This is a genomic window from Streptomyces sp. NPDC037054 (genome assembly GCF_055606745.1).
In genome coordinates this window covers 1-54,509 of sequence record NZ_JBVJSJ010000008.1, presented here as the reverse complement: position 1 = coordinate 54,509, position 54,509 = coordinate 1, and the positions used below count along the sequence as shown (strand labels likewise).

Sequence of the window (54,509 nt, the reverse complement as noted above, 5' to 3'; positions counted from 1 at the left end):
GCGAGACCAGTACGTGGTCGATCTGGACCCCGAGCGCCGGGGCCGTGCGGGACGGCCAGGTCGGAGTGCGGTCGGCGCCCGCCAGCCGGGCCGCGTCGCGCAGCCCGGTGTCGAGGATGCGGCGGAACGCGGCGTGGTCCTGGGAGGCGTTGAAGTCACCGGCGAGGATCAGGGGCGTGCCCCGGCCGTCGGCGGCGACGTCACGGAGCGCGTCGAGTTCCGCGCGCCACACCTCGGTCTGGCCGGGCAACGGCGGCATGGGATGCGCGAGTTGGAGCCGTACGGCGTGCCCGCGCACGTCGGCGACCGCGCCCGGCATGCCCATGGTGCCGGGGACGTCCGGGGCGGCCGTCAGCGGGAAGCGGCTGAGGACGACCGAGCCCCGGGAGCCGCCGCCCTCGACGGCACGCCGGTGCGGGTGGCTGCCGGCGAGCTCGCGGTGCAGTGTCGCGTCGCAGGTGTACTCGCACTCGGAGACGAACACGAGGTCGGGCTCCTCGCGCCGCACCGCGTCGACGAGCGCGCCGGTGCCCTGGCCGAACTCCACGTTGGAGGCCATCACGCGCAGGTCGGCGACGGCGGGTCCCGCCGGTGTGCCCGTCTTCCCGTACGGCTCGACGAACCAGGCGAGCAGACCGAGCAGGGCGACGCCCCACACGGCGCCGGGCCACCAGCGCGCGAGCAGCGTCAGCAGCAGGCCGAGGCCGGTCGGCACCAGCAGCCAGGGCAGGAAGGCCAGGAGCTGGACGACGGGGGTGGTGGCGTCGGTGTCGGCGGCGCGGCAGCCCACGACGATGCTGACGGCGGCGAAGAGGAGGGCGGCGAGCACGGCGGGGGCGCGTCCGCGGGAGGTGCCGCCGCCGTCCATGTGCCGTCCTCTCGCCGTGCCCGCGGTGTGGTCCGGGGGAGGACGGCGCGACCCCTGTCACCCGCTCCCGGGTCACCCCGTGGCCCGACTGTCCGTGGCTCGGCGGCTGCCGGGCGACCGTCCTTCGGGCCGTGTCCCCCTGCCCTCAAGGACGAGCCGCGCGCGTCGATGGTTGCCGGGCCGCCCCGCCCCGGCCGTGTCTCCCCGTCAGCCACGACACCGCCGCCACCGCCAGGCCCAGGGCGATCAGCAGCCACGACGCCGTGCGCAGCGTCGTCGTGAGGGCGTCGTAGACCGCGCCGGCCGCCGGGCGGTGGAGTTCGTCGCGCAGGTCGGCGACCGTGAGGCGGCGGCCGATCGCGACGGCCACGGCGAGCAGGGCGCCGCCCAGCGCCGTGCCGAGGCCGGTGGCGGTGACCGCGCGGCGGCGGCACGCGGCGACGGCGATCCCGGCGAGGGCGAAGACGACCGCACCGAGCGGCAGCCAGAACGCGGCGACGTCCAGCACGTGGTACCCCTTCCGCAGCCGGTCCACCTCGTCGGCCGGCAGCACCGGGACCGCGGTGTGCTCGACCGGGATGCGCCGCGCCAGCGGCGCGTGCCCGGCCGCCAGTCGGGCCTTGACGCGGGCGGTGACGGGCGCCAGGTCGACGGTGACGGCGCGGCCGGCCGCGCGGTCGTCGCGCAGGGCGCGCAGCACGGCGTCGTGCACGGCCCGGTTCGTGGCGTCCCACGCCGTGCGGTAGGTCTCCGTGCCGGTGAAGGAGCGCACCGCGTCGTGCACGAACGGGGCGACCGCGCCACGCGCCGGGCCGACGTCGACCTCGGCGAGGATGCCGTCGCCGAGGGTGTCCGCGACCGCGCCGCGCACGTGCGGGTCGGAGGCCAGCGGCGCCATCGTGGCGACGTACCGTCCCGTGTCGGCCAGCCCGTACGCCGCCCACGCCGCGAGCGCGCCGAGCGGCGCGAGCAGGCAGGCGAGCGCGATCAGCGCGGCCGACAGCGCGTCACGGACGCGCGGGCCGCGCGGGAGGCGGGAGGAACGCAGGCGCACCTCTTCAGGCAACGCGCCGGCGGCGGGCGCGGCGACCGGAAGGCGTGCAGATGGGCGCATCGCCGGGCCGGACAGACGGCGGCCCCCCGTGCCGTGCCGTCAGGTGACGCGGCGGCCCTCCGCGTCCTCGCGCGTGTAGTAGCGGTAGAAGAGCACCGCGAAGACGCCCGCCGCGACGGGCAGCGCCAGCCCTGTCGAGCGCAGGGGGGACGAACCGGTCTGGCTGATCAGGAAGCCGATGGCGGCGCCGGCGAACGACGCCCAGAGCAGCGCGTGCGGTTCGCGTTTCATGCGCGCGGCGAGGGCCCGCACCGCGATCCAGAGCGCCATGAAGACGAACGCCGTCACGAAGCCGAACAGCAGGTTCCAGCCCGTGACGGGCCCGCCGCCGCGCCGGTTGGCCGCGGCCCAGTAGCCGTAGACCAGCCCGAGCAGCAGGGGCAGTGCCCACTTCGCGGCCGTGTGCACGCGCGCGCCGAAGATGTCGGTCGGGGCGGCCGTGCCGCCCTTCCTCCTCATCCCGCGTGACGCGGGAGCGGCGTGAGCCATGAGAGCTCTCCTCTCTCCTCGCCCCCGCCTCCCAGCGGACACCTGCCGCGCGCCCCTGGCAAGTCGGCGGCGGAGACGGGCCGGACGGAGGCGGAGGAGGACGGGGGACGCAAGGCGGGACGGGAGGCCGGAGCGGATGCGGGACGTGCCGGTGCGTGTTTCGCTGGGGCCGTGAGCGACGGCGGCGGCGGCCAGGGCCTGCGCGACCGGTACGCGCGGGCCGGGCGCCGGGACGCGGTACGGCCGCAGTCGCTGCTCAGGGTGCGCGGCCGCAGCGTGGCCTGGGTGCCGCCCCTGCTGCTGCTCGTGCTGATCATCGCCGTCGACGCCAACACCCCGGGCACCTTCCGGATCGTCACCTGGATCGTGCTGGTGCCCGGTACCGCCGCCGCGATCTGCCGGGTGTGGACGACGGCCGCGTTCGCGCTGCTGGCGGTGGCGAGCTACATCGTGGTGGACGGCGCCTGGCCGGGCCAGTACCGGGCGGGCACGGCCGACTTCGTGCTTGTCGCGCTCGGCGGCGCCCTCGCCACGCTGGCCTGCGCGGTGCGGCTGCGGGGCGAGCGGCGCATGATCCACATGCGGGACATCGCCGACACCACGCGCCGTACCGTGCTGCGCCCGATGCCGGAGGGCTGGGGCGGTCTGGAGCACGCGGCGGTGTATCTCGCCGCGGACACCGACGCCCGCGTCGGCGGCGACTTCTACGACATCCAGCCGGGCCCGCACGGCACGCGCGTCCTCGTCGGCGACGTGCAGGGCAAGGGCCTGGGCGCGGTGGAGGCGGCGGCCGCGCTGCTCGGCACGTTCCGGGAGGCCGGGTATCACGAGCCGTGCATCGCGACGGTCGCCGAGCGCCTGGAGACCCGCATGCAGCACCACCGGCAGCACCTCAAGGCGCTCGGCCGGCGCGACGTGGAGCGGTTCGCCACGGCCGTGCTGCTCGGCTTCCCGGCGGACGAGACCGGCCGCGTGGAGGTCGTCGTGTTCGGCCACGAACCCCCGCTCGCGGTCCGCGCCGACGGGGTGCGGTCCCTGCCGGGCGGCGACGCGCTGCCGATCGGTCTCACCGAACTCGGCCCGACCGTGCCGCCCGTGCACCGCGTGACCGTCGCCCCGGACGAGACGCTGCTGCTGTTCACCGACGGCGTGACCGAGGCCCGGGACCGCGACGACGTGTTCTACCCGCTTCAGGAGGAGGTCGCGAAGGCCGTCGCCGCCGACCCGGGGGTGGCCGACCCGCACCGCCTGGTGGCGCTGGTCCGCGACGGCACGCTGCGGCACACACGGGGTCACCTCGCCGACGACACCACGGTGTTCGCGGTGCGCAGGCTGCCGCGCGAACTCCCCGAACGAGGACGTTTGCAGGCCTGAGGCACTGCTTTGCACCCGCAGCGGTTACGGTGCTGCCGTACGTGATCGGCGGGGACCGGCAGGTCGACAGGGGCCGACGGGGCCGACAGGTCAACAGGACCGACTTGGACCGACAGGGATCGACAGGGGGAGCAGACGATGCCCGGAACCGTGCTGCTGCTCGCGGCCTCGCCGGTGGGCCGGGGGCGGCTGGTGGACGCCGCGTCCGTGCTGCCCGTCCTCGCGGCCGTGCCGCCGGCCGTGCTGTCCGGCGCGGACACCGCGAACGTCGTCGAACTGGCCGACCCGCTGGAGCCGCAGGCCGTGCTGACCCGGCTGCGCGCCGCCGCCGCTGCCCCCGGCCCGCTCACCGTCTACGTCACCGGCCAGCTCCAGCTCGACCGCCGCCAGCGGCTGCCCCACCTCGCGCTGGCCCGCACCACCCCGGCGACCGTCCGCTACACCGCGCTGCCCTGGCACTGGGTCCGCGAGGAGCTGCGGCTGCGCCCGGCGGGCACGACGACGCTGCTGCTCGATCTGCACGCGGACGCGGAGAGCTGGGAGTGGCTGCGGGCGCATCCGCTGGACTGCGGCCGGAACAACGCCGTCTACGGCCGGGTCGCGCCGCCCCGGTCCCGGCGCGCGGTGGCGCAGCCCGCGTACATGAAGGCCGTGGCGACGATCCTGCGCAGCGGGTTCCGGCCGCCGCTGGACCAGCTGCACCAGCAGGTTCTCGCCCGTACGGCGCCCGAGAGCGCGGGTGCCGACCTGGTGCTGACGACGCCCGGCCCGGCGCCGGGCGACCCGCACGACGCGATCAGCGCCGCCGTGCGCGCCGGCCGGCACGCCGACGCCGACGCGCTCGCCGCCCGGCACGAGCAGGCCGCCCTGACCGCGCACGGGCCCGGGTCCGAGGAGGCGCTGCACTGGGCCGAGGTCCGGGCGGACCTCGCGATGTTCGCCGGGGACGCGGCGCGCAGCTGCCGCACCTGGATGGCGATCGCGGCGGCGCGGCTCGCGGCCGGCCAGGTGCCGGACGCGCCCGCCGTGGAGTCGGCCGTGGACCGGGCGCACCACCAGTGGGGCCAGGTCAGGGACGCGGCGACGGCCCGGCGGCTGGGCGAGGAGCTCGCCGGTCTGCGCGGCCGGGTCCCCGGGCGGCGCGAGGGCGCCCTCGACCACGTGCGGCGCCAGCTGAGCCAGCTCCAGACCCAGGACTGACGCCCGGGGTCCGACGGCGGCGGTGACACGGCAGGGCGTCGGCGTACAGGTGTCCGGTCACTCGTACGGCGGCGTTCGCCGAGGTCCGGGCGGCGAACCGCTGATATCCACTTAGGAGGGGGAAGCCGTCACCGACCGAAGGAAGGGCCGCCCATGGCCACCACCCTTGCCATCGACTTCACCCAGGGCCTCAACGACGCCTGGTCGAAGATCGCCACGTTCGTGCCGAAGCTGATCGGCTTCCTGGTCGTCCTGGTCATCGGCTGGTTCATCGCCAAGATGATCACCAAGGTCCTGGACCGGGTGATGCGCAAGGTCGGCTCCGAGCGTCTGTCGGAGCGGGCCGGAACCGCGCGCATGCTGCAGAACTCCAAGTACGACCTGACCGGCATCATCGCGAAGATCGTCTACTTCGCCCTGATGCTGATCGTGGTCCAGCTGGCCCTGGGCGTCTTCGGCCCGAACCCGGTCAGCTCGATGATCAACGACATCGTCGCCTGGCTGCCGCGCGGCATCGTCGCCGTCGTCCTCGTCGTGGTCGCCATGGCCATCGCGAACATGGTCCGCTCGATCGTCCAGGGCGCGCTGTCGTCCGCGTCGTACGGCAAGACCGTCGCGACCGGCGTGTGGGCCGCGATCGTGGCCCTCGGTGTGATCGCCGCCCTCGGCCAGGCCGGCATCGCGGAGAACGTCGTCCAGTCGCTGCTGGTCGCGGCGCTCGCCACGGTGGCGGGCATCCTGATCGTCGGCGTCGGCGGCGGCATGATCACGCCGATGCGGCAGCGCATGGAGCGGATGCTGTCGGCCGCGGAGGAGGAGACGGGCCGCCGCAAGGGCAGCATGGCCGCCTACCAGGCGGGCCGGGAGGACGCGATGCGTCAGCCGGCCGGCGAGCGGACCGAGTCCGGCCGCCGCGGTGCCACCGAGATGCGCGGCGGGACGGACCGCCCGTCGGACATGTGACGGAACACCGCCGACGGGCCGAGGGGAGCGGCCTGCCGGCGGTTCCGTGTGTGCGGGGGTGTTCCCGGCGTTCCCGGTTCGCTGCGGGGAGGTGCGTGCGGGACGTTCCGCGCGCGGGCCGTCGGCTCAGGCGATGTCGTCGGCGGTGCTGCGGCTGTCGCCGTCCTCGTCACCGGCGCCGGTCCCGGCGAGCAGGCCGTGCTGCCGGGCGAGCCAGCTGATCGCGGTCAGGCGGCACACGGCGTAGTCGTGGCCCACGGGCTCGCGCCAGTCGATCTCGTCGAGGGCGTCGAGGAAGCCCAGGGCGTAGTCGGTGAGGTCCTCGCGGTGCGGCGGCGGCGGGACCAGCCCCGGGTGGTTGGCCGCCAGGCGGTCCCGTATCTCGGCCACGTGCTGGTCCACGGCGGCCGTGAAGGCAGGCTCGAACGCGAACTCCGCGAAGCGGGGCCCGTACGTGCTGCTGATCTTGGCCAAGAGGGACATGCGTTCCACCGTAAGACGGCCCCGGGGGAGCGAAGTACCGGGTTTGCCATGATTTACATCACGAGCGACGTGCCTCACCCGCGTACTGTGTCGCGTGCTGCGCGGGTTCCGTCGCCCTGGCCGGGCCGGTGTTCGCGGCCAGGATCAAGGTCACCGCCGCCACGACGGCCGCGACGACGCCCCGGGCGTACCGATCGGTGATGCGTGTGCGTTCCAGCACGGCGACCTCGCAACAACAACGCGTCAAGCACGTTTAATACGCGGTTTAACCTAGGGGCTGTCGAAGCCGGACGGCAAGAGACGCAGGGGGAGTTGGCCAGTGGGGGACCGTGACGACCCGGTGACGATCGGGCGCAGGGTGCTGCGCCTGCGCACCGAACGCGGCCTGACACAGCGGCAGTTGGCGGAACCCGCGTACACGCCCGCCTACATCTCCACCCTGGAGTCCGGCCGGGTGCGCCCCTCCGACCAGGCGCTGCGGCATCTCGCCGACCGGCTCGGCGTCACCTACGACGAGCTGGTCACCGGGCGTTCCGCGCGCACCGCAACCGAGCTGCGGCTGCGGCTGACCGAGGCGCAGCGCACGCTGGCCGCCGGCGAGGCCGAGGAGGCCGCCGCGCAGTACGCCGTGCTGCTCGCCGAGGCCGAGGAGCAGGAGCTGGCCGAGGAGCAGGCGGCCGCGCTGCTCGGGCTCGGCGAGTGCGCCCTGGACACCGGGGAGCTGGAGAGCGGCCGGGAGCACTTCGAGCGGGCCGAGCGGGCCCTCGCCGAGGCGCCCCTCCCGGCCCGCGTACCGGCCCTGCGCGGGCGGGCCGTCGCGCACTACCTCGCCGGTGAACTGCGCTACTGCGTCTACCTGCTGGAGACCGCCCTCGACGAGCTCAACCGCGCCGAACTGCACGACCCCGACGCGCTGTTGCTGCTGTACGCCAGCATCATCGGGCCGTACATGGACATGGGCGCCCACGCGCGCGCCGCGCAGGCCGCCGAGTTCGCCCTCGCCCTCGCGCCGCGGGCCGGCGACCCCGCGCTGGTCGCCCGCATGCACCGGTCCGTGGCCCGCACCCTGCTCGCCGAGGGCCGGCTCGCCGAGGCCGACGCCTCCCTCGCCCGGGCCGCCGAGCTGTACCGCACGCTCCAGCTGCGCACCGAACTCGCCAACTGCCACTGGATGCGCGGATACGTCTACGCGCAGAACGGCCGGCTCGAACGGGCCGAGGAGGAACTGCGCGCGGCCCGGGCGATGCTGGCCGCCACCCGCGCCGCCCTCTACACCAGCCAGGTCGCCGTCGAACTGGCCGACGTCCTGCACCGGCGCGGCAAGTCCGAGGAGGCCGCGGGGCTGCTGCGCGACGTGCTCGGCGACCTCTCCCCCGAGCGCGGCGCCGTCCACGCGGCCGCCGCCCACCGGCTGCTCGGCATCATCGCCGAGGACGCCCGCGACACCGACACCGCCGAGGAGCACTACGTCCGCGCCCTCAGCCTGCTGGAGCGGGCCGGCGCCGCAGGTGACCTGGCCGACCTGTGCCGGCTGCTCGGCGACCTGCTGCGCCGCACGGGCCGCGTCGAGGCCGCGCTGGACGCGTACCGGACGGGGCTCGGACACCGTACGGCGCCGGGGACGACGACCCTCGGGCCGGCACCGGCGCAGCCGCCGCTGTGAATCCGTGCGCGTCCCGGTCGGTCGCGCGGGGCGTTTCGCTCCAGGGTGCTCGGGTAGTCGGCCCTCGTTCCGTACCGGGGGGTGTCCGGCCGGGAACCGGTCGATGTCGCACAGACCGCGTGAGTGAAGGAGGCGGTAGCCGTGCCGAGGGACGACCGCCACGGCGCCCCCGGCGACGACCCCGGTCCGCACGGTGCTCGGGGTGGCTACGACCCGGGACCGCACGGCGCGGATCCGGAGCTGGACCAGGACCGGGCGCGCGCCGCCGACCTGATCGCTTCGACCCTGCGGGGCGCCGCACCCGGTGAGGTGCCGGAGCGCCTGTGCGCCGTCGCGGTGGCGTTGCTGCCGGTGAGCGGCGCGAGCGTGTCGTTGCGCGGCGGGGGCATGCCGGCGCAGCTCAGCGCGAGCAGCCCGCGGGCCGCGCACCTCGCCGACGTGCAGGCCACGCTCGGGGACGGCCCCTGCCAGCGGGTTCTGGAGATGGGCGCGCCGGTCTTCGCCCGTGACCTGAGCACGGGCGGCGACGCGGATCGCTGGCCGGTCTTCGCGGAGGCGGCCACGGCGGCCGGGGTGCGGGCGGTGTACGCGCTGCCGCTCGGCTTCGGGGACGCGTGCGTGGGCACGCTCGACCTGTACCGCGAGACGCCCGGTGAGCTCACCGGGCGGCAGCGGCGCACCGCGGAGATCGTGGCCGGGGCGATGACGGTGGCGCTGATGGCGTTGCAGCGCGGCGGGGAGCCCGAGGCGGAGGGCGGCCGCTGGCTGAACGGCCTGGCCACCGACCACGACGAGGTCCACCACGCCGTCGGCATGATCATGGCCCAGCTCGGGGTCGGCGCCGAGGACGCCCTGGCCCGCCTGCGCGGTGACGCCTTCGCGCAGGGCCGCACGGCCCTGGACGTGGCGCGGGACGTGGTGGCACGCCGCAAGAGGTTCGAGCGGGACTGAGGTGCTCGGGACGCTCGGAACTCCCGGGACCGAGTCCTCCGCGAGCGCGTTCTGTTCGCGGAGGGGTGCGCGCGGGCTCAGACCAGCGCCCTCCCCTGGTTCCTGACCTCTGTCAGGCGTCGCGCCCCGAGTTCGGCGACCGCGCGGGTGATGTCGGAGACGACGTCGCCGAGGCCGCCGTGGGTGAGGCCGACCGCGGCCTCGCCGACCCGGACCGCGGCGGCCTCCAGCGTGAGGACCGCCGGCCGGCCGTCGGCGGTCGTGCCGGTCAGCGTCAGTCGCAGGCCCCGGCGGGCGTCGCCCGCCCCCGGCAGCGGCACCTCCGTGACCCGCGCCTCGGCCGCGCCGCCCCGCTCGGACGTGACCGTGAACCGCTCGCACTTCTCCGGCAGCGTCGTCATCCAGTCCAGCGTGCGGTCCAGGTCCGCCGCGCGATGGGCGGTGACCTGGTAGCGGAGCTGCGCGTCGGTGTCCACGTCGTCCAGGGCGACGACCGCGCGCGGCCCGCCCGGCGCGCCGAACAGGTCGTCGGTGTAGAGCGCGTCGAGGAGGCGCCGGCAGTCGGCGTCGCCGGTGGTGCCCTTGAGCAGCCCGTCCCGCCAGGTCGCGACGCCGCGCGTGGGCACCCACGGCCCGCCCAGGTCGGCCTCCGTGACCAGCGCGGCCCGCGCCTGCGCCTCGGTGAGCACGGGCGGCGCGGCCGGCGTCGCGGGAGCCGCCGGGGGCTGCTCGGCGGCCGGGGACGCGGGGGAGGCCGGTGACCTGGGCGCGGCCCGTGACGGATCGGGCCCGCCGGCCGAGCATCCGAGCGCGCTCAGCAGCACGGCCGCCGACAGGGCCGAGGCGACGAGCACACGAGCGGCCGGGGAACGGGTCATCGACTGCCTCCACTGCTTCCAGGGCCTGAACGGCTCGCACGGGTTGAACGGGCGTCCAAGATCGGTACGCCCTTACACGGCACCACCGGCCCCGCCCGCCCACCAGCGAGCCGGGCCGTCCGGGTGAGGGGGACGCGCGCGGGCGGGCGTGGCGACGAAAGGCAGGTGCGGCGGGGCGGCGGCACGGGCGGGCGCGGCGGGGCCGCCGGAAAATCAGTCGGCACGTCCCGTCGGCGCGCGCTACCGTCGGCCGTATGCAGCGCGCCCACCCGTCTCGCACGACGACGCCGGAGAGTGTCCCGGCGCGCTGACAGCTGACCTGAGTCCGAAGCCCCGGGGCGAGTGCCCCGGGGCTTCGTCGCGCGGTGCTCGCCTCCCGTCCGGAGGAGACCGCCATGCCCGACCACCGCCGCCTCGGCCGCGCGCTCGACCTGTTCGACACCGACCCGCTGATGGGCGCCGGCCTGCCGTACTGGCTGCCCGACGGCGCCGTCGTCCGCCACACCCTGGAGGAGTACGTCCGCGAGGCCGAGCGCGCCGCCGGCTACCGGCACGTGTACTCGCCCGTCCTCGGCAAACGCGAGCTGTACGAGATCTCGGGCCACTGGGACCACTACCGCGACGACATGTTCCCGCCGATGGACCTCGGCGGCGAGCAGGTCGTCCTGCGGCCCAGCCTCTGTCCGCACCACGCCCTCGTCTACCGCTCCCGCGCCCGCGGTTACCGCGAACTCCCCCTGCGCCTCGCGGAACTGGGCGGCATGTACCGCTCCGAACTCTCCGGCGTCCTCGGCGGGCTCACCCGGGTCCGGGCCATCCAGCTCAACGACGCGCACATCTTCTGCACCCTGGAACAGGCCGCCGACGAGGCCCGCGCCGCCCTCGCACTCATCGGCCGCGCCTACGCCGACCTCGGCATCCGCGCCGCCCGCCACCGCCTCTCCCTGCCCGGCGAGGGCGGCAAGTACGTCGCCGACCCCGAGCTGTGGCGGCGGGCCACCGCGCTGCTGCGGGAGGTGCTCGACGCGTCGGGCCTGGAGTACGAGGCCGTGCCGGGCGAGGCCGCGTTCTACGGGCCGAAGATCGACGTGCAGATCGCCGACTCGGCCGGCCGGGAGGCCACCCTGTCGACCGTGCAGATCGACTTCCACCAGCCCGAGCGCTTCGACCTGCGCTACACCGGCGCCGACGGCGCGAGGCACCGTCCCGTCATGGTGCACCGCAGCATCGTCGGCAGCGTCGAGCGGGCGGTCGCGCACCTCCTGGAGGAACACGGCGGGGCCTTCCCGGCCTGGCTCGCGCCCGTGCAGCTGGTCGTGCTGCCCGTCACCGAGGCGCAGGCCGACGCCGCCCACGACCTCGCGCGCCGCGCGACCGCGCAGGGGCTGCGCACCGAGGTCGCCGGGCCCGGCCGGGGCACCCTCGGCGCCCGGATCAGGGCGGCGCGGCTGGTGCCGTACCAGGCGGTGATCGGGGCGCGGGAGGCCGACGCGGGCCTGGTCGCGCCGCGGCTGCGGGACGGGCGGCGGCCGGGTGAACTGCCCGGCGCCGAGCTGCTCCGCAGGATCGCCGAGCGGGTCCGGGCCCGCGGCACCGACCTGTGGGAATCCGCGTAAGGTCGGCTCGTGGGGTGTGCGAGCCCCCGTCCGACGCCGAGCGCCGCCGGTGACCGCCCGGCTCTGATGCGAGGAGAGGCCGCCGTGACGACCGACCAGGTGGGACCGCGGGGCGCCGCCCGCCCCGTCCCGGTGATCATCGACTGCGACACCGGCATCGACGACGCCCTCGCCCTGCTGCTCGCCGTACGGCACCCCGGGCTCGACCTGCGGGCCGTCACCTGCGTGGCCGGGAACACCGACGTCGACGGCGTCGTCCGCAACACCCTGACCGTGCTGGAGCGGGCCGGCGCCCCCGAGATCCCCGTCGCGCGGGGCGCCGAACGGCCGTTGATCGAGGCGGTGCGCACCGCGCGGCACGTCCACGGCCACGACGGCATGGGCGACCTCGGGCTGCCCGCGCCGACCCGCGCCCCCGCCGACGTGGACGCGGTGACGCTGCTGCGCCGCGAGATCCTCGCCTCGCCGCGCCCGGTCACGCTGATCCCGACCGCGCCGCTCACCAACATCGCGCTGCTGCTGCGCACCCACCCGGACGTCACGCGCAACATCGAGCGGATCGTGTTCATGGGCGGCGCGGTGGCCACCGGGAACGCCACGCCCGTCGCCGAGTTCAACGTCTGGCACGACCCGGAGGCCGCCGCGGTGCTGCTGACCGCCGGGGTGCCCCTCACGATGTACGGCCTCGACGTGTTCCAGCGCGTGATCGTGCCGGGGCCGGACCTGCGCCGGCTGCGGGCGAGCACCGACCCCGGCACCCGCCTCGCCGGCGAACTGCTCGCCCACCGCGGCCCCGTCACCGACGCGTCGGACCCCGGCGGGGGGCTCGGCGACGCGGGTGCGGTGTGCGCGGTCGTGGACCCGGAGGGCCTGACCACGCACCGCCTTCCGGTCGAGGTGTCCCTGGCCCCGGGGCCCACCCGCGGCCAGACGATCGTCGACCGCCGGCCCCGCCCCGGCGAGTCCGAGCTCCACGACGGCACCCGTGAACAGGCCCTGGTGGACGTGGCGTTGGACGTCGACGTGGCGCGCTACGTGCGGCTGTACCTGGACGCCGTGGAGCGCCCGGGCCCGGTGTGAACAGGCCCTGGGGGTGCCGGGGTCAGTCCGCCTCGGCCGGGCGTGGCGCCCAGCGCTGTTCCACCTTCGCGACCTTCCAGTACGACACCGCCGCCGCCCACACCACCACGAACAGGCCGACGATGACGTAGCCGACGCTGTCCAGGTCGATGGCGGCGATCCAACTCGTCACCGCGTCGCGGAGATCGAGCTTCTCGTGCAGCACGCCGACCAGTTCGATCGTGCCGATGAAGAACGCGACGGCGATCGACAGGCCGGTGATCGTGAGGTTGTAGAAGACCTTGCGGACGGGGTTGGAGAACGCCCACTGGTAGGCGAAGTTCATGAACGTGCCGTCGAGGGTGTCGAACAGGCACATGCCCGCGGTGAACAGCAGCGGCAGGCACAGGATCGCGTACCAGGGCAGCCCGGCCGCGGCACCCGACCCGGCCATCACCAGCAGCGTGACCTCGGTGGCCGTCTCGAAGCCGAGACCGAACAGGAAGCCCAGCGGGTACATCTGGCCGGGGCGGGAGATCGAGCGGGTCAGCCTGCCGAGGAAGCGGTTCATGAACCCCCGGGAATCCAGGTGCCGTTCGAGCTCGACCTCGTCGTACGTGCCCTGCCGCATCGCCCGGAAGACCTTCAGGATGCCCAGCAGGGCGACCAGGTTGAGCGCGGCGATCAGGTAGAGGAACGAGCCGGCGACCGTGGTGCCGAGGACGCCGAGCACCTGGTGCGTGGTCGACTCCTCGCTGGTCACGCGGGTCGCGAGCGTCGTGCCGCCGGCGATCATCGCGGCGAGCAGCACGACCACGCTGGAGTGGCCGAGCGCGAACCAGAAGCCCACGGAGACGGGCCGCTTGCCGTCGGCCATGAGCTTGCGGGTGGTGTTGTCGATGGCGGCGATGTGGTCCGCGTCGAAGGCGTGCCGTACGCCGAGGGTGTAGGCGGTGATGCCGAGGCCGATGCCGAAGGCCTTCGAGCCGACCTCGTGGTCGCCGGGGACCACGAGGAGGAACAGGATGCCGAAGGCGACGACGTGCAGTGCGGCGATCACGGCCATCAGACCGCCGGTCCGCACGGTGTCCTCGCGGCGCCAGCGGAAGGACGCGGCGGGGGTCGGGGAGGCCGGCGAGGACGCCGTCGGGGACGTCTTCGGGGCAGGGTCGGGCAAGGTCATCCGGTCACGCTCCAGCACCTCGTGGATCAGTTCGTGAGATGCCGTGGCCGGTCTCCTGGCTTACGGGTCGTGCGTTCTCGGCCCGCCTTCCCGGCCGCCGTGCGGTGGCCAGTGGCTGCCCCGGGTGGGGCGTGGGACGCGAACTCCCCGATCACAGTGGCGAGGGCCGCGCCGGTCTGGGTCCCTCGGTTTCCCGACGGACCGTCACCGGCTTCCCGAACACCACGGCGGGGCCACGGTAGGGCCTGCGGGGCACCGCTGCATAGCTGCACAGCTACGCAGGTATTCAAGATCACAAAGGCGGGGTCCGGGGTTTGAACGCCGTTCGGGTCCGCCGCGGGCCGGTGCGAACGACGGGGCACCTGCGAGGATGGCTCCATGCATCTCGTCCCGGCCGACCGCGCCGACCGGCGCGCCATCGACGGCCACCGGGTGTGCGACGCCATCGCCGCGATCGGCGAGCCCGGCCACGTCCGCACCTGGGCCGACCGCTTCTCCCTGCTCGCCGACGCCAAGCGCCTCGCGCTGCTGCTCGCCCTGCACCGCACCGGCCCGCTGGCGGTCTCCGACCTGGCGATCGCGACGGGCATGAACGACCCGGCGGTCTCCCAGGCCCTCCGTCTGCTGCGGGCGGCGGGCGTGGTGGAGGGCGAGAAGGAGGGCCGCGTGGTCCGCTACCGCGTGGTCGACACGGAGGTCCGATCCCTGCTGGAGCACTGCGCGGCGGACACACTGAGCCACTGACGTCCCCGCCCGACGGCGCCCGCACCGCCGGCCGCTCACCCCTGCGTGGAACGCCCCGCCCCGCGGGCGTCCGCGTCCCGGACCACCGCCCCGAGCATCGGCGCGATGTGCCGCTCGGGCCGGTGCATCCCCACCCCCGGCACCCGCGTCCGCGGCTGCCCCGGCGTCCCCGGCAACGGCACCGGCCGCCGCGCCACCAGCCGCCCCGCCGTGCGCCCCCCGCACCGCCCGCACGCCGGCGCCCCCTCCGGGGTGTACGGCGACGGCACGGACGTGTTGTCCCGGTGGAAGCACTCCCACTCGTCCCCGTGACCGTCCAGGTAGCGCTGGACGTCGTGGTCCACGCTCCAGCGGTGCCCGCACGAGCCGCAGGCGAATTCGACCCGCTCGACCGCGAGTTCGGTGATCACGGCGGCCCACCTCCGTCCCGCAGCCGATTCGCGCGGTTTCCGGCGTTTCCGATTCTCCTCCGTCCCGCCCCGCCGCGCGCGGAAAGCGGAATCCTCGCCGCCACGCCGACGAGGCTCCATTCACGCTGGGCACCTGCCTCACTACGCTGTGCGGGTGAACGGGTCGACTACGGGGGCGTTATGGGATTCGGCTTCGGACAGCGACGTGGTGGACAACTCCCGGTGGAACTCACCGGATTCGTCGGCCGCGACGAGGAGCTCGCTCTGATCCAGGGCGCCTTGGCGCGGTCACGGCTCGTCACCCTGGTCGGCCCCGGCGGCGTCGGCAAGAGCCGTACGGCGCTGCGCGCGGCCGGCGGACTCGCCGGGCGGTTCGCCGACGGGGTGCGGCTGGTGGAACTGTCGGGGCTGCACGACCCCGAGCTGGTCCCGGCGACCCTCGCCGGCGTGCTGGAGCTGCCCGAGCAGTCCGGGATGAGCCCGCTGGACGCGGTGGTCGAGCATCTGCGCGGCCGGCGCATGCTGATCGTCCTCGACACCTGCGAGCACCTCGTCGACGCGTGCGCCATGCTCTGCGACATCCTCCTGCGCGAGGCCGGCGGCCTGAGCGTCCTCGCCACCAGCCGGCAGCCCCTCGACGTGCCCGGCGAGCACTGCGTCCCCCTGGCCCCGCTGCCCCGCGAGGACGCCGTCGCCCTGTTCGAGCAGCGCGCCGCCGACGTGACCGGCGGTTTCGCCGTCACCGAGGCCGACCGCGAGCGCACCCTCGCGCTGGTGGACCGGCTCGACGGCATTCCGCTCGCCCTGGAGCTGGCCGCCGTACGGCTGCGTGCCGTGCCGCTCGCCGAACTGGTCGCCCGGCTGGACCGCCGCTTCGAGGTCCTCACCGGCGGCCGCCGCACGGCCCTCACCCGGCACCAGACCCTGCGCACCGCCATCGACTGGTCGTACGACCTGTGCACGGCCGAGGAGCGGGCGCTGTGGGCGCGGCTTTCGGTGTTCGCCGGGTCGTTCGAGCTGTCCGCGGCCGAGCGGGTGTGCGCGGGCGGGGACCTGCCCGCCGAGCGGGTCGTGGAGGCCCTGATCGGCCTCGTGGACAAGTCGGTCGTGCAGCGCATCGGCGAGGACGGCGGCCGCTACCGGCTGCTGGACACCATCCGCGAGTACGGCGCCGCCCGGCTCGCCGGCACCGCCGACGAGCCGGCCGTACGGGCACGGCACTTCGGCCACTACGAGGCGCTGACCGGGCGTTTCTGGGACGAGCTGCTGACCCCCGCCCAGGTGGCGCTGCACCGCACGCTGCGGGACGACGTCGCCGATGTGCGGGCCGCGCTGGAGTACGGGTACGCCACCGAGGGCCGGGCGGCCGACGCGCTGTGGCTGGCGACGCGGCTCGGCCCGTACTGGCGGGCCGCGGGCACCCTGTCCGAGGGCCGGCACTGGATCGACAAGGGCCTGGACCGCGTCCCCGAGGACGGCGCCGAGCGGGCCTGGGGCCTGTTCATGACCGGCGTCTTCGCGGTGTGGACCGGCGATCTGGAGACCGCCCTTGAGCGGTTCCCGCAGGCCCACGAGGTCGCCAAGCGCGCCGGGGTGGACCGCGTGGAGCTGTTCGCCGAGGCGTATCTGGGCGCCATGACCGTGCTCGGCGGCGCGGTCGAGGAGGGCCTCGCGGCGCTGGAGGACGCCCGGCTGCGCATCGTCGCGTCCGGTGACGGGCTCGGCATCGCCGTCGTCCACTACGAGGGTGCCCTGCTGCGCGCGGTGCTCGGCGACCCGGCAGGCGCCCTGGACCTGTGCGCCACCGGCCTCGCCCACCTGGAGCGCACGGGCGAGCGTCAGCTGTACGGCTCGACGCTGATGGTGCAGGGGCTCGTGCTGTGGCTGGGCGGGGAGCAGGAGGCGAGCGCGGACCTGTTCCGCCGGGGCCTGGAGGCCGCCGCCGAGATCGGCGAGGTGCTGGTGGCCGCGCTGGCCTGTCTGGGCCTCGCCTGGCACGCCGCCCGGCACGGCCGGCACGTCCGGGCGGGCTGGCTGCTCGGTTACGCGGAGAACGCGCGCCGGCTCAGCGGCGACCCGGTGGCGCTGCTGCCGCGGCTGCTGGAGGAGCAGGAGGCGATGCGCGAGCAGGTCCGCGCGGCGCTCGGCGAGGAGCGGTTCGAGCAGTGGTGGCAGGCGGGCGCGCGGCTGTCGGGCCGGCAGGTGCTGGACGCCGTACGGGCCGACGCGGACGAGCCGCCCTCCCACGGATCGTCGGCCGCTCGGGCCGCCGGGCGCCGGGCCGGAGTGCAGAACCGTTCCGTCGATGTCCTCACCCGGCGCGAGCGCGAGGTCGCGGCGCTGGTGGCGCAGGGCATGTCCAACCGGGAGATCGCGGAGCGGCTCGTCATCTCCAAGCGCACCGTGGACGCCCACGTCGAGCACATCCTCGCCAAGCTCCGCATCACGTCCCGTACCGAGATACCGGCCGTGGCCGGTCAGTAGCGCCGCGTACGGACACGTAGGTGTCGCACGTACGAACGGGGAGGCGGCGGGGCCGTCCGGTGGGGCCCGGTACGTATACCGAGTCCGCTGCGGCGGCCGGTACCGATCTTGGTGGCGGGTGCCGCGCGTGCGTACCGATCTCCGGCGTTCCGTGCCGCGGGGCGCCCCGCGGCACGGCACAGTGGGTGGTGCCGCCCGGGGAAAACGGACGAGGGGTGCCGGCAGTGCTGGTCAAACCCCACGGCTGTCATGGCAAGGCGCCCGGCGTCCCGGCTTCCCCGGCGGCATCAGGCGGGGCTGCCCCTGGTCGGCGGGGCAGCCCCGCCTAGAAGGCCGCCCCGCGTGGACCGTCGCGCGGACGGGCCGTGCGGACGCCCGTGCGGAGGGTCGCGTCAGAGCCGGAAGCCTCCGCTGCCGAAGGAACCGCTGGAGCCGGGCCGCCAGCGGCGGCGGTGCTGGTCCTCGCCCCGTTTGCTCTGCGCCTGGTGGAGTTCGTAGGGCATGAGCCGTCTGCCGTCGGTGGCCGCCGGCACCTCGTCGGGCTCGCGCACCTCTCGGACCTCGTGGACCGCGCCCGTGTCGGGCAGCCTGGGTTGCTCCTCGGCGGTGGGCCGGTGCGGCTCCCGCTCCATGACCCTGATGCCGAGGCGTACGGCCCACACGAGCGCGCCGGCCACGACCAGCCCGCCGATGAACGCCGCCGTCACATTGAGTACATCCTGCGAGGCGGCCAGTAGTTCGAACGCTGCCGTACTCATGTACCAATTATCCCCGGCGGATTGCGGATTAACGCCCGAAATGGGCAAAGAATCACGTGCCCGGCCTCAGCGCACGGTCGGGCTGGGGGTCGGGGTCGGCGAGGTGGTGTTCACGTCCAGGCCGGGCGGCTCGGTCAGGGCGACGACGGGGGCCCCGGGCTGCGGGGGCGGCGGCGTCAGCTGTTCCTGGGGCAGCTTCGGCGGCGTCGTCTGCTGAAAGTTGATCTGGTCGAAGTTGACCATGCCGGTCTTCTCCAGCACCGTGATGTGGTCCAGCACCGTGTCGTTGGCCTGGTCGGCCAGCTGTCGCACCAGCGAGTTCTGCGTACTGGCGCGGATCTTGGCGACCACCGGGAAGATCTGGCCGTGCGTCACGCGCATGATGCTGACCGCCGTGATGTCGAACTGCTTGCCCGTGCTGCCGTCCACGGTCGCCACGAACTGCTGCTGCTGCGGGCTGGCCTGGTTGGGCAGCGTGATCCCCAGCTCGGGGGCGATCTTGCGGCACGTCTCGTCCAGGCGCGCGTGCCCGGCGACCAGGTGCTCGCCCGCCTCCTTCATCTCGGGCGTCGTGCCCCGCTGCATCGCCATCAGGCCGAGCGGATGCTCCCACAGCCCCGCCGCCCTGACCTTCACCACGAAGTCCCGGTCGGCCTCCGTCAGCGGGCCGTAGCGGGTGTTGGCGATGACGCGGGACGAGGTCGTCGCCGTGTTCTCCACCCCGAGCATGGCGGGGTAGGCGAGCGCGGCGAGGGTGAGGACCAGGCCGCCGCCGATGAACACGGTGCCTGCCGCCCTGCGCGACATGCGCATGCTGCCTCCTGGTGTGAACGGGTCGGTCCCCAGGAGGTACGTACGGAGCGGCCGAAGCAATCAATCCGGCGGCCGGCAAACCCGCCGACGGGCCGAAAGCGGCACCGAAGTCTCGTCAAACGTTGCCGGAACACGGCAGTGAACGTCTCTTGCTGTGCATGTCAGGATCGCATCAACGCGGAGATCAGCGGCGGGCGAGAGGGGGCAGTGCGCATGGCCTGGTTTCTCGGACTCGGCATCACGGGGGTCGTACTGCTCGCCCTGTCGCTGGTCTTCGACGGCCTGCTGGAGGGGGCCGTCGAGGGCGTTCTCGGGGGAGCCCTCGACGGGTGGCTGTCGCTGCCGGTCGTCGCCGGATTCGTGTCGGCGACCGGCTTCGGCGGTGCTCTCGCCCTCGGCGCGGCGGGCGCGGGCCCGGTGGCGGCCACCGCCGTCGGCGTGGTCTGCGGACTGGGCACGTCCTGGCTGACGTACCGGCTCAGCCGTGCCCTGATGGCCGACCGCACGGCCGTCGTCCCGCGCCGGGGTGACCTCGTCGGCACCTCCGGCAGCGTGGTGACCGCCATTCCGGCCGGCGGCTACGGGGAGGTGCTGCTCAGCCTCGCCGGGCAGCCGGTGAAGTACGCGGCCCGCAGCGCGGTGGCGGTGGCGCGGGGAGCCGAGGTGTGGGTCGAGGCGGCGCCGAGCGAGACGTCGGTGGTGGTGCGGCCGGTGGAGCGCTGACCCGGCGCCTCTTCCTTCCGCTTCTCCTTCTCTCCCCTGCCCGCCCCTTCCCTCCCCTCCTCTTCTCTTCCCTTCGCTCCTCCTCTCTTCCCTTCGCTTCGCTTCGATTTCTCTGGGCTTGCCCACTTCGCTTCTTTCGTCATTCTTCTGATTTCCCTCTATGTGATTCGGGGGCACTGCCATGAGTCCAGTCGTCGTCGCCGTCGTCGGGATCGTCGTCCTTCTCGTGCTCATCGCCCTCGTGGTGATCACGCGCTACAAGGTCGCGGGTCCGAGCGAGGCGTTCATCATCACGGGCCGACGCGGCAAGAAATCGACCGACCCGGAGACCGGGCGGGTGTTCACCGACAACAGCGGGCAGAAAGTAGTGGTCGGCGGCGGTGTGTTCGTCGTGCCGTTCGTCCAGCAGCGGTTCACGCTCGACCTTTCCTCGCGGCACATTCCCGTCGCCGTGCGCGGCGCCGTCACGCTGCGCGGCATCAAGGCCCATCTCGAAGGCGTCGCCATCGTCAAGGTCGGCGGCACCGAGGACTCCATCCGCGCCGCGGCGCAGCGCTTCCTGATGCAGCAGGACGGCATCGTCGGCTTCACGCAGGAGGTGCTGTCGGGCGCGCTGCGGGCGATCGTGGGCCGGATGTCGGTGGAGGACGTCATCCGGGACCGGGCCGCGTTCGCCGGGCAGGTCGCCGAGGAGGCGGAGGCCAGCCTGTCCGGGCAGGGCCTGGTGCTGGACGCCTTCCAGATCCAGGACATCAGCACCGAGGGCTCCTACCTGGAGGACCTCGGCCGCCCGGAGGCCGCTCGCGCCAAGCAGGAGGCCGACATCGCGGAGGCCGTGGCCCGCCGTGCCGCCGAGCAGGCCCGGCTGAAGGCCGAGGAGGAGATCGCGGTCGCGCAGCGGACGTTCTACCTCAAGCAGGCGGAGATCAAGGCCGAGACGGACGCCGCGGCGGCGCAGGCGAACGCCGCCGGACCGCTCGCCGAGGCCGCGCGCAACCAGCAGATCCTCGCCGAGCAGGAGAAGGTCGCCGAGCGGCAGGCGGCGCTGAAGGACCGCCAGCTCGACACCGAGGTCCGCAAGCCCGCCGACGCCCAGCGGTACGCCGCCGAGCAGGAGTCCGAGGCGCGCAAGGTGGCCCGGGTCAAGCAGGCCGAGGCCGAGCGCCTGGCGTCCATCGCCGCGGCGCAGGCCGAGGCCGAGCGGGCCCGGCTGACCGGTGAGGGCGAGAAGCAGCGCCGAACCGCGCTGGCCGAGGCCGGGGCGCTCGAAGGGCTCAAGGAGGGCGAGGCCGAGCGGTCCCGCCGTGCCGCGGTCGCCGAGGCCGTACGGCTGGAGGGCGAGGCGGAGGCCGCGTCGATCGCCGCGAGGGGCGCCGCCGAGGCCGAGGCGATGCGGAAGAAGGCCGACGCGTTCGGGCAGTACGGGGAGGCGGCGGTGCTCCAGATGCTGGTCGAGGTGCTTCCGCAGGTCGTCGCGAAGGCGTCCGAGCCGCTGAGCGCGGTGGACAAGATGACGGTCATCTCCACGGACGGCGCGAGCCGCATTCCGCGCGCCGTCGCGGACAATGTCGCGCAGGGGATGGAACTCCTCGGCGCCACCACGGGCGTCGACCTGGCGGAACTCCTCAAGGGCATCACCCGCCGGGAAACGCCGGCCGGGAACGGGTCCGCGCAGGACGACGGAAAGGTCGAGATCGCCGGTTGACGGGCACGGTCGCGGCCCCCGGCGAGGCCGCACCTTCCGTGCTACCGTCGCTTGGAGTTGCGGTTTTGGTTCCCACGCATGAATTACCCGGTGTCTTTCTCCGGGCGGGGCAATCATCTCGGCGACAGGGAGATTTCACACGGTGTGGAATCTCCGGCAGTGCCCCGAAGGAGAATGTGGTATGGCTACCGGCACCGTGAAGTGGTTCAACTCGGAAAAGGGTTTCGGCTTCATCGAGCAGGACGGCGGCGGGCAGGACGTCTTCGCCCACTACTCGAACATCGCCGCGCAGGGCTTCCGTGAGCTTCAGGAAGGCCAGAAGGTGAGCTTCGACATCACGCAGGGCCAGAAGGGCCCGCAGGCGGAGAACATCCGCCCCGCCTGACGCGGAGCAGGCAGGACGGCGGACCGCCAGACCGCCGGACCGCCGGATCGAGAACGACGGAACCGGGACTCGCGTGCGAACGCGGGTCCCGGTTCTCGTGCGCGTGGTCGCGTGCGCCTGAGCTCGTGTCCCGGTCTCCAGGGCCCGGCGGGGCCGGTTGGGTGGCCCCGGCCGTCCTGTCCGACCGCCCCGGCCCCGAAGCGGAACCGAGCGACAGCGTGCTCGCGGAAGCGACGAGGGAGGCGGTGGCCCACCTGACCCGACCGCCTCCCCCTCTCTTCTCGTCGGCCGGTCAGCCGACCGGGTTCACCAGGACCTCGGCGGTGTTGTTGCGCGGGCGCGGGTCGAACGGGAACGACGTCCCGTAGTCGGGCCGGGCCACCACGCGACCGGAGGCGTCCGGGACGACGCGGTCGACGCGCAGCCCGAAGGAGAACGTCACCCGCGCGTCCGGTGCCGCCCACATGGGCAGGTAGCAGGCGTAGCGCGGGGCGCCGAGCCGCTCCTCGACGGGGCCGCCGGCCGGCGAGCGCGGCTCGCAGGTGTCGGGGACCGTCGTGGCCGTGGTGCCCTCGGGCACGGAGAAGTCGACGACGGCCACCGGGTCGCCGGAGCTGACGTGGCCGACCCAGGCCGGCCCCCGGTTCACGAACCGGAAGGCGGCCGTCACCGTGTCGCCGGCCGCGCCCTCGACCTGGCTGCCGCGCACGGCGAAGTCGGCGGTGTTGGCGGCGTCGAGGCGCCAGGCGACGTGGTTGTCGTCCGTGCTGAGGTCGGCCGCGCCACCGCCGGGCTCGACGGACACGTCCAGCCGCTCGTAGAGGGCGTGGCCGGCGACGGCGGCCTTCAGCGGCTCGGGCAGCTCGACGGTCGCGCCGGGCGCGACGACGGTGTCGAACGTGCAGTCGGCCCGCTTCATGGGCGCGCTCTCCGTGCCGTGGTCCGGCGTCGTGTACGCGCACTGCGGGTACGTCGTCGCGAAGTCCAGGCCGTACGTCGCCCACATCCGCACGCTGAAGCCCCGGGCGGGCTCGTTGCCGGTGTTGGTGACGGTGAGCGGCATGGTGGGCGTGTCGCCCGGGCGGACGCCGGTGAGCGGGTCCGGGTCCGTCAGGCGCAGGTCCGGCCCGGAGCCGACCCGTACGGTCGTGTCGAACGAGCCCCGCGGAGCGACGAGTTCGCCGTCCGGGCCGCCGGTCGCCCGCGCCTCGTAGGTGATCCGCCCCTGGGCGCCCGTGCCGACGCCGGGCAGGGCCCGTACCTTGAGGCCGACCTGCGGGCGGTAGCCGGGCCCGGTCGTCGGCACCTCGGGCACGCTGCACACGGCCGTGCTGCCGCTGGGCGCGCAGGTGTCGGGCCAGGCCACCTCGGCGACACCGGCGAGCCCGGAGGCGTCGACGGTGATCCGCCCGTCGGTGACCGCGAACGTGCTGTTGTCGTGATACAGCCCGACGGGCAGGTCGCGGTACTGCGCGGCTCCGCCCTCCGGCGCGACGGTGACGACCCGCTCGTACGGCGCCTGGATCCACAACTGGTCGCTCTGCGGCTCGTCGGCGACGGCGGGCGCGGCGCCGAGACCGGCGACGGCCACCCCGGCGACGGCGGCGCCGCACACACCGAGCCGCAGCGCGCGGCGGACGGAAACAGACCTCATGACATCCCCTGATTCCCCGTTGGCCGAACTCCGAAGTCCCGAACCGCGTGAGCCCGGGCGGGAGTTGGACCGCTGCGGGATCGTTGAGGTTGTACGCCCGCGCGCCTCCCTGCCGCGCGCCGGACCGCCGCGTCCCGGCCCGCACGCCGATCCGTTCCCGCACGCCGGGCTTCAGCCCGCGGTGGGCACCGCCCCGCAGTTGGAGGTCGCCGGCTTGCCCGAGAGGCGGTCGGACAGCCAGGAGATGGCGTTGCCCTGGTCGGTGAGCAGTGGTGCCAGGTGGTTGGTGAGGATCTTGTCGCCGAGGTTGGGCAGCCGGACCGGCACGTAGGTGACGTCGGCGTCCTTCTCGCACCAGTCGGCGGCGAGCCGGCGGGCCTGTGCGTGCGGGACGATGTCGTCCTGCACGCCGGTCGCGAGGCGCACGGGCCCGGCGGGCTTGAGCGTGCCGATGCGCTGCGTGTCGAGGAAGGCCTTCAGGCGGGGCTCGGCGGCGATGACGTCGGAGAGGGAGCGGCCGTTGTTCGTCCACGTGCCGCTCCTGGTGAAGCCGTACCGCAGCAGGGCGTCCCCGATGCACATGGTGGCGGCGTCGGCGAGCGCGGCCCGGCCGGTGGCGTTGACGTGGGCGTCGGCGATGGGCTGGAGCGACGGCTCGCTCTGCAGGAATCCGTTCAGGGACCAGCCGAGTGCCCCGGCGAGGGCGCTGCCGTCGATGCCCCTGGTGACGGCGGCGAGGTCGGCGGGCGGCGCTCCGGCGTAGGTGCCGGCGAGGGTGACGTCGGGCGCGTAGGCGGGCTGGAGTTCGGCGGCGGAGGCGGTGGCGCCGCCGCCCTGGCTGTAGCCGTAGAGCCCGACGGGCGAGTCGGCGGTGACCGTCGTTCCGCCGAGGCGCCGCGCGGCGCGGACGGCGTCCAGGACGGCATGGCCCTCGTCGACGCGGTTGACGTACGTGTGCAGCCGGTCGGTGGCGCCGAGGCCCGCGTAGTCGGTGACGACGACGGCGATGCCGCGGGCGAGGAGCCGGTAGACGGACAGCACCTCGTAACCGAAGGAGACGGAGCCGTTGTTCAGGGCGAGGGGGCGTTGCAGGGACAGCGAGGCCGAGCACTGGTCGCCCTGGCCCATGGTGCCCGGGGCGACGGCCACGAGGGGCCGGGGGCCGCCCGCTCTCCAGCGCGCCGTCGGCTCGATGTAGGCGCCGGTCACGGCGACCGGACGGCCGGTCGAATCCGTCGACTTGTACATCAGCCGGGTCGCCCGGCCGGGCAGCGGTCCGGTGATGCCGGGCAGGGTGAGGGCGAGAGGGAGGGGCTCGGTGCGTATCAACTCACCATTCTTGAAGGGCAGTTGGGCGGGCGGGGTGTAGAAGGCCGGTACCCGGGCCTCGCGCGGATGCGGTGCCGTCGCCGTCGTACCCGCCGCGTCGGTGGTGTCGGCGGAGGCCGGTACGGCGGTGGCGACGAGCGCCGCCGTCGCGGCGAGCGCGGCGGCGGCGAAGAGGCGGCCCGGACGTGCGGGGCGCGGGGGCGTGCACGGTCGTCCCACGTGGCTCACTCCCTTACTGGTGGGGATGGAGGAGAGGCGGTGCGGACGCTTCCGGACAGCGGCTCGCCGGAGGGCGGGCCCCAGGTGCAGGACGGGGCCGGGATCCGCGCACCCGCCCAGGGGTTACTGGGGAGTCACATCGGGATAGTAAGTGCGTGGAGTTCTTGCTGACAAGGTGTCTACGAACGGTTTCTTGCCGTCCGCGATGCTCCGCCTACACGTGTCATCAGGCGCGAACGCCGGGGCGGGAAGGGTGCGTGAGGTGAGCGGCGAGGCCTGCGCGTGCCGGTGAGGTGCGCGGCGACGTCCGCCCCGGCCGGCGCCCTACTGGTCGGAGTAGCCGATGTCCCCGACGGTCCAGGCGCTCACGTCCTCCAGCGCGACGCGGTACATCCCGCCCGTGTCGGGGATGCCGAAGCTGCCCTGGAGGATCCGGGCGACGTGGAAGTGGAGGTGCGTGGGGCGGGCGCCGTCCGGCCGCTCGGCCGGGGCGCCGCCGCCGGCCGGGGCGAACACGTCGGAGAACGGGCGCAGTTGGACGGAGTCCCGCAGGACCTCGGCCACGCGCTCTCGCCACATGGCCTCGGGAGCCAGCCGTCCGGTGATGACGGCCCCGGGGACCACCACGGTGAGGGACATCTGGCTGGTGCCCTCCGACTCCACCATCGCGGCGATGCCGGCGAGCAGGTCATCAGGGTGTGACATGGGTCAGGAGCCTACTCCAGAGACATGGCCCCGGAGGTGATCCCCCGGGAAACAGAACGGGCCGACCGCTCCGCGTGCGTGCGGTGCGGCCGGCCCGGGACGGCCGGGATGTCACTCCCCCAGTTGCGCGGACGCCGCCTGCATCGGGGTGAGCCCGTCCAGGGGCGCGGCGGCCGTGGGCGCCGGGTGGCAGGTGAAGCCGAGGCGGATGAGCGCCCGGGCCACCTCCGCGGCGGTGAAGTCACGCCGGTCCTGCTTCGTGATCACTTCCCCGACCTGCTTGACCGGGTAGGTGCGGCGGCCGATCGTCACGGAGATCCCCGTGACCTCCTCGGCCTTGATGCCCTTCATCGACTCCTCGACCTCGCTCTTGGTCAGGTCGAAGGGATAGCGGGCGATGACACAGCGCATGATGCCTCCACGGGGTTGAGGAAACGCCGGAAGTGGAACGGGGGAGCGGTGCGGGTTGTTCGGTGCAGCGGCCGTACGGGATGAAGCGGGGCCGTACGGGGTGAGGGACGTACGAGGTGGAGCGCACCGCACGGCGTGGAGACCGCCGTGCGGTGGGGCGAGGACCGTCAGCGGCGTCCGGTGGAGGCCGCCCGGGCGCCGCGGCGCCCGCGCTGCCGCCGCCCGGCGGAACCACTCGCGCGCTCGGAGCGCTGCGCCGGCGGCGGGGTGATGACGACGGGGACGCCGGACGGCGCCTGGGCGCCGGTGATCCGGCTCAGTTCGGCCTCGCCGGAGCGGACCTTGGTGGACCGCGGGGTGATACCGGCGTCGTGCATGAGGCGGTCCATCGCGCGCCGCTGGTGCGGCAGGACCAGGGTGACGACCGTGCCGGACTCGCCCGCGCGCGCCGTACGGCCGCCGCGGTGCAGGTAGTCCTTGTGGTCGCTGGGCGGGTCGACGTTCACGACGAGGTCGAGGTTGTCGACGTGGATGCCGCGCGCGGCCACGTTGGTCGCGACCAGCACGGTGACGTGACCGTCCTTGAACTGGGCGAGCGTCCGGGTGCGCTGCGGCTGGGACTTGCCGCCGTGCAGCGCCGAGGCGCGCACGCCGACCGCCAGCAGGTGCTTGGCGAGCCGGTCCACCGCGTGCTTGGTGTCCAGGAACATGATCACGCGCCCTTCGCGGGCGGCGATCTCCGTGGCGGTGGCGTGCTTGTCGGCGTCGTGCACGTGGAGCAGGTGGTGCTCCATGGTGGTGACGGCACCCGCGGACGGGTCGACCGAGTGCACGACCGGGTCGTGCAGGTAGCGGCGCACCAGCAGGTCGACGTTGCGGTCGAGGGTGGCGGAGAACAGCATGCGCTGCCCGTCGCGACCGACCTGGTCGAGCAGGGCGGTCACCTGCGGCATGAAGCCCATGTCGGCCATCTGGTCGGCCTCGTCGAGGACGGTGATGGCGACGCGGTCGAGGCGGCAGTCGCCCCGGTCGATGAGGTCCTTCAGCCGGCCCGGGGTGGCGACGACGACCTCGGCTCCGGCGCGCAGCGCACCGGCCTGCCGGCCGATGGACATGCCGCCGACGACGGTGGCAAGACGCAGCCGCAGCGCGCGGGCGTAAGGGGTGAGCGCGTCGGTGACCTGCTGGGCCAGCTCGCGGGTGGGCACGAGGACCAGCGCGAGCGGCTGACGCGGCTCGGCGCGCTGACCGTTCGTACGGGCCAGCAGGGCGAGGCCGAAGGCGAGCGTCTTGCCCGAGCCGGTGCGCCCGCGGCCGAGGACGTCACGGCCGGCCAGCGAGTTCGGCAGCGTCGCCGCCTGGATCGGGAACGGGACGGTGACGCCCTCGGAGCCCAGCGCGCTCAGCAGCGGCGCGGGCATGTCCAGCTCGGCGAACGACTCGACCGGCGGCAGCGCCGCGGTGATGGTGACGGGCGTGGCGAACTCGCCGCGCAGGGGCGCGGGCCGGCCACGGCCGTTCTTCCCGGCGCCGCCGGACTTCGCCGAGCGGGACGGGAACGACTGGCGGCCCGAGCCCTGGGGCCGGAAGCGGCTGCCACTTCCCCTGGAGGACGGGGCGCCGTTACGGGTGGTGCGGTTCATGGGGAACCTTCCTCGATGCGGATACGGCACGTATCGAGGAAGTCCTCCGAGCGGCGGTGAGGCCGAGCGACCGTGATCCGGAGCGGCGGTGGGCCGAACCGGCGGTGAGTCGAATGAGGATTCGCAAGAATGAGCCGAAGAAAAAATGACGGTGCCGGCGGCAGGATCTGCGGCAGCTCACCTTCGAACAGGCGGCGGTCGGCGGACCGGACAAGAAAAACGCAACGGGCTGGGGCCCGCACCCCAAGAGCGCGGGCCCCAGCCGTGTTGAGCGCGTCAGCGTCAGGCGGGAACGATGTTCTCGGCCTGCGGGCCCTTCTGGCCCTGCGTGACGTCGAAGGTAACCTTCTGGCCTTCCTGAAGCTCGCGGAAGCCCGAGGTGGCGATGTTCGAGTAGTGGGCGAACACGTCAGCGCCGCCACCGTCCTGCTCGATGAAGCCGAAGCCCTTTTCCGCGTTGAACCACTTCACGGTGCCAGATGCCATATTGAATCTCCCTTGGGGGCAGTGCCCGGAGCCCGCACCTTGCGGACCCGGAGTCGCCGCGATGATCACCCTCCGGAGATTTTCGAGAAATCCTCGAGCCCCGGACAGCTCAGCAAACGAAAAGAGTGCTCGTCGACAAAAGGTCGATAGAGCACTCGAAAGTCTCTGTGAACCAAAACTGCAACTGATATCACGGTAGCACAGAGAACACGGCAAGGCCCGCCCTTCTCGGCCACTGATCCTTTGGCGTAAAAACCGGCACGGCAGGCGCCGCGAATTTCTGTATCGGCGAAGAGAGATATTCCGGCCCCGGAAGGACGTCAGTCCGGGGCCCGGCCGGCGGCCGGTTCCCCGCCCCGCCGCCGCAGCTCCGCACTGGTCCGGCGGGCGTCCTCGAGCTGGTCCTCCAGGGAGACGATGCGGCAGGCGGCCTCGACCGGCGTCCCCTGGTCGACGAGCTCCCTGGCCCGCGCCGCGACCCTCAACTGCCGCCGGGAGTAACGCCGATGGCCGCCCTCCGACCGCAGCGGCGTGATGAGTCCGGCCTCTCCGACGGACCGCAGGAAGGCGGGCGTCACGCCGAGCACGGCCGCGGCCCGCCCCATGGTGTACGCGGGGTAGTCGTCGTCGTCCAGGCCTGCGCCGGCCGGGTTCTCAGTGGGCATGGCACCTTCGTCTCGGAGTCGACCCGCCACGGCAACCCTAGCCGCGCCACGGTCCGATACCTCCTCTCACGACGGCAGATTCTGCCCCCGGCCGGCGGTCCCGGGTGCCCTCGGGGGGCCCGGTCCAGGGGGCCTGGCCGCGCCGGCGGGGGAGCCGGGCGCACCCGGGAGGCGGTCGCGCCGCGCCCGGAGGCGGTCCCGGGCGTACCCGGGAGAGCCGGGTGGGCCGGACCGCAACCGCCGCCGCCCGGAGCGTGTCTCTCAGCACATGGCCCGAGGGCCCGGAGCGGACGGGGCTTCCGGGGCGCGGGGCCGCGGGGGGCGTGATGAACACATGGGCGGTGCCCGGATACACCGAGTCGCTCGAACTCGGGTCGGGGGCGAGCGGCCGCGTCGTGCTGGCCGTGCACGAGGAGACCGGCGTCCCGGTCGCCGTGAAGTACCTCAACGAGTCGCTGCGCACCCGGCCGGGCTTCGTGCACGACTTCCGGGCGGAGGCGCGGCTGCTCAGCGGCCTGGAGAGCCCGTACGTCGCCGGTCTGTACGAGTACGTCGAGAGCCCGGACGGCGCCGCCATCGTGATGGAGCTGGTGGACGGCGTCTCGCTGCGCATCCTGCTGACCTCGCGGGGGCCGCTGCGGCCGGAGTCCGCGCTCGTGGTGCTCAAGGGCTCGCTGCTGGGCCTGGCCGACGCGCACCGCGTGGGCGTCGTCCACCGCGACTACAAGCCGGACAACGTCCTCGTCCTGCCGGACGGCTCCTCCAAGCTGGTCGACTTCGGCATCGCGGCGGACGCGGGCACCGACGCCGGCGTGGCCGGGACGCCGCCGTACATGGCCCCGGAGCAGTGGACCGGTGCCCCCGCCTCGCCCGCCGCCGACGTGTACGCGGCGACGGCCACGTTCTTCGAGTGCCTGACGGGCCGCCGCCCGTACGCCGGTGACAACCTCGCCGAACTCGCCCTCCAGCACCTGGACGCGCCGGTCCCCGCCGACGAGGTCCCCGAGGCCGTACGGGACCTGGTGCGGCACGGGCTGGCCAAGGACCCGGCGCGGCGACCGAGGCACGCCGAGGAGTTCGTCGCGGAACTGGAGGCGGTGGCCGGCGTCTCCTACGGCCCCGACTGGGAGGACCGGGGCCGCCGTGCGCTGGCCGCGCTGCTGGCCCTGCTGCCGCTCCTGCTGCCGTCGGCCCGCGGCGCGGCCCCGCACGGCACGACGGCCACGGCACGGACAGTCCTCGCCCGGGACCCGGCCGCGGGCAGGGAACCGGGCTCCGGGTCGGCCCTGGGGCCGGGACGGGGCCCGCTTCCGGGTCCGGGCGTGGGTTCGGCCGCGGATCCGGGCTTCGGGTGGGCGCGGTCGTGGCGTCCGGGGCGGCTGGGGGCGCTGCTCGCGGGGGCGGCCGTGCTGCTGGGCCTGCTGCTGACGTACGGCCTCCAGCCCGCGCCGGCCGCGGACACCGGGCGGGCGGCGCAGGCGCTGGCCACGAGCAGCGCGGGACCCGACGGGGTGGCGCCGGCCGGGCCCGGCGCGCCGGCCGACCCGGCGTCCCCGTCCCCTTCTTCTTCCGTGGTGTCGCCGTCCGTGTCGGCGTCGGCCTCGGTGTCCCCCGACCCGTCGGCGTCGGACCCCGAGGCCGCGGACTCGGGCGACCCGGCGGCACCCGCGGCGACGGCGCCCGGAGCGGCGCCCACCGAGTCGGCGCCCACCACGGCACCCGCCCCGCCCACCGCTCCGGCCGCGCCCGCGGTGAAGGACGTCACGGTGTCGGGGTTCCGGCAGACCGGCCCCACGACGGCCACGGCGACCGTCGAGGTCACGACGGACGGCACCGGCCCGGTCGCGATCACCGTCTCCTGGTTCACGGCCGCCGCGGACGGCGGCCCGGGGACACCGGACGGTGCGCCGGAGACGTACGAACGCAGCGGGGCCACCCACTACACGCTGACGGTCGAGCACACCTTCGTGACGGACGGCTGCTACTGGTCGGTGCGGTCGACCACGAGCCCGGCGTCGGCCGACGGCGGGGCGTCGCAGCACCTGCTGACGAGGCGGTGCGACCTCCGATGACGAGAGGGGACGACCGCGCGCCCGAGGACCGCGCGCCGGCGCCGCCGAGCGGCGACGAGTACAGCGCCACCGTGCTGGGCAGCCACTGGGGCCTGCGGCCCGACCCGGACCCCGCCCTCGTCGCGCCGGTGCCCGGGACGCGACGCCCGCCGACCCCGCCGGACCGTACCGAGGGCACCGTGCTGCGGTTCGGCCCGGGCGTGACCGCCGCCCTCGCGCGCCGCACCCACGGCACGCACCGCTCCTTCCCGACCGTGCCGCTGCCGTCGCCGCCCGTCCCGGACCCGCGCCGAAGGCGGCTGCGCCGACACGCGCTGCCCGTGCTGGTCGTGCTCGCGGTCCTGGCGTTCCTGGCCTGGCAGCGCCTCGGACCCTCCGTGACGGTGAGCGGGGTGTCGGTCACGTCCCGGCCCACGACCCTGGGCTGCGACGCCACCGCGGACATCACCGCCCACGTCACCACGGACGGCCGTCCGGGCACGCTCACCTACCGCTGGATCCGCAGCGACGGCACCGAGTCGGGCGTCCTGCGCGAGGTGGTGACCCGGGGTCAGAAGCAGGCACGCCTGCACCTGCTCTGGACGTTCCAGGGCAGCGGACGGTACGCGGCCCGCGCGGACCTGCGCCTCCTCACCCCGGAGCAGCACACGGCCACGGCCCGCATCACGTACAACTGCCCCTGAACGGCCGCGAGCAGGAGCGTTCCGGAAATCGCCGTTGATCAACGGACGCGGGGGAGGAATCGTTGCGGACATGACCTCACCGGGAAAGATCACGACCACCACGATCTCGCTCACCGTCGACGACGTGACGGCCACGGCCGGCTTCTTCACCGCGCACCTCGGCTACGAGGAGGTGATGGCCGCCGACGGCTTCGCCTCCCTGGCCCGCCCCGACGCCGCCGCGGACGTCGTCGTGCTGCGGCGCGGCTCCGACGTCCTGCCCGAGGGCTTCCGCGACCAGCACGCGGCCGGACTGATCGTCGCCTTCACCGTCGACGACCTGAACGCCGAGCACGACCGGCTGCGCGCCGAGGGCGTCACCCTCACCATGCCGCTGCGCGAGGAGCCGTGGGGGGAGCGGCTGTTCCAGGTCACGGACCCCAACGGGATCGTGATCCAGTTCGTGGAGTGGGTCGCGCGGGACGGCGGCTGAGCCGGGCCAGGGGTGGGCGACGTACTCACGCCGGGAACTGAGTACGTGCGCTCTGGCCGGCGGCGGAGCGGGCCGGGAAAGCTCGGGGCATGCGCCGAGACCTCCCGAAACCCGTACTGCGGCTGCTGCCGCTCCTCCTCCCGGCCGCCGTGGCCGCGGTGATGTGGGCCGCCTGGCTGGGCTGGGACCAGCAGCGTGACGTCCACCCCGACGGCACGAGCACCGGCCCGTACGAGCCGTGGCAGGTGATCGGGCTGGTGGCGACCCTGCTGGCGCCGGTGTACTGGGCGGCCTCGCGGCACCACGTCGCGGGCGCCGCGCTCGGCACCACGGCGGGCCTGACGGCAGCCGCGTACTACGACTGGTCGGACGACGCCAGCGGCCTCTTCGTGATCGGCGTCGGGATGGTCATGTTCGGCACGCTCGCCGTGACCGCCGCCGTCTCCGCGGTGATCGCCGCCGCGACCCGGGGCGACCGCCGCGTCGGTGCGTGACGCCACGCGCCTCTCCCCCTCTTCCCTCAGCCGTGCGGCGGGTCCACGGGCTTGCCATTCAGGCGGACGCGGGGAGGACGTGCCTGTCGTTCAGGCGGACGCGGCGGTCCACGTGATCCGCGGGGGCACGATCCGCCCGCAGACGGGGCCGCCGTCCGGGCCGGTCAGGCCGAGGCGCCCGACCAGGAGGCCCTCGCGCGCGGCGGCGGCGAGCGTGTCCGCCGGTAGGACGTCGAGCATGAGCTTGGCGCGGCGGAACATGGTGAAGCCGCCCGACGCGTCGACGGTGCCCCACGACAGGAACACGAACCGGCGGCCCAACCGGTCCTGCACGTACGGTCCCCGCACGTCGACGCCGGCCGGCGAGGCCGTGGCTGCGCACTCCAGGGTCCACGTCGCGGACGGGGCGTCGCCGGGCTGCGGGTCGAGGAGCTCACCCGGCCGGGACCGCCGCTGCACGGCGACGTGGACGTCGGCGTACTCGGCGTACTCGGCGTACTCGGCATGAGCAGGGGACTCCGTGGAGCCGGGGGCGGCGTCGCGCGCGGCGGGGTCCCGGCACGTACGGCCGGGGAGGTCGACGGCGTCGATACGGATGCGCATATCGGCCATCATGAGGGGGCGGGTGAACTTCCACCAGGAGGTGCCGTCGACCTGACCTGCGCCTTGAGCGGACGGTCGGCCGACAGGCGCCGAATCGGCGCGCGCGGCCCGTGAGCCAACCGCGCCAACCCGCCCGCATCGCTATTGACCTGCACAGATTCGCTGTGCTTCGCTCGGCGTGAGGGGGCGGGACCAAGGAGGCGAACCGACCCCGATCGACATCTAACAAAGCTGCCAAAACGTGAGATTCATACCCCCGCAGGACATTGCGCGAAGTGACGGGAGAACCCCGGGACGTCCGTGGCGACACCCACGGACGGCACTCTGGGCCGCGGTGGCCGTCGTGGCCCTCGGATTCCTCGTCGCGCTGGAGTTCGCCGCGCGCCGGCACGGCGAACGGGGGCCCCTCACCAACCAGGTGCGCGAAGTGATCTTCGCCCCCAAGTCGGGCGGCCTGCTCTACGCGGCCATGGCCCTGATGATGGTGGTGCTCACCTGGCGGCAGCGGCTCGTCGCGATCGCCGCGGCGATCGGCATCGACCTCGCCTTCCTGCTGGGCCGGTGGACGTTCGACGCCATGCCGGCCGAGGGCCACCCCTTCGGCAACGGCGCCCTGTGGGTGATCCTCGGCTGCGCGGTCATCGCTCTCACCCGCCGCACCGGCCCCGAACGAGTCCTGCTGCTCAAGGGCGTCGGCCTGGGCATGCTGCTCGTGGCCGGCCGCAAGACCGGCGACACCTGGCTGCTCATCACGTCGAAGACGCGCCCCGTCGTGCTCGACCAGTACATGGCCGCCGCCGACCAGGCACTCGGCAACCCCTCCTGGCTCGTGGGCCGCCTGGTCACGGCCACCGGCGCGATCGGTTTCAACTTCCTCGACACCATCTACGGCCAGCTCGCGGTCGCGGCGGTCGTGGTCGCGCTCTACCAACTGCGCAACGTGGCGATCGAACGCCGCTTCCCGCGCCACCACCTCGTGCGCACGTTCCTGATGATCGGCCTCATCGGGCCCGCCTTCTACATGATCTACCCGGTGGTCGGCCCGCTCTTCGCCTACGGCACCGGCACCGACCACTGGGCACCGATCAGCCTGTGGGCGCCCGAGATGCCACCCAGCGGCGACTGGGCCGTGGCCCACCTGTGGCCCCAGACCCCGCCGCCGGTCGGCGACCCGCAGCACATGCCGTTCGACGGGATCACCCCGCGCAACTGCATGCCCAGCCTGCACACGGCGTGGGCGACCGCGATCTACCTCCACTCCCGCAAGGGCCCGCGCCTGCTGCGCCACGCGGGCACCTTCTGGCTGATCGCCACGCTCTGCGCCACGCTGGGCTTCGGCTACCACTACGGCGTCGACCTCGTCGCCGGTGTGGTGTTCACGCTCACGATCGAGGCGGCGCTGCGCACCTACGACCGCGGCTGGGACCGCACGGGCCTCCGCCTGGTCGCGTACGGCTCGGTGATCTTCACGGCGCTCCTGCTGTCGTACCGCTTCCTGCCGGTGCCCATGGCCGAACACCCCTGGCTGTTCGGCCCGCTGCTCCTGCTGGCGATGACCTCGGTGATCCACAGCTACGTACGGACCACGCGGCGGTGGGACGCCGACCACCCCGATCCGGACGAGCGGCCCGGACGCCGACGTCCGGCCCCACCACCCGAACTGCCCGGCCCGCGGGACGGTGAGGCGGAGTCCGCCGTTCCGCAGTGACGGGGGTGGCGGACGCGGCGGTGCGCGGGATGCGGGCCGCCACCGTCGGCCGAGGAGTACCGTGAAGCGAGGACGCTTTTCCCTTTTTCCCTCCCGTTGGTCCTACCCGGCTGGCAGGCGAGTGCGATGCCCGACTCCGATGGCCCGCGAGCGCCCCGGCCGCTGCCGGACGCCGTTCACCACGCGACCCCGCGCCCCGGGACGGCTGTCGTACGGCTCGAGACGACCCATGAGCGGCAGGGTGTGCTGGACGGGGCATGGTGGCCCCGGTCCCGCGACATCGCGGGTGAACTCCCTGGCCTCGTCACCGTGCTGTCCGAGTACCTCGGTCCCATCACCCGCGTCGGCCTGGACGGCGACGCCTGGGAGGAACTGCCGACACGGATGACCATCGACGACCGCGTCGTCCACATCGACTCCTACCCGGTCGGCGACGACACCGTCCTCATCACCCGGGAGGGCGCGGACCTCTTCTCCCTCCTCGTGGTCCCGCCGCACGCGACACCCGAAGCGGCGCGCGCCGCCATGACCGCGGCCGTGCGCGCCGGCGGCGAGACCCCGGCGGAACAGATCCTCGTCGACACCGGCACGGAGCGAACGGATCCGGGGCGCCGGGCCCGAGGGTGATCCGGCCGGGGCGCCCGGCCCGACCGTGAGCCGCCGTGCGGCGTCGGCGGTCAGAGGCCCGCGCTCACCGGCTGGACTCGAGCCACGAGCGGGCCGGTTCCTCCGGACGGGTCGTGTCCACGGTGAGTTCCAGACGGGTCCCGCCCTCGCCCTCCGCGGGGAAGCTGCGCTGCTCGGTCGCGGCGAAGCTGCGGCGGAGTACCTCCGCCACCCGCCGGGCGACCTCGGGCGACGCGGCCACGACCTGCACTTCGGCGTACCCGGCGTGGGGTGCTTTCTCGGACGTCATGACGACCTCGCTGTGCGACAGGAAGGGAGCGCCGGTCACTCTACGCGGGGAGGAGTACGCTGAAAGAACCGAAGACACTTCGCGCACGGGCATTCGCGTCCGTGTCGTTCTCGGCGATCGAATACGCCGGGTCGGCTCAGGCCCGCCCGGGGCAGGGTTCGCGACATGACTGCGACCGTCTTCCGCCCGGCGACTCCCGAGGACCGACGTCCCAGGTTCCCCGTGCGTCTGTCGCTCGCTCCCGTCGGCTCCGCACCCCTTCTGCTGGACGGCGCGTGGTGGCCCCGCTCGCGCGACCTCGCCGCCGAACTGCCCGGCCTGGCGGCCGTCCTCGAACCGCTGTGGGGACGGATCACCCGGGTCACGCTGAATCCAGGCAAGTGGCCGGTGATCCCCCATCAGGCGCCGGGCACGTGGTGAAGGTGGGCTGGTTCCGCTTCGAGCAGGACCCGCACGAACTTCTGCTGTTCTCCTATCGCGTGGGCCGCTGGAACCTGCTGGTGGTTCCCCCGGGGGCACCTCCCGCCGAGGCCGCCCGGCTGATGGCCGCCGCCAGCGACCCGCACCGCACCGTGACCGCGAGCGGCCTGATGGCGGAGGCCGCGCACCGGACGCCGGCCACCGAGGCCGACGATCCCACCGGCGAAGCGGTCTGGGAGTCCGAGGGGGGACACGAAGCGGGTACCGCCGTCGCTCCCCCGCAGGACCGAGCGGTCACCGCGGGGCCGCTGGACCGGCCCGAGAGGGTGTGAGGACGGCGTGGCCGCCCAGTGCGACGTGACGTCCGCGAGCAGGTCCTCCGCGGCCCGGCTCAGCGTCTCGTCGTCGGTGAGCATCTGCACCCGGAACAGGGCCTCTTGGGCGTTGGAACGCAAATCGTAGGCGCGGATCCGCACCGTGTCGGGGTCCTCCGGCGGCGGCTGTTCGTGCTCGCAGAACCACAAGTGGACCAGGCAGCGGCGGTAGTTGAGCAACGCGCCGGCGTAGGCGGAGTAGGCGTCGAGCCGTTCCTGCCGGAGCTTTTCGCGGCGCGTGAGCTCGTGGGTCCTGTCGACGGTGCGCTGTTGGAAGGCCAGGGTGATCCCCGAACCGAGCAGTGTCCCCAGGACGGCTATGCCGCTGGCGATGATGGTCTCCACGCCGCAAGCTGATCACGCCCCGGGGTGCTCCGTGCGCGGTTCCCTGGTTTACAACTTGCCTCCCACCACGACCACGCGATGGCCCCCCAGGGCATGTGCGAAGCGGCTGAGGAAGTTCGGGTCGAACTCGGGCCAGTCCCAGAACGTGAAGCCCAGGTGGCCGAGGGCGTAGTAGTCGTCGGACCACGTCCATGCCGTGACGTCACCGGCACGACCGCAGTGCCGGCAGCCGACGGTGGCCTCGCCCGTGTCGGTCCAGGCCTCGATGGCCTCCCCGAAGGGCTTCCAGGCCTCGGGGATCTCCTCCCAGCGGTCGGTGTAGAAGTCGGTGCGGCCGGCGCAGTGAGGGCAAACGGCGTACATGGCGTCGCCCTGGCCGCCGTTGAAGACGTTACGGCCCGTCTCGATGTTGAGCCCGTCGCTGGGCTCCCAGCCCTCGTCGTCGCCGACAGCCCGGGCCCACCCCGGGCCGGGCGGGTGCCCCAGCGGCGCGCCGAGCACGCAGTCGGTGCGCTCGGCGAGGACGATCCCTTCCCCGACGAGCCAGTCGAGACCCCGGGCTGCCAGTGCTGACGCGTCCGCCGCCGTGGCGTCGAGGTCGACGACGGTCTGAAAGTAGTTCCCCATGCGGCCGACAGTAGAGGCACCCACTGACACCGGCGGCCGAACGGTGCCGGGGCGCACGCGGGAAGGCGCTTCGGAGGACACCGAAGCGCCGACGAGTGCCCGTTCGCGGGGGCGGCCCTCCCACGGACAGCGGGTCTACGGCCTGCTGTCCCGCGGTGGCGCACCGCTCGCGTGCTCGGTGCGCCCGGGGGCGGGGGGGCCGGCGGCCGTTCCGTCTCCTCTTCCCTCTTCTTCATGGCGCGGGCCTCGGCCTTGAGGATGCGGGCCGACTTGCCTGCGGAGCGGGCCAGTTCGGGGCCCTTCTTGGCGACGAGGACGGCTATGACCACGATGAGGATGACCGCGAGTTCGCTCAGTCCGAACATGGTGTCCTGCTCTCTCCCGAGTCGGTGGCGGGGGCGCCGCCTCCGCGGCGTGTCAGACGCCCACGCCGAAGTCGGCGGCGATCCCGGCCAGGCCCGAGGCGTAACCCTGCCCGACGGCGCGGAACTTCCACTCGGCGCCGTTGCGGTAGAGCTCCCCGAAGACCATCGCGGTCTCGGTGGAGGCGTCCTCGGACAGGTCGTAGCGGGCGATCTCGGCGCCGCCGGCCTGGTTGACGATGCGGATGAAGGCGTTGCGGACCTGGCCGAAGCTCTGGCCGCGGTTCTCGGCGTCGTGGATGGACACCGGGAACACGATCCGCTCGACCTCGGCGGGTACGGCCGCGAGGTTCACCTTGACGACCTCGTCGTCGCCCTCGCCCTCACCGGTGAGGTTGTCGCCGGTGTGCTCCACCGAACCGTCGGGGCTGGTCAGGTTGTTGTAGAAGACGAAGTGCTGATCGGACGGGACCTTGCCGGACGCGTCGAGGAGCAGCGCGGAGGCGTCGAGGTCGTAGTCGGTGCCGGTGGTCGTACGGACGTCCCAGCCCAGACCGACCAGGACGGCGGTGAGGCCCGGCGCCTCCTTGCTGAGCGAGACGTTGCCGCCCTTGGACAGGGAAACTCCCACTGCGTGCTCCTTCTCGGCAGATGCGGTCGAGGTCCGCGGCACGGACCCGGACTCAAGAATCTACATCACTGTAGAGAATGTGGGAGCGTGTTCCGGCCGTGCCCGCGGCCCGGGGCGCGGGCCGTCGCAGGGGCGGCGCTCCTGACGGCGTCTATACGATGTCCGCGCGGGAAACGGACGGCGGTGGAAGGGAGACCGGGCGTGGCCGAGGAGCAGCAGCGCCCCCGGCGGCGGGGGCAGGGTGAGCTGGAGGCGCTGGTCCTGTCGGCGCTCCGGGAGGCGGACGGCCCGGCAACGGCCGGCTGGGTGCAGGAGCGCCTGGGCGGCGACCTCGCCTATACGACCGTCATCACCATCCTGACCCGCCTGCTGGCCAAGGGCGCGGTCACGCGGGAGCGCGCGGGCCGGTCCTTCGCCTGGACGCCCGCGTCGGACCAGGCGGGCCTCGCCGCGCACAAGATGCGCAGGGTCCTGGACGCCGAGGGCGACCGCGAGGCGGTGCTGGCCAGCTTCGTGACCGGTCTCGGTCCGGACGACGAGCGGCTGTTGCGGGAGTTGCTGGGTCAGTCGCGGGACGAAGGGGAAGACTGAAGCCTCATGGGGGTGTTCGTCTTTCTGCCGCTGGTGCTGCCCTTGACCGCGTGGCCCATCGCCCGCCTGGCCGAGCAGCATCTGCATCCACGGACGGCGACCCGGCTGCTGACCGGGGTGGCCGCGGTGATGGCGGCCTGCAGCACGGTGTGCCTGGCGCTGGTGATGGTGGTCGGCACCGCCCAACTGCCCGGCAACCCGCTGCCCGACGGCTGGTCGGACCCCGAGGTGCGGGCGGCGGTCCCGTACGACGAGGTGGTCGGCAAGGCGGCGATTCCGGCGCTCGGCGCGGTGCTGGTGGCGTGCGGCCGGACGCTGTGGCGGCACGGGCGGGTGCGCCGTCGTGCCCATCGGGCGCTGGCCGGGCTGCGGGGGTCGGAGGTGGCCGTCCTCCCGGACGACGCCCCCTACGCCTACGCGCTGCCGGCCGGCCGACGGGGCCGGGTGGTGGTGACCACGGGCATGCTGGACCGTCTCGAACCGGCCGAACGCCGGGCGCTGTTCGCCCATGAACGGGCCCACTTGGCCGCCCGCCACCACCGGTTCCTCCTCGCGGTCCAGCTGGCCGCGCGGGCCAACCCGTTCCTGCGTCCGCTGCGGACGGCGGTGTCGTACGCGGCGGAGCGGTGGGCGGACGAGGACGCGGCCCAGGCGGTCGGCAGCCGCCGGACCGTGGCGCACGCGATCGGCAAGGCGGCCCTGGTCTCGCGCGGCACTCCCGTGGCGACCCTGGCCGGCTTGGCCGCGGCGGGACCGGTGCCGCGCCGGGTGGCTGCCCTGCTCGGGCCCGCTCCCGCGGTGCGCAGCTGGCCCTCGCTGTTCACGTCGGTGGGTGTGGCGACGTGGGGTGCGGCGGTGGGGGCCGCCGTGTCGGCGATGTCGTCGGCGAACTCGGCCGTGACGATGGTCTTCATCCTGCACGCGGCCACGCCCCTTTGATCCCGGCCGGGCGGGACGTTCCGGCGTGGGGCGGTCGCGGCGCCGAGGCCGGGCCTCCGTGGGTGCGGCGAGTGCGGTGACGAGTCCCCCGCCTGACGCCACCGCTCCGGCTCCGGCCGCCGCTCCGGTTCCGGTCACCGCTCCGGCTCCGGCCGCCGCTCCGGTTCCGGCCGTCGCTCCGGCTCCGGCCGCCGACGCGGCGGGTCGGCGCCGAACGGCACGGGCCCGCCGCACGGTCGGGGTCGGTCAGAGGTCGAACTCGTGGGGCGGCAGGTCGAGGGCGTAGCACGCCTCACGGACGACGGCCTGCTCGTCCTTGTCGAAGTCGCCGTCGGCGCCGCCGATGACGATGCCGATCTGGATGACGGCCCGTGCCTCGGCGGGCTTCTTCTTCGCCTTGGCGACCTCCTGCATGACGCTCACCTTGCCGAAAGCGAAGTCGGCGGTGAGCTTGTTCAGGTTGTCCTCGAAGCGCCGGCGCAGGTCGTCGGCGGGGAAGTTCTGCAACACCTCGTTGGTGGCGATGAGCTGGGCCACCCGCTGCCGCTCGGACGGGTCGACAGTGCCGTCGGCTGCGGCCACGAGGGCGCACATCGCCATGCTCGCGTCGCGGAAGGCACCACTCTTGAGGTCGTTCTTCTTCGCCATGAGCTGGGTCTGCATCGTCGATGCGGACTCCTTGAGGCGGTCCCACAGGGCCATGAGAACTCCGTACGTGTCGGTACGTATCGGTACGTGTCGGTTGGTATCAGGAGGATGCCCGGACGGGGGCGCTCCGGGCAGCAAAACTTCTACAGCAAAGTAGAAGTTATCAGCTGGGGGCGGAGGCGGGTGGCGCCGTCAGCCCTCTTCTTCCTCGTCTCCCTCGAAGAAGTCCCCGACCTCGTCGACGACTTCGGCCGCGACCATCCCGCCGACGACGCCGACCGCGAGCCCGGCGGCGCCCGCGGCGACGGCGGTGCCCACGCCCGGACCGGAAGGGTGCCGGCCGTCGTGGTGCCCGCCGTGCCCGTGCCCGTGCCCGTGCCCGTGCCCGTGCCCGTGTTCGGCGTACGGGTCGCCGTGGCCGAAGGCGCCGTGGGAACCGTGCGGCGCCCGGTGCTCGACCAACTGGCGGATCCAGTCGTCGACTTCCGCGGTCCAGTCGCGTGCGTCGTGATGGCCGACCGTGAAGCGGGTCAGCGCGTCATGGCCACCGGAGAGGAAGCCGCCGCGCTTGTCGGCCTCCAGGACGACCTCCACGCCGCCCGGACCGGCCAGGAAGGTCACCTCGATCTCGTTCACCCGCTGCGCGTACTGCGGCGACGGGGTGATCTCGATCTCCTGGTAGAAGGGCAGTTGCTGGCCGGTGCCGCCGATGCGCCCGTACTCCAGGTCGGCGGACCTGAAGCCGAAGCCGAGCCGGCCGAGGGCGTCCAGGATCGCCTCCTGAACGGGCAGCGGGCCCACGGTCAGCGGATCCAGGTCACCCTTGTCCTTGGCCCCGGCCACCGACAGTTCCGTGCGCACACCGAGGACGATGCCCAGTGCCTGCCCGTACAGCTCGGTGATCGGCGTCTCCCACGGCAGCGTGACGCTGAACGGCACGGTGCGCTGCTCGCCCTCGGTGAGCCGGAAGCCGCCGCCGACGGTGAAACGGCCGAAGGTGACGACTCCCTCGTCCTCCCCCTCCTCGTGCTCGGCCTCCACCCGCGCCACCAGTGCGAGGGTGAGGTGCTCGATGTCGAAGTCGGCGCTGCCGCCCTTGAGGTGGACCCGACCGGTGAGCGTGCCGCCGGGCAGGACAGGGTCCGGGTCGAGGACCGTGTCGACGGTGGGGCCGCCCACGCCGAGCGAGCCGAGCAGTCGTTTGAACACCATGGTGGCGTCCACTCCTTAGCGTGCGTGTGTTCCATGAGGGTGGGGCCGCCCGGTTGGAGTGCGCGGCACGACGGCGGTTCGCGGTCCGGACGCGCGAGCCCGGCCGGGCGGGCTTCTACAAGTGAGTAGAAGCATAGGATGGGTGGAGCGGGCACGGGTCGCGGTCCGGGCGGGCGCGTCGGGAAAGGCCGAAAGGAGACGTCACGCGCACGGAGGCCGGCCTGGCCCGACCGGCCGGGGTCCGCCCAGGCCCGACCCGCCGGGATCCGCCCAGGCCGGACCGGCTGGGGCCCGCCCTTCCGGCAGTTCGGGTGACGGTGGCCCTCGCCGGTGCGGTGCTCGCCCGCGGGCCGGGAACATGATTCCGGCCAGAACCGTTGTCCGGACGCACCCCTAGATCGAAGGAGCACACTCCCTTGTCCGCCAGATCGACGGACCCCTCGGGGCACGGTCCCCGACCTTCCCGCCAGGTATTTCCCGAGTACGGCGTGCGGCGGGACGCCCCCTCGCGATCGATGCGCCGATGAGCGCGGCCAACGCCCTCCTGGGCCTGCTGGCCGTGTTCGTCCTGACCGCCGGCACCGGCTACTTCGTCGCCCAGGAGTTCGCCTACGTCTCCGCCGACCGCCTCGCCCTCGCCCGTGAGGCCGAGTCCGGGGACCGGAAGGCCGCCCGTGCCCTGAAGGTGCTGGAGCGGCTGTCGTTCATGCTGTCGGGCGCCCAGCTCGGCATCACCGTCACCGGACTGGTCGTCGGCTTCATCGCCGAACCGTCGGTGTCGGCGCTGCTCAGACCCGCGCTGTCGGGCATGGGCCTCCCCGGCGCGGCCGTGAGCGGCATCTCGGTCGTGCTGGCCTTCGTGCTGGCCACGGTCGTGCAGATGGTGCTGGGCGAGCTGGCCCCGAAGAATCTCGCGATCGCCGTGCCGGAGCGGCTGGCGAAGTCGCTGGCCGCGTCCACGCTGGCGTACCTGAAGGCCGTCGGCCCGCTCGTGCGCGTCTTCGACGGGGCGGCGAACAAGCTGCTGCGCAGGATCGGCATCGAGCCGGTCGAGGAGTTGCACCACGGGGCCACACTGGAGGAGTTGGGCCACCTGATCGGCGAGTCCCACGAGCGGGGTGCCCTGCCGAAGGAGACCGCCGACCTGCTCGACCACGCTCTGGAGTTCTCCGAGCGGACGCTCAACGAGGTGATGGTGCCGCGCGTCGACGCCGTCTTCGTCCGCCGGGACGCCACCGCCGCCGAAGCGGTCGACCTGATCGCCGGGCACGGCCACTCCAACTATCCCGTGATCGGCGACCACCCCGACGACGTCGACGGCGTCCTCGGCGTGGCCGAGCTGATGCGCCTGCCCGGCGACCGCCTGCGCGACACCACGGCCGGCGCGGTCGCGCGGCGCCCGCTGCTGCTGCCCGGCACCCTGCCCCTGCCCGACGCCGTGACCCGGATGCGGGAGCGCGACGACGAGTTCGCGGTCGTCCTCGACGAGCACGGCGGTGTGGCGGGCATCGTCACGTACGAGGACATCGCCGAGGAGCTGATCGGCGACATCGCGGACGAGTCGGACACCGTCGCCGTGGTCGCCGTCGTGGACGGCGACGGCTGGCTGGTGGACGCGGGCCGCCGCCTGGACGAGGTGGCCGAGGCCACCGGCGTCGAGCTGCCCGAGGAGGAGGACTTCGACACCGTGGCCGGCCTGATCGTCGACCGGCTGGGCCGCTTCCCGACCATCGGGGACCGGCTCACCGTCGAGCTGCCCGAGGGCGGCACCGCCGTGATCGACGTACGGACCCTCGACCGGCACGTGCCCGAGCGCGTACGGATCGAGCGACTGGCCCAGGAGACGGAGAAGCAGGCATGAGTTTCCCGATGGCGCTCTTCGTCACCGTGCTGCTGCTGGTCGGCAGCGGATTCTTCGTGGCCGCCGAGTTCGCGCTGGTCGCCGCGAAGCGGCACCGCATGGAGAAGGCCGCCGCCGAGGGCCGGCGCGGGGCCAGGGCGGCCCTGGCCGGTATGCGTGAGCTGTCGCTGATGCTGGCCGGCGCCCAGCTCGGCATCACGGTCTGCACGCTGGGCCTGGGCTCGGTGTCCAAGCCGGCGATCTCCCACGAACTCGACCCGCTGCTGCACAGGCTGGGCCTGCCCGGCGCGCTCAGCTACGGGATCGCCTTCGCGGTCGCCATGATCGTGGTGGTGTTCCTGCACATGGTGGTCGGCGAGATGGCCCCCAAGTCGTGGGCCATCGCCCACCCCGAGCGCTCGGCCATGCTGCTCTCGCCGCCCTTCCGGGCCGTGGTGAAGACCGTCCGGCCGCTGATCTCGGTGCTGAACAGGATGAGCAACGGCCTGGTACGGCTGTGCCGTGTCACCCCGCGCGACGAGCTCGCCGCCGTCCACAACCGTGAGCAACTCGCCCACCTCGTCGAGGAGTCCGAGCGACTCGGCCTGATCAGCGCGACGGACTCGGAGCTGCTGACACGTTCGCTGACCGAGCCCGAGACCCCGGTGCGGGAGCTCCAGGTGCCCGCCGCCGAGATCGCCTCGGTCGACGGCGGCGCCGACGCCGACGAGATCCTGCGCCTGGCCGCGGCCCGCGACCGTACCCGCCTGCTGGTCCGCGAGCGCGACACCGTCCTCGGCTCGGTGCACGCCCGTGACGCCGTGGTGGCCCGTGCCCGGGGACGCGCGACCAGCGCCCGTGCCCTGGCCCGGCCGGTGCCCGAGCTGACCGAGGACGCCACGGTCGCCGAGGCGATCGACCTGCTGCGCCGGCGCCGCGCCTCGCTCGCCGTGGTCCGCGACGGCTCGGGCCGGCTCACCGGCATGGTGAGCCTGGACGACCTGCTCGCCCGCTTCCTCCAGCCACAGACGTCAACCGCCGCCCGCAAGGAAGAAGGCCCCGGTCGATGACCTGGGCCTTGGAGTGGAGCGGGTGACGAGAATCGAACTCGCGCTCTCAGCTCGGGAAGCGATGGCGCTTGGAAGGCCATGTGATCGTTGACCTGCGCAGCACGGGGAGCGCTTCGCGAGTGCAGAGCCATCCGGCGAAGCGTCCCGTCGGCACCTGCCTCACTTGCCGGCTTCAGGGCCATACCACTGCAGTGCCTGGCCGGTGACGGCGGCGATGCACTCGAAGTCCCGGTCACGGTGCAGCAGCGTCAGTCCCTGCAACTCGGCCGTGGCAGCCACCACAAGATCGACGGCTCCGGCACTGCGGTGCTGTCCGCGCTGGGTGAGGACCTCCTGGACCCGCCAGGCTCGGTCGTAGGCGCGGTCGTCGACCGGCACCCAGCCGAAGAGCAGGCGCATGTCTTCGATGCCTTGTGCCCGGTCGGCGGCGGAACGCGCGCTGTAGAAGAATTCCAACTCGGTGATGGGGCAGGTGGCGATGAGCCCGGCGGCGGCCGCCTGGTCCCATCCGTACTGTTCGGCGTCACCGCGCAGTAGGCGGGCAAGCGCGCTGGTGTCGATCAGGTATTGCGCGGCGTTCACCGACGGTAGTTTCCTTTGTCCTCGAAGAGATCGAGGTCGAAGGCGCCCTCTTCCGCCGACGCCCGCAGGCGAGTGAGCGCCAGGGCTCGCCGCCGGTTCTCCAGCACCTCGCGCAGGGCGGTGTTCACCGTCTCCTTCTTGGTGCTGGTACCGAGGGCCTTGGCCACGTCCGCGAGCAGCTGGTCATCGAGGTCGATCACGGTCCGACTCATTGGCTGCCTCCCTTGATATCATTGACACCACCCTTTATATCCTAGATGGTGCATGTCAGGTTGGTCTATTCAGAGCAGGACGATCGGCCAGAGATCGCGCGGACGATTTCAGCTGGTGTCCGGCTTGGCCAAGGTCGATGTCGCCGGCCTCGCCCGCCTGTCGGAGGTCCAGGTGAAGCGGCCTTCTGGCTTGGGGCATGCAAGGGCACGCCGCCCTCAAATTGGACCAGACAACAAACGACCCCCAGGCCAAATGACTTGGGGGTTCGAAGTGGAGCGGGTGACGAGAATCGAACTCGCGCTCTCAGCTTGGGAAGCTGATGTTCTGCCATTAAACTACACCCGCGTAAGACGCCGGTCGAGACCGGTGTCCGGACGCCTGGTCACTTTACCTCATGTCGGGCCCGCCGTGCTGAAGTCGGCGGGTCCGCCCGCGTTTCCTGGGCGTGACACGGCTGCGGGGCACCGGAGTTGGGGCGTACCGTGGGGGTGTGGGAGAGGGCTCGGGCGGGCCGGAGTGCCGCCTGGAGAGTCGTCCCTTTGATCCCGTACTGTGGCTTTTGTCGTCAGGGCAGTAGGCCAGACGCGGCTCTTGGGGAAGGGACTTAAGGGACTTGATGGAGCGCACCGTCGTCCGTTGTGCCGAGGGGCACGTGTTCACCACCGCTTCGTTCCCGATGCAGCAGGCCGAGCGGCTCGGCCCCGGCCGGCTCATGCGGTGTCCGCGGTGTGCGCGGCTTCGCAGCGTCGTGCCGGTCAGCCTCGAGAAGCATTAGAGGCCCCGGCGGGCGGGCCGGAAGGCCCGGCGCCAGAGGCATCCCCGGCGCGTGGAGTCGTCACGATTGTGGCTGCTCCGCGCGCCTTGCGTATCCTCGGGGCGTGCTTCTCTCTGACAAGGACATCCGGGCCGAGATCGACGCCGGACGGGTGCGTATCGATCCCTACGACGACTCCATGGTGCAGCCGTCCAGCATCGACGTACGCCTCGATCGGTACTTCCGGGTGTTCGAGAACCACCGGTACCCGCACATCGATCCGTCCGTCGAGCAGGCGGATCTGACGCGGCTGGTGGAGCCGGAGGGGGACGAGCCCTTCATCCTGCACCCCGGGGAGTTCGTGCTCGCCAGCACCTACGAGGTGATCACGCTGCCCGACGACCTCGCCTCGCGGCTCGAGGGCAAGAGCTCGCTCGGGCGGCTCGGGCTCGTCACGCACTCCACCGCCGGGTTCATCGACCCCGGCTTCTCCGGGCACGTCACGCTGGAGCTGTCGAACCTCGCCACGCTCCCCATCAAGCTGTGGCCCGGCATGAAGATCGGCCAGCTGTGCATGTTCCGGCTCAGCTCGCCGGCCGAGCACCCGTACGGCAGCGAGCGGTACGGGTCCCGCTACCAGGGGCAGCGGGGGCCGACCGCCTCCCGCTCCTACCTCAACTTCCACCGGACCCGGGTATGACCCGCCCGGGACGGGAAACCGCGCACGACAGGAGCAGGACGCACGCATGAGCGCCGTACGGGAGAACCTCACCTACGAGCAGTTCGGCACGGCGGTGCGCGAGCTCGCGCAGACCATCGCCGACGACGGGTACGAGCCGGACATCGTGCTGTCCATCGCCCGCGGCGGCGTCTTCGTGGCCGGCGGCCTCGCCTACGCCCTCGACTGCAAGAACCTCCACCTGGTCAACGTCGAGTTCTACACCGGCGTCGGCGAGACGCTGGAGATGCCCGTCATGCTCGCGCCCGTCCCGAACGCCATCGACTTCACCAACAAGAAGGTGCTGATCGCGGACGACGTCGCCGACACCGGCAAGACGCTCAAGCTCGTCCACGACTTCTGCGTCGAGCACGTCGCCGAGGTCCGCTCGGCCGTCATCTACGAGAAGTCGCAGTCCCTCGTGAAGTGCGAGTACGTCTGGAAGCGCACCGATGACTGGATCAACTTCCCGTGGAGCGTGCTCCCGCCCGTGGTGCGCAGGGAGGGTCAGGTGCTCGACGCCTGAGCCGCCAGGACGCGAGAAGGGCTCCCCAGCCGGCGTGCGGCGGGGAGCCCTTTCCTGGTTCAGGAGCGCGGGACGCCAGTGCTGCGACCGGAAAGGTTCACCGGCTCGCGACGCCCGGCACGGCACCTCGCGGCGTTGTCGCACCGCCCGCGTACGCCCAGTACGCGGGCGGTGCTCCGCCTTGCGATGCACCGCACCGGACGCCGCGAGCAGTTCGGCAAACCTTCCCGGCCGCAGCACTAGAACGTGCCGAGCTTCACGATCGACAGCAGCGCGATCAGCTGGATCGCGCTCGCGCCCAGCGCCTTCGGCCACGGCAGGTCGTGGGAGCGGCCGACCATGAGGGTCAGCAGGGCGCCCGCCGCCAGCCAGGTGGCCCAGCCGAGGGCCTGGACGAGGGTCGCGTCGCCGCCGAAGAACATCGCGACGACCAGACGCGGGGCGTCCGTGAGGGACATGATCAGCATGGACAGGCCGACCGTCGGCTGCCACGCGCCGTCGCCGCCGAGCTGACGGGCCAGGCTGTGGGTGACCACGCCCAGCACGAACGCGCTCAGCACCATCGCGACGGCCGTCGTCAGCACGATCGGGATCGCGTTCGACAGTGTGGCGTTGATCGCGTCCTCGCGGGCGCCGTCGAAACCGAACACCGCGAGCAGGCCGTAGAGGAACGACACGACGAGGGCCGGGCCCCACATCGTGTAGTCGCGCATCCGCAGGAAGGTCTGCTGGGGCGAGAACACGATGCCCTTCAGCAGGTCCTTCCAGTGCAGGCGCGGGCCGACCGGGCCGGGCGGCGGTCCGGCCGCGCCGGCGCGGTAGGTGTCGCCCTGGGTGTAGGGGTCCTCGCCGATGGCGAACGCCTGTGTGTGACCCGGGTTGTTCGCGGCGTACGGGTCGTGCGCCCCGCCCTGCGGGTAGCCGCCGTCGCCGAAGTACTCCGGCTCGCCGTGCCCGCCCCGTCCGCCGTGCCCGCCCTGCCCGCCGCCCTGGGGAGGCCAGGGGGCGCCGCCGCCGTACTGCTGCTGTTGCGGGTACGGCGGCTGCGCCGGGGGATAGCCGTACGACGGTCCCGGCGGCGTCTGCTGTCCGTACGGGGGGTTCTGCGGTCGCGCGTGAGGAGCGCCGTTGTCCCGGCCGCGTCCGATCCTGAATCCAGCCACGTCTTCGAACGTACCTGGTTCCGGAGAGTGACGTGCCGGGCCCGGGCGTTCGGGCCCGGCTTTGCGGCCGAGCTGTGACATCCCCTAAGGGGCGCCTCAGCCCGCCAGGACGTTGCCGAAGTACGCGTCGCCCGTCGGGCCGCCCACCGTGGCCGCGCCGAAGGACTTCGAGCCGGTGGCGGTGATGCCGGACGTGGTGGTCCTGAACACCCAGACCGCGCCGTCGCCCGTGTTCTCGATGTCGGCGCTCGCCACCAGCTCCGCGCGGCCGTCGACGTCCACGTCCGTCAGACGGACCTCCGAGCCGAACGAGTCGAGCCGCTCGGCGGTGCCGGGGACGCCCGAGGTGTTCTGCGAGAACGACTTGGCGCCGCTGCCGGTCAGGCCGGACGCCGAGCCGCGCAGGACCGTCACGGTGCCCGCCTTGTACACCGAGCCGACGGCCTCGTCCGGGGCGCCGACCGCGATGTCGGGGTAGCCGTCGCCGTTGGTGTCGCCGGCCGACAGGCTGCGGCCGAAGCCGTCGCCCTTCTCGGCGGTGCCGGGCACGCCCGTGGTGGCCTGCGTGATGCGGACCGGGGTGCGGGTGGTGCTCGGGCCGGTGGAGGAACCGTAGGTGACGGTGATCGCGCCGCCGAGGCCGCCGTTCGGCTCGGTCGTCGACTTCTCCATGAAGTTGCCGGTGACGATGTCGCCGTAGCCGTCCTTGTCGACGTCTGCGATGACGGCGTCGTAGCCGCCCGCGACCTTGCTGCCCGGTGTGAGGCCGGTCGCCGTGCCCTTGTAGAGGACGCCGCGGGTGCGGTAGCCGTCGGTGATCTCCTCCTGGCCCATGACCAGCAGGTCGGTCCGGCCGTCGCCGGTGACGTCGCCCGCGACGACGCTGTCGGTGTTGATGCCGGTCCGGGCCTGGGTGTCGATGCCGAGGTGCCCGGCGGCCTGCCCGGTGCGGGAGATCGGGCCCTTGAAGACGCTCAGGCCCGGATAGGCGATGTTGGCGGCGGCCAGGTCGGTGTCGCCGTCGCCGTCGAAGTCGCCGGTGGCCACGGACCAGCCCAGCTCGTAACGATTCTCCGGGAGCGGCGAGGTGATGTCGGTCGCGGTCCTCAGACCGGTGGAGCCGCCCCAGATCACGGTGAGGACGCCGGACTCGTCGGTGGAGCCGATCCGCTCGCCGTGCACGCCGACGATCAGGTCCGTGTAGCCGTCGTCGTCGAGGTCGCCGGTGGTCATGCGGTCGCCGAAGTAGTCGTACGACTCGGGGACGCCCGGGATGCCCTCGGTGGCCTGGCTGATGATCTGGCGCTTGGTGGTGTCGAGGCCGCTCGCGGTGCCGTGGACGACGGCGACGTAGCCCGCGCCGGACTTGCCGCCGACCGTGCCGATGGGCGCGGAGATCGCGATGTCGCGGTACCCGTCGCCGTTGAAGTCGCCGGACAGGCCCGAGGGCGCCGCCGCGGCCGTCGCCGCCGGGAGGCCTCCCAGCAGGCCCGCCGTCAGGGCGGTGACGGACAGGAGGGTGCGCTTGCGCAAGGTGGTGCTCCGTGAGGGAAGAGGAGTGGTGCTCCGTGAGGAAGGAGGAGGGGAGACGAGCGGCCGGGCCCGTGCCGGGCCCGGCCGCTGGTGGCAGGGTGGGTCAGTCGGCGAAGTTGGAGCCGAAGCCCGGGGTGCCCGTCGTCGAGACGCCCGAGGTGCTCGGGGAGATCGTGCGCGCGCCGGTCGTGGTGATCTTCGTGCCGTTGGAGGGCAGGTAGAGGACCGCGCCGTTGCCGCTGTTCTCGTTGGAGCCCGCGAGCAGGTCGGCCTTGCCGTCGCCGTTGACGTCGTCGATCTTGACGTCGAGGCCGAGCATGTCGCCGCTCTCGTCGCTGCCGGGGACGCCCGCGGTGCTCTGCGCGAACCACTGGGCGCCGGAGCTGGTGTTCAGGCCGCTCGCGGAGCCGTAGAGGAGGGTGATGGCGCCGGTGTCGCCGGCGCTGCCGACGTTCTCGCCGGCGACGCCGATGGCGAGGTCCTGGTAGCCGTCGCCGTTGACGTCGCCGAGGTCGAGTTCGTAGCCGAAGGAGTCGTTGGTCTCGGAGGTGCCGGGGACGTTGCCGGTGTCCTGGGTGATGCCGGTGGCCGTGGCGGGGCCGCTCGCGGAGCCGTACGTCACCCAGACCTTGCCGCCCTTGGCTGCGTCGGGGATCGGCGTGCCGTCGTCGAGGGTGGCGTTCCAGGCGGCGCCGCTGACGATGTCGCCGTAGCCGTCCTTGTTGATGTCGCCGATGCCGGAGATGATGCCGGGCTTGAGCTCCCGCATGGCCGCCGTGCTGAGGCCGCTCGCGGTGCCGGGGACGTAGAAGTTGCGGTTCCAGCCGTACTCGGACTGCGTCTCGTAGCCGTTGACGAGGAGGTCGGCGCGGCCGTCGCCGTTGGCGTCGCCGGAGGTCAGGTTGAGCGGGCCGCGGGCGTCGCTGCCCATGATCGGGGGCTTGACGGTGTAACGGCCGCCGGTCGTGCCGGAGGTGGTGAAGCCGCCCTTGAAGACGTGCACGGTGGCGGACGAGGTGCCGACGGCCAGGTCGTCCTTGCCGTCGCCGTCGAAGTCGCCGGCGGCGAGGTTCTTGCCCCAGAAGTCGTGCGAGGAGCGGGCCGGGTCGGCGACGGTGGTGCCCTTGCCGGTGATGCCCGAGGCGGAGCCCCACAGGATGGCGACCGTGCCGCCGTCCGTGTCCCCGTCGACGTCCTCGCGGGAGGCGGCCACGGCGATGTCGTCGTAGCCGTCGCCGTTGAAGTCGGCGTAGGCGGTGTCGTAGCCGAAGCCGTCCTCGGCCTCGGCGGTGCCCGGGGTGCCGGTGGTGTTCTGGCTGATCACCGAGCGCTTGGCGGAGGACACACCCGTGCCGGTGCCGTACAGGACGACGAGCTGGCCGGCCTCGCTGCGGCCGTTGACGTGGGCGCCGTGGGCGGAGAAAGCGGTGTCGCCGAGGCCGTCGCCGTTGAAGTCGGCCTGCGGGACGTGCGTGCTGTCGGCCGCGGTGGCGGTCGCGGCCGTGAAGGTGAGCAGACCGCCCGTCAGCGCGGCCGCGGTGGCCGACGCGAGGGCGAGTCGCAGGTGCTTGTGCATGCGGGTCTCCTGCGGCATGCGGGGGATGCCTGGCGGGCATCCACAGTCGATGTGGGGCCGGACGGTCCGTGTTCGCCGGGGATTCGCCCGGGGTTCACCGACAGGTCGGCGATCAAGAGACCTGCGGTACGGCGGAACGGTTGTACGGGACTTCGGTGAATCGCCGGTGGGTTTCGCGGGGGGTGCCGCTGCGGGCCTCGGCCGACCGGGAAGCCGGACGTCGGCCGCCCCGGAAGCCGGACGTCAGCCGGCAAGGAAGTCCGGCGTCAGCCGGCCGGCGAGCCCGACGTCAGTCGGCCAGGAAGTCCGACGTCGAGAAGGTCACCGACGGCTGCGCCGCCACCAGCCCCCGCTTGGACCCCGGATACACCGCCACCGTGTCCTTCGTCTCGCCCCGGTACGACCGCACCGCCAGGTCCGCCCGGCCGTCGCCGTCGAAGTCGCCGACCGCCAGGACCCGTGTGGTGCCCGGGGCCGGCGGCTCGACCGTGACCGGGTCCGCCGCGGGGCCCGACGCGCGTCCCGGGAAGATGCGCAGCCGGGAGCCGCCGGTGACCAGGTCGCTGCGGCCGTCCCCGTCGAAGTCCCCGGCGTCCAGGACGGATCCGGGGGTGGCGAGGGTGGCGCGCGTGGCGGCCGGCAGGTCGTAGCGCAGCGCGGTGCCGTCCCTCGTGCCCACGGCCGCGTCCAGGGCCTCGCCCTTGCCGAAGTCGCCGAGGGCCACGTCGAGGCCGGTCGGCAGGGCGACGCCGGTGCGGGCCGGGCCGTTCGGGCCGCCGAGGACGAGCGCGGAGGCGGCGGCGCCCTCGGCCTCGCGCACCACCAGGTCGTCGTAGCCGTCGCGGTTCACGTCGGCGGCCGGTCCCGTGGGCAGTTGTCCCGGCGCCGGGAGCGGGGCGCCGGCCGCGCGGGGGGCGCCCTCGCGGCTGAACGGGCCGCGCAGATAGGTGAGCAGTCCGCCGGAGGCGTGCACGACGAGGTCGCGCGCCTCGTCGCCGTCGAAGTCGCCGCACACCGGCTGGTCCGGCCAGTCGTTGCCGGCCCGGGCCCGCTCCGGCACGGCCACCTTGACCGCCTTGCCGGTGAGGCCGCCCGGTGAGCCGAAGAGGATCTGCAAGGGCACGGGCGGGCGGCCCTGCCCGTCGTAGGGCGGGTCGGTCGACACGACGAGGTCCGTGAAGCCGTCGCCGTCGAGGTCGCAGCTCGCCTCGGCGTCGAAGACGGCCGGCAACTCGCCCCGCGTACGGGCCGCGTGCCGGGCCGGGGAGAGCAACTGCCGTGCGCCGGGCACGAGTCCGCGCGAGCTGCCGTAGACGATGCCGATGCCCGCGTCGTCGGCGTGGCTCTGCGTCTTGGCGAGGTCGTTCAGGACGAGATCGCGGTGGCCGTCACCGTTGAAGTCGTCGGCGGCCTCGCTGCCTTCGCCGCGTGGGACGGGCAGCCGGGCCGGGGCCTTCGCCGCGTGCACGGGCGTCGGTTCGGCGGCGCCGGGTTTCGCCTGCGGGGTCGGTCCGCAGGCGGCGAGCAGGAGCAGGGTGCCGAGCGCGCTCGCCGTCCGGATGCCGCTTCTGCGCACGCGCACCGTCCACCTCACCAGTCCCTGGAACAACGACAACCTCGCAATGATGCACGCCTCCGGGGGAACGGCGACACCCCCCGGACCGTGAGGTTCCGGGGGGTGCCGGGAGATGTCGCGAGGCGCCGAGGGGGCCGCGGGGAGCGGTGAACAGGGCGCCCCTTGCCGTTACTTGACCGGCTCGGACTCCGACTCGGAATCCGACTTGGACTCCGTGTCGTTCTCCGGTTCGTTCTCCGTCTCCGCCTGGTCGGTGGGGTCGGCGGGGGTCTTGACGGAGTCGAGGAGGAGTTGGGCGACGTCGACGACCTGGATGGATTCCTTGGCCTTGCCGTCGTTCTTCTTGCCGTTGACGGAGTCGGTCAGCATGACGAGGCAGAACGGGCAGGCGGTGGAGACGATGTCCGGGTTGAGGGCGAGGGCCTCGTCGACGCGTTCGTTGTTGATGCGCTTGCCGATCCGCTCCTCCATCCACATGCGGGCACCGCCGGCGCCGCAGCAGAAGCCGCGTTCCTTGTGCCGGTGCATCTCCTCGTTCCGCAGCCCGGGGACCTTGCCGATGATCTCGCGCGGCGGCGTGTAGATCTTGTTGTGGCGGCCCAGGTAGCAGGGGTCGTGGTAGGTGATCAGACCCTCGACCGGCGTGACGGGGACCAACTTGCCCTCGTCGACGAGGTGCTGCAGCAGCTGGGTGTGGTGGATGACCTCGTAGTCACCGCCGAGCTGGGGGTACTCGTTGCCGAGGGTGTTCAGGCAGTGCGGGCAGGTCGCGACGATCTTCTTCGCCGACGTGGGCCTGCGGGACCCGGCGGTGACCTTGCCCTCGTCGTCCATCTCCTCGCCGAAGGCGGCGTTGAGGGACATGACGTTCTCCATGCCCAGTTCC

53 protein-coding genes, 1 tRNA gene, 3 pseudogenes and 1 riboswitch (1 of these 58 running past the window's edge) are annotated in these 54,509 nt (G+C 73.3%); of the genes and pseudogenes, 25 read left to right on the top strand and 32 right to left on the bottom strand.

The window, feature by feature from the left end; translation table 11 throughout:
• From ACZ7D7_RS20320 to ACZ7D7_RS20310, 3 genes are all read right to left on the bottom strand, one after another.
• A protein-coding gene (locus ACZ7D7_RS20320) for an endonuclease/exonuclease/phosphatase family protein (RefSeq protein ID WP_470825919.1) crosses the window boundary here: on the bottom strand, positions 1 to 868 show its 5' portion. Its footprint begins 95 nt before the window's first position; 868 of the gene's 963 nt are visible here — the first part of the coding sequence; the start codon lies at positions 866 to 868; its stop codon lies off the left edge, out of view.
• Positions 869 to 1,013: 145 nt separating this feature from the next.
• Positions 1,014 to 1,922, bottom strand: a complete 909-nt coding sequence (locus tag ACZ7D7_RS20315; RefSeq protein WP_470825918.1) for a hypothetical protein — start codon at positions 1,920 to 1,922, stop codon at positions 1,014 to 1,016.
• A gap of 99 nt (positions 1,923 to 2,021) precedes the next feature.
• Positions 2,022 to 2,471 (bottom strand): hypothetical protein, encoded by a 450-nt coding sequence (locus ACZ7D7_RS20310; RefSeq protein WP_470825917.1) that lies wholly within the window; start codon positions 2,469 to 2,471, stop codon positions 2,022 to 2,024.
• Positions 2,472 to 2,642: 171 nt separating this feature from the next.
• Here ACZ7D7_RS20310 and ACZ7D7_RS20305 point away from each other — a divergent pair, with 171 nt between their 5' ends.
• The 3 genes from ACZ7D7_RS20305 to ACZ7D7_RS20295 all read left to right on the top strand — a co-directional run bounded on the left by ACZ7D7_RS20305 (position 2,643) and on the right by ACZ7D7_RS20295 (position 6,008).
• Positions 2,643 to 3,845 carry a PP2C family protein-serine/threonine phosphatase gene (locus tag ACZ7D7_RS20305; RefSeq protein ID WP_470825916.1) on the top strand — a complete coding sequence of 401 codons (1,203 nt, stop codon included), beginning with the start codon at positions 2,643 to 2,645 and terminating at the stop codon, positions 3,843 to 3,845.
• A 138-nt stretch (positions 3,846 to 3,983) separates the two neighbouring features.
• Positions 3,984 to 5,045: a hypothetical protein gene (locus ACZ7D7_RS20300; RefSeq protein ID WP_470825915.1), complete on the top strand. Its 1,062-nt coding sequence runs from the start codon at positions 3,984 to 3,986 to the stop codon at positions 5,043 to 5,045.
• A 153-nt stretch (positions 5,046 to 5,198) separates the two neighbouring features.
• On the top strand, positions 5,199 to 6,008 hold the full coding sequence (locus ACZ7D7_RS20295; protein ID WP_470825914.1) for a membrane protein: 810 nt from the start codon (positions 5,199 to 5,201) through the stop codon (positions 6,006 to 6,008).
• 126 nt (positions 6,009 to 6,134) lie between these two features.
• Here ACZ7D7_RS20295 and ACZ7D7_RS20290 read toward each other — a convergent pair whose 3' ends face one another.
• Positions 6,135 to 6,491 carry a DUF6401 family natural product biosynthesis protein gene (locus ACZ7D7_RS20290; RefSeq protein WP_470825913.1) on the bottom strand — a complete coding sequence of 119 codons (357 nt, stop codon included), beginning with the start codon at positions 6,489 to 6,491 and terminating at the stop codon, positions 6,135 to 6,137.
• Between the two features lie 319 nt (positions 6,492 to 6,810).
• On the opposite strand from ACZ7D7_RS20290, the gene ACZ7D7_RS20285 reads away from it, so the two are divergent.
• Both ACZ7D7_RS20285 and ACZ7D7_RS20280 read left to right on the top strand, forming a co-directional pair.
• Positions 6,811 to 8,154 (top strand): helix-turn-helix domain-containing protein, encoded by a 1,344-nt coding sequence (locus tag ACZ7D7_RS20285; RefSeq protein WP_470825912.1) that lies wholly within the window; start codon positions 6,811 to 6,813, stop codon positions 8,152 to 8,154.
• A gap of 141 nt (positions 8,155 to 8,295) precedes the next feature.
• Positions 8,296 to 9,105, top strand: a complete 810-nt coding sequence (locus ACZ7D7_RS20280; RefSeq protein WP_470825910.1) for a GAF and ANTAR domain-containing protein — start codon at positions 8,296 to 8,298, stop codon at positions 9,103 to 9,105.
• A gap of 77 nt (positions 9,106 to 9,182) precedes the next feature.
• On the opposite strand, the gene ACZ7D7_RS20275 is transcribed toward ACZ7D7_RS20280, so the two are convergent.
• Complete coding sequence (locus ACZ7D7_RS20275) at positions 9,183 to 9,983, bottom strand: hypothetical protein (RefSeq protein WP_470825909.1); 801 nt, start codon at positions 9,981 to 9,983, stop codon at positions 9,183 to 9,185.
• Positions 9,984 to 10,348: 365 nt separating this feature from the next.
• Here ACZ7D7_RS20275 and thrS point away from each other — a divergent pair, with 365 nt between their 5' ends.
• Both thrS and ACZ7D7_RS20265 read left to right on the top strand, forming a co-directional pair.
• Entirely contained in the window at positions 10,349 to 11,599 is a 1,251-nt protein-coding gene (gene thrS / locus ACZ7D7_RS20270) for a threonine--tRNA ligase (protein ID WP_470825908.1), read from the top strand.
• Positions 11,600 to 11,683: 84 nt separating this feature from the next.
• Positions 11,684 to 12,679, top strand: a complete 996-nt coding sequence (locus ACZ7D7_RS20265; protein ID WP_470825906.1) for a nucleoside hydrolase — start codon at positions 11,684 to 11,686, stop codon at positions 12,677 to 12,679.
• A gap of 22 nt (positions 12,680 to 12,701) precedes the next feature.
• On the opposite strand, the gene nicT is transcribed toward ACZ7D7_RS20265, so the two are convergent.
• Positions 12,702 to 13,841 carry a Nickel transporter NicT gene (gene nicT / locus ACZ7D7_RS20260; RefSeq protein WP_470825905.1) on the bottom strand — a complete coding sequence of 380 codons (1,140 nt, stop codon included), beginning with the start codon at positions 13,839 to 13,841 and terminating at the stop codon, positions 12,702 to 12,704.
• A gap of 28 nt (positions 13,842 to 13,869) precedes the next feature.
• Positions 13,870 to 14,083, bottom strand: a riboswitch (cobalamin riboswitch).
• A 136-nt stretch (positions 14,084 to 14,219) separates the two neighbouring features.
• Here nicT and ACZ7D7_RS20255 point away from each other — a divergent pair.
• Positions 14,220 to 14,585, top strand: coding sequence for an ArsR/SmtB family transcription factor (locus tag ACZ7D7_RS20255; protein ID WP_470825903.1), 366 nt, complete (start codon positions 14,220 to 14,222; stop codon positions 14,583 to 14,585).
• Positions 14,586 to 14,620: 35 nt separating this feature from the next.
• Here the strand turns inward: ACZ7D7_RS20255 and ACZ7D7_RS20250 are convergent, their stop codons facing one another.
• Positions 14,621 to 14,995 carry a hypothetical protein gene (locus ACZ7D7_RS20250; RefSeq protein WP_470825902.1) on the bottom strand — a complete coding sequence of 125 codons (375 nt, stop codon included), beginning with the start codon at positions 14,993 to 14,995 and terminating at the stop codon, positions 14,621 to 14,623.
• Between the two features lie 180 nt (positions 14,996 to 15,175).
• Between ACZ7D7_RS20250 and ACZ7D7_RS20245 the strand changes: the two genes are divergently transcribed.
• The gene (locus ACZ7D7_RS20245; RefSeq protein WP_470825901.1) at positions 15,176 to 17,479 is read left to right on the top strand and encodes a helix-turn-helix transcriptional regulator; all 2,304 of its coding nucleotides are present in this window, start codon (positions 15,176 to 15,178) and stop codon (positions 17,477 to 17,479) included.
• A gap of 392 nt (positions 17,480 to 17,871) precedes the next feature.
• Here ACZ7D7_RS20245 and ACZ7D7_RS20240 read toward each other — a convergent pair whose 3' ends face one another.
• Positions 17,872 to 18,237, bottom strand: coding sequence for a DUF6479 family protein (locus tag ACZ7D7_RS20240; RefSeq protein WP_470825900.1), 366 nt, complete (start codon positions 18,235 to 18,237; stop codon positions 17,872 to 17,874).
• Between the two features lie 66 nt (positions 18,238 to 18,303).
• Positions 18,304 to 19,050, bottom strand: coding sequence for a DUF4142 domain-containing protein (locus tag ACZ7D7_RS20235; RefSeq protein WP_470825899.1), 747 nt, complete (start codon positions 19,048 to 19,050; stop codon positions 18,304 to 18,306).
• A gap of 213 nt (positions 19,051 to 19,263) precedes the next feature.
• Here ACZ7D7_RS20235 and ACZ7D7_RS20230 point away from each other — a divergent pair, with 213 nt between their 5' ends.
• The 3 genes from ACZ7D7_RS20230 (at position 19,264) to ACZ7D7_RS20220 (ending at position 21,863) form a co-directional block, all read left to right on the top strand.
• Positions 19,264 to 19,773 (top strand): hypothetical protein, encoded by a 510-nt coding sequence (locus ACZ7D7_RS20230; protein WP_470825897.1) that lies wholly within the window; start codon positions 19,264 to 19,266, stop codon positions 19,771 to 19,773.
• Positions 19,774 to 19,954: 181 nt separating this feature from the next.
• The gene (locus tag ACZ7D7_RS20225) at positions 19,955 to 21,478 is read left to right on the top strand and encodes a flotillin family protein (RefSeq protein ID WP_470825896.1); all 1,524 of its coding nucleotides are present in this window, start codon (positions 19,955 to 19,957) and stop codon (positions 21,476 to 21,478) included.
• A gap of 181 nt (positions 21,479 to 21,659) precedes the next feature.
• Positions 21,660 to 21,863: a cold-shock protein gene (locus tag ACZ7D7_RS20220; protein ID WP_470825895.1), complete on the top strand. Its 204-nt coding sequence runs from the start codon at positions 21,660 to 21,662 to the stop codon at positions 21,861 to 21,863.
• 292 nt (positions 21,864 to 22,155) lie between these two features.
• On the opposite strand, the gene ACZ7D7_RS20215 is transcribed toward ACZ7D7_RS20220, so the two are convergent.
• The 7 genes from ACZ7D7_RS20215 to ACZ7D7_RS20185 form a co-directional block, all read right to left on the bottom strand.
• Positions 22,156 to 23,517 (bottom strand): COG1361 family protein, encoded by a 1,362-nt coding sequence (locus ACZ7D7_RS20215; protein ID WP_470825893.1) that lies wholly within the window; start codon positions 23,515 to 23,517, stop codon positions 22,156 to 22,158.
• A gap of 171 nt (positions 23,518 to 23,688) precedes the next feature.
• Complete coding sequence (locus tag ACZ7D7_RS20210; protein WP_470825892.1) at positions 23,689 to 25,065, bottom strand: lipase family protein; 1,377 nt, start codon at positions 25,063 to 25,065, stop codon at positions 23,689 to 23,691.
• 324 nt (positions 25,066 to 25,389) lie between these two features.
• Positions 25,390 to 25,770 (bottom strand): hypothetical protein, encoded by a 381-nt coding sequence (locus ACZ7D7_RS20205; RefSeq protein WP_470825890.1) that lies wholly within the window; start codon positions 25,768 to 25,770, stop codon positions 25,390 to 25,392.
• 111 nt (positions 25,771 to 25,881) lie between these two features.
• Positions 25,882 to 26,181, bottom strand: coding sequence for an SCO5918 family protein (locus ACZ7D7_RS20200; protein WP_470825889.1), 300 nt, complete (start codon positions 26,179 to 26,181; stop codon positions 25,882 to 25,884).
• A 167-nt stretch (positions 26,182 to 26,348) separates the two neighbouring features.
• Positions 26,349 to 27,824 carry a DEAD/DEAH box helicase gene (locus ACZ7D7_RS20195; protein ID WP_470825887.1) on the bottom strand — a complete coding sequence of 492 codons (1,476 nt, stop codon included), beginning with the start codon at positions 27,822 to 27,824 and terminating at the stop codon, positions 26,349 to 26,351.
• Between the two features lie 282 nt (positions 27,825 to 28,106).
• On the bottom strand, positions 28,107 to 28,310 hold the full coding sequence (locus ACZ7D7_RS20190; RefSeq protein WP_007383480.1) for a cold-shock protein: 204 nt from the start codon (positions 28,308 to 28,310) through the stop codon (positions 28,107 to 28,109).
• 320 nt (positions 28,311 to 28,630) lie between these two features.
• Positions 28,631 to 28,975 carry a helix-turn-helix domain-containing protein gene (locus ACZ7D7_RS20185; RefSeq protein WP_470825886.1) on the bottom strand — a complete coding sequence of 115 codons (345 nt, stop codon included), beginning with the start codon at positions 28,973 to 28,975 and terminating at the stop codon, positions 28,631 to 28,633.
• 326 nt (positions 28,976 to 29,301) lie between these two features.
• Between ACZ7D7_RS20185 and ACZ7D7_RS20180 the strand changes: the two genes are divergently transcribed.
• From ACZ7D7_RS20180 to ACZ7D7_RS20165, 4 genes are all read left to right on the top strand, one after another.
• On the top strand, positions 29,302 to 31,047 hold the full coding sequence (locus tag ACZ7D7_RS20180; RefSeq protein ID WP_470825885.1) for a serine/threonine-protein kinase: 1,746 nt from the start codon (positions 29,302 to 29,304) through the stop codon (positions 31,045 to 31,047).
• Entirely contained in the window at positions 31,044 to 31,730 is a 687-nt protein-coding gene (locus ACZ7D7_RS20175; protein ID WP_470825883.1) for a hypothetical protein, read from the top strand. The genes ACZ7D7_RS20180 and ACZ7D7_RS20175 overlap by 4 nt, the downstream gene beginning before the upstream one ends.
• Positions 31,731 to 31,800: 70 nt before the next feature.
• The gene (locus ACZ7D7_RS20170; protein ID WP_470825882.1) at positions 31,801 to 32,202 is read left to right on the top strand and encodes a VOC family protein; all 402 of its coding nucleotides are present in this window, start codon (positions 31,801 to 31,803) and stop codon (positions 32,200 to 32,202) included.
• Positions 32,203 to 32,291: 89 nt separating this feature from the next.
• Positions 32,292 to 32,696: a hypothetical protein gene (locus ACZ7D7_RS20165; RefSeq protein WP_470825881.1), complete on the top strand. Its 405-nt coding sequence runs from the start codon at positions 32,292 to 32,294 to the stop codon at positions 32,694 to 32,696.
• A gap of 90 nt (positions 32,697 to 32,786) precedes the next feature.
• On the opposite strand, the gene ACZ7D7_RS20160 is transcribed toward ACZ7D7_RS20165, so the two are convergent.
• Positions 32,787 to 33,299, bottom strand: a complete 513-nt coding sequence (locus tag ACZ7D7_RS20160; protein WP_470825880.1) for a DUF5990 family protein — start codon at positions 33,297 to 33,299, stop codon at positions 32,787 to 32,789.
• 334 nt (positions 33,300 to 33,633) lie between these two features.
• Here ACZ7D7_RS20160 and ACZ7D7_RS20155 point away from each other — a divergent pair, with 334 nt between their 5' ends.
• Together ACZ7D7_RS20155 and ACZ7D7_RS20150 are read left to right on the top strand one after the other, a co-directional pair.
• Positions 33,634 to 35,007 carry a phosphatase PAP2 family protein gene (locus ACZ7D7_RS20155; RefSeq protein ID WP_470825879.1) on the top strand — a complete coding sequence of 458 codons (1,374 nt, stop codon included), beginning with the start codon at positions 33,634 to 33,636 and terminating at the stop codon, positions 35,005 to 35,007.
• A 126-nt stretch (positions 35,008 to 35,133) separates the two neighbouring features.
• The gene (locus tag ACZ7D7_RS20150; protein WP_470825878.1) at positions 35,134 to 35,634 is read left to right on the top strand and encodes a DUF5994 family protein; all 501 of its coding nucleotides are present in this window, start codon (positions 35,134 to 35,136) and stop codon (positions 35,632 to 35,634) included.
• Positions 35,635 to 35,698: 64 nt separating this feature from the next.
• Here the strand turns inward: ACZ7D7_RS20150 and ACZ7D7_RS20145 are convergent, their stop codons facing one another.
• Positions 35,699 to 35,923 carry a hypothetical protein gene (locus ACZ7D7_RS20145; RefSeq protein ID WP_470826216.1) on the bottom strand — a complete coding sequence of 75 codons (225 nt, stop codon included), beginning with the start codon at positions 35,921 to 35,923 and terminating at the stop codon, positions 35,699 to 35,701.
• A 165-nt stretch (positions 35,924 to 36,088) separates the two neighbouring features.
• Here ACZ7D7_RS20145 and ACZ7D7_RS20140 point away from each other — a divergent pair.
• Positions 36,089 to 36,675, top strand: a pseudogene (locus tag ACZ7D7_RS20140) (DUF5994 family protein).
• Positions 36,676 to 36,699: 24 nt separating this feature from the next.
• Here ACZ7D7_RS20140 and ACZ7D7_RS20135 read toward each other — a convergent pair.
• The 4 genes and pseudogenes from ACZ7D7_RS20135 to ACZ7D7_RS20120 form a co-directional block, all read right to left on the bottom strand.
• Positions 36,700 to 37,062: pseudogene (locus ACZ7D7_RS20135) on the bottom strand (hypothetical protein); the annotation flags it as partial.
• 48 nt (positions 37,063 to 37,110) lie between these two features.
• A complete protein-coding gene (locus tag ACZ7D7_RS20130; RefSeq protein WP_470825877.1) occupies positions 37,111 to 37,689 on the bottom strand; it encodes a hypothetical protein in 579 nt (192 codons plus the stop codon).
• A gap of 200 nt (positions 37,690 to 37,889) precedes the next feature.
• A pseudogene (locus ACZ7D7_RS20125) lies at positions 37,890 to 38,054 on the bottom strand (twin-arginine translocase TatA/TatE family subunit); the annotation flags it as partial.
• Between the two features lie 52 nt (positions 38,055 to 38,106).
• Positions 38,107 to 38,682, bottom strand: coding sequence for a TerD family protein (locus tag ACZ7D7_RS20120; RefSeq protein WP_470825876.1), 576 nt, complete (start codon positions 38,680 to 38,682; stop codon positions 38,107 to 38,109).
• 201 nt (positions 38,683 to 38,883) lie between these two features.
• Between ACZ7D7_RS20120 and ACZ7D7_RS20115 the strand changes: the two genes are divergently transcribed.
• Together ACZ7D7_RS20115 and ACZ7D7_RS20110 are read left to right on the top strand one after the other, a co-directional pair.
• Complete coding sequence (locus ACZ7D7_RS20115) at positions 38,884 to 39,273, top strand: BlaI/MecI/CopY family transcriptional regulator (protein ID WP_470825875.1); 390 nt, start codon at positions 38,884 to 38,886, stop codon at positions 39,271 to 39,273.
• Positions 39,274 to 39,279: 6 nt separating this feature from the next.
• Positions 39,280 to 40,212 (top strand): M56 family metallopeptidase, encoded by a 933-nt coding sequence (locus ACZ7D7_RS20110; protein WP_470825874.1) that lies wholly within the window; start codon positions 39,280 to 39,282, stop codon positions 40,210 to 40,212.
• A gap of 246 nt (positions 40,213 to 40,458) precedes the next feature.
• Here the strand turns inward: ACZ7D7_RS20110 and ACZ7D7_RS20105 are convergent, their stop codons facing one another.
• Together ACZ7D7_RS20105 and ACZ7D7_RS20100 are read right to left on the bottom strand one after the other, a co-directional pair.
• Positions 40,459 to 40,914, bottom strand: coding sequence for a tellurite resistance TerB family protein (locus ACZ7D7_RS20105; protein ID WP_470825873.1), 456 nt, complete (start codon positions 40,912 to 40,914; stop codon positions 40,459 to 40,461).
• A 138-nt stretch (positions 40,915 to 41,052) separates the two neighbouring features.
• Complete coding sequence (locus ACZ7D7_RS20100) at positions 41,053 to 42,072, bottom strand: sporulation protein (protein ID WP_470825872.1); 1,020 nt, start codon at positions 42,070 to 42,072, stop codon at positions 41,053 to 41,055.
• A 523-nt stretch (positions 42,073 to 42,595) separates the two neighbouring features.
• Between ACZ7D7_RS20100 and ACZ7D7_RS20095 the strand changes: the two genes are divergently transcribed.
• Positions 42,596 to 43,933, top strand: coding sequence for a hemolysin family protein (locus ACZ7D7_RS20095; protein WP_470825870.1), 1,338 nt, complete (start codon positions 42,596 to 42,598; stop codon positions 43,931 to 43,933).
• A complete protein-coding gene (locus tag ACZ7D7_RS20090; protein WP_470825869.1) occupies positions 43,930 to 44,982 on the top strand; it encodes a hemolysin family protein in 1,053 nt (350 codons plus the stop codon). Before ACZ7D7_RS20095 ends, ACZ7D7_RS20090 begins: the two co-directional genes overlap by 4 nt.
• 159 nt (positions 44,983 to 45,141) lie before the next feature.
• On the opposite strand, the gene ACZ7D7_RS20085 is transcribed toward ACZ7D7_RS20090, so the two are convergent.
• The 3 genes from ACZ7D7_RS20085 to ACZ7D7_RS20075 all read right to left on the bottom strand — a co-directional run bounded on the left by ACZ7D7_RS20085 (position 45,142) and on the right by ACZ7D7_RS20075 (position 46,122).
• Positions 45,142 to 45,564, bottom strand: coding sequence for a PIN domain nuclease (locus ACZ7D7_RS20085; RefSeq protein WP_402705290.1), 423 nt, complete (start codon positions 45,562 to 45,564; stop codon positions 45,142 to 45,144).
• On the bottom strand, positions 45,561 to 45,776 hold the full coding sequence (locus ACZ7D7_RS20080; protein WP_351239434.1) for a type II toxin-antitoxin system VapB family antitoxin: 216 nt from the start codon (positions 45,774 to 45,776) through the stop codon (positions 45,561 to 45,563). Before ACZ7D7_RS20080 ends, ACZ7D7_RS20085 begins: the two co-directional genes overlap by 4 nt.
• 272 nt (positions 45,777 to 46,048) lie before the next feature.
• Positions 46,049 to 46,122: transfer RNA gene (locus tag ACZ7D7_RS20075), tRNA-Gly, on the bottom strand.
• Between the two features lie 533 nt (positions 46,123 to 46,655).
• Between ACZ7D7_RS20075 and dcd the strand changes: the two genes are divergently transcribed.
• Together dcd and ACZ7D7_RS20065 are read left to right on the top strand one after the other, a co-directional pair.
• Complete coding sequence (dcd, locus tag ACZ7D7_RS20070; RefSeq protein ID WP_470825868.1) at positions 46,656 to 47,231, top strand: dCTP deaminase; 576 nt, start codon at positions 46,656 to 46,658, stop codon at positions 47,229 to 47,231.
• Between the two features lie 46 nt (positions 47,232 to 47,277).
• On the top strand, positions 47,278 to 47,775 hold the full coding sequence (locus ACZ7D7_RS20065; RefSeq protein WP_470825867.1) for a phosphoribosyltransferase: 498 nt from the start codon (positions 47,278 to 47,280) through the stop codon (positions 47,773 to 47,775).
• 239 nt (positions 47,776 to 48,014) lie between these two features.
• On the opposite strand, the gene ACZ7D7_RS20060 is transcribed toward ACZ7D7_RS20065, so the two are convergent.
• The 5 genes from ACZ7D7_RS20060 to ACZ7D7_RS20040 all read right to left on the bottom strand — a co-directional run.
• The gene (locus ACZ7D7_RS20060; RefSeq protein ID WP_470825866.1) at positions 48,015 to 49,019 is read right to left on the bottom strand and encodes a Yip1 family protein; all 1,005 of its coding nucleotides are present in this window, start codon (positions 49,017 to 49,019) and stop codon (positions 48,015 to 48,017) included.
• A 15-nt stretch (positions 49,020 to 49,034) separates the two neighbouring features.
• Positions 49,035 to 50,471: an FG-GAP-like repeat-containing protein gene (locus ACZ7D7_RS20055; RefSeq protein ID WP_470825865.1), complete on the bottom strand. Its 1,437-nt coding sequence runs from the start codon at positions 50,469 to 50,471 to the stop codon at positions 49,035 to 49,037.
• Positions 50,472 to 50,574: 103 nt separating this feature from the next.
• On the bottom strand, positions 50,575 to 52,047 hold the full coding sequence (locus ACZ7D7_RS20050; protein ID WP_470825864.1) for an FG-GAP-like repeat-containing protein: 1,473 nt from the start codon (positions 52,045 to 52,047) through the stop codon (positions 50,575 to 50,577).
• 289 nt (positions 52,048 to 52,336) lie between these two features.
• Positions 52,337 to 53,629 (bottom strand): FG-GAP repeat domain-containing protein, encoded by a 1,293-nt coding sequence (locus ACZ7D7_RS20045; protein ID WP_470825862.1) that lies wholly within the window; start codon positions 53,627 to 53,629, stop codon positions 52,337 to 52,339.
• Between the two features lie 162 nt (positions 53,630 to 53,791).
• A partial coding sequence (locus ACZ7D7_RS20040) for a (Fe-S)-binding protein (RefSeq protein ID WP_470825861.1) occupies positions 53,792 to 54,509 on the bottom strand: 718 nt, incomplete at its 5' end.

Coding starts and splice junctions, on each gene's coding strand:
- ACZ7D7_RS20310 (WP_470825917.1), bottom strand. CDS start 2,471: ATGGCTCACGCCGCTCCCGCGTCACGCGGGATGAGGAGGAAGGGCGGC.
- ACZ7D7_RS20300 (WP_470825915.1), top strand. CDS start 3,984: ATGCCCGGAACCGTGCTGCTGCTCGCGGCCTCGCCGGTGGGCCGGGGG.
- ACZ7D7_RS20295 (WP_470825914.1), top strand. CDS start 5,199: ATGGCCACCACCCTTGCCATCGACTTCACCCAGGGCCTCAACGACGCC.
- ACZ7D7_RS20290 (WP_470825913.1), bottom strand. CDS start 6,491: ATGTCCCTCTTGGCCAAGATCAGCAGCACGTACGGGCCCCGCTTCGCG.
- ACZ7D7_RS20275 (WP_470825909.1), bottom strand. CDS start 9,983: ATGACCCGTTCCCCGGCCGCTCGTGTGCTCGTCGCCTCGGCCCTGTCG.
- nicT (WP_470825905.1), bottom strand. CDS start 13,841: ATGACCTTGCCCGACCCTGCCCCGAAGACGTCCCCGACGGCGTCCTCG.
- ACZ7D7_RS20255 (WP_470825903.1), top strand. CDS start 14,220: ATGCATCTCGTCCCGGCCGACCGCGCCGACCGGCGCGCCATCGACGGC.
- ACZ7D7_RS20245 (WP_470825901.1), top strand. CDS start 15,176: ATGGGATTCGGCTTCGGACAGCGACGTGGTGGACAACTCCCGGTGGAA.
- ACZ7D7_RS20240 (WP_470825900.1), bottom strand. CDS start 18,237: ATGAGTACGGCAGCGTTCGAACTACTGGCCGCCTCGCAGGATGTACTC.
- ACZ7D7_RS20235 (WP_470825899.1), bottom strand. CDS start 19,050: ATGCGCATGTCGCGCAGGGCGGCAGGCACCGTGTTCATCGGCGGCGGC.
- ACZ7D7_RS20230 (WP_470825897.1), top strand. CDS start 19,264: ATGGCCTGGTTTCTCGGACTCGGCATCACGGGGGTCGTACTGCTCGCC.
- ACZ7D7_RS20225 (WP_470825896.1), top strand. CDS start 19,955: ATGAGTCCAGTCGTCGTCGCCGTCGTCGGGATCGTCGTCCTTCTCGTG.
- ACZ7D7_RS20220 (WP_470825895.1), top strand. CDS start 21,660: ATGGCTACCGGCACCGTGAAGTGGTTCAACTCGGAAAAGGGTTTCGGC.
- ACZ7D7_RS20215 (WP_470825893.1), bottom strand. CDS start 23,517: ATGAGGTCTGTTTCCGTCCGCCGCGCGCTGCGGCTCGGTGTGTGCGGC.
- ACZ7D7_RS20205 (WP_470825890.1), bottom strand. CDS start 25,770: ATGTCACACCCTGATGACCTGCTCGCCGGCATCGCCGCGATGGTGGAG.
- ACZ7D7_RS20200 (WP_470825889.1), bottom strand. CDS start 26,181: ATGCGCTGTGTCATCGCCCGCTATCCCTTCGACCTGACCAAGAGCGAG.
- ACZ7D7_RS20195 (WP_470825887.1), bottom strand. CDS start 27,824: ATGAACCGCACCACCCGTAACGGCGCCCCGTCCTCCAGGGGAAGTGGC.
- ACZ7D7_RS20190 (WP_007383480.1), bottom strand. CDS start 28,310: ATGGCATCTGGCACCGTGAAGTGGTTCAACGCGGAAAAGGGCTTCGGC.
- ACZ7D7_RS20185 (WP_470825886.1), bottom strand. CDS start 28,975: ATGCCCACTGAGAACCCGGCCGGCGCAGGCCTGGACGACGACGACTAC.
- ACZ7D7_RS20180 (WP_470825885.1), top strand. CDS start 29,302: ATGAACACATGGGCGGTGCCCGGATACACCGAGTCGCTCGAACTCGGG.
- ACZ7D7_RS20175 (WP_470825883.1), top strand. CDS start 31,044: ATGACGAGAGGGGACGACCGCGCGCCCGAGGACCGCGCGCCGGCGCCG.
- ACZ7D7_RS20170 (WP_470825882.1), top strand. CDS start 31,801: ATGACCTCACCGGGAAAGATCACGACCACCACGATCTCGCTCACCGTC.
- ACZ7D7_RS20165 (WP_470825881.1), top strand. CDS start 32,292: ATGCGCCGAGACCTCCCGAAACCCGTACTGCGGCTGCTGCCGCTCCTC.
- ACZ7D7_RS20160 (WP_470825880.1), bottom strand. CDS start 33,299: ATGCGCATCCGTATCGACGCCGTCGACCTCCCCGGCCGTACGTGCCGG.
- ACZ7D7_RS20150 (WP_470825878.1), top strand. CDS start 35,134: ATGCCCGACTCCGATGGCCCGCGAGCGCCCCGGCCGCTGCCGGACGCC.
- ACZ7D7_RS20145 (WP_470826216.1), bottom strand. CDS start 35,923: ATGACGTCCGAGAAAGCACCCCACGCCGGGTACGCCGAAGTGCAGGTC.
- ACZ7D7_RS20130 (WP_470825877.1), bottom strand. CDS start 37,689: ATGGGGAACTACTTTCAGACCGTCGTCGACCTCGACGCCACGGCGGCG.
- ACZ7D7_RS20110 (WP_470825874.1), top strand. CDS start 39,280: ATGGGGGTGTTCGTCTTTCTGCCGCTGGTGCTGCCCTTGACCGCGTGG.
- ACZ7D7_RS20105 (WP_470825873.1), bottom strand. CDS start 40,914: ATGGCCCTGTGGGACCGCCTCAAGGAGTCCGCATCGACGATGCAGACC.
- ACZ7D7_RS20100 (WP_470825872.1), bottom strand. CDS start 42,072: ATGGTGTTCAAACGACTGCTCGGCTCGCTCGGCGTGGGCGGCCCCACC.
- ACZ7D7_RS20095 (WP_470825870.1), top strand. CDS start 42,596: ATGAGCGCGGCCAACGCCCTCCTGGGCCTGCTGGCCGTGTTCGTCCTG.
- ACZ7D7_RS20090 (WP_470825869.1), top strand. CDS start 43,930: ATGAGTTTCCCGATGGCGCTCTTCGTCACCGTGCTGCTGCTGGTCGGC.
- ACZ7D7_RS20080 (WP_351239434.1), bottom strand. CDS start 45,776: ATGAGTCGGACCGTGATCGACCTCGATGACCAGCTGCTCGCGGACGTG.
- ACZ7D7_RS20065 (WP_470825867.1), top strand. CDS start 47,278: ATGAGCGCCGTACGGGAGAACCTCACCTACGAGCAGTTCGGCACGGCG.
- ACZ7D7_RS20060 (WP_470825866.1), bottom strand. CDS start 49,019: ATGTCACAGCTCGGCCGCAAAGCCGGGCCCGAACGCCCGGGCCCGGCA.
- ACZ7D7_RS20050 (WP_470825864.1), bottom strand. CDS start 52,047: ATGCACAAGCACCTGCGACTCGCCCTCGCGTCGGCCACCGCGGCCGCG.